The organism is Chelativorans sp. ZYF759, from assembly GCF_012911015.1.
Taxonomy (GTDB): domain Bacteria; phylum Pseudomonadota; class Alphaproteobacteria; order Rhizobiales; family Rhizobiaceae; genus ZYF759.
This window is the reverse complement of sequence record NZ_WVVV01000008.1, coordinates 167,035-219,159: the sequence shown is the minus strand read 5'-3', so window position 1 is coordinate 219,159 and position 52,125 is coordinate 167,035. Positions and strand designations below refer to the sequence as shown.

The window sequence follows — 52,125 nt, the reverse complement described above, 5'->3', positions numbered from 1 at the left end:
AGCCAGATGGAACGCATGCGCCAGCGCGACCGGGTCGCCAAGGTGCGCGCGCGTCTCGACGCCATCGGCATTCCCTATCTGCCCAATCCCAGCCACATCGTGCCGGTGATGGTGGGCGACGCGGCCAAGTGCAAATGGCTCTCCGACATCCTGCTCGACCGCCACGGCATCTATGTGCAGCCGATCAACTACCCGACCGTGCCGCGCAAGACCGAGCGCCTGCGCATCACGCCCTCGCCGCTGCATACCGACGCCGATATCGAACATCTGGTGGGCGCCCTGTCGGAGCTGTGGTCGCAATGCGCGCTGGCGCGCCAGGTGGCGTGAGCGAAAGCCCCGCCCTCATGCACGCCGACCCGCTCATCCCGGCGATCGCCGAGGATGGTGCGCTCTTTCCCATCGGCAAGATGGAGGCGCATCGGACCGGCCGGAAGCACCTCGCCATCTCGGCCTTCGTGTTTAACGGCGACCGGCTGCTTTTGCAGCGGCGCGCCGACGCCAAGTACCATTCGCCCGGCCAGTGGGCCAATTCCTGCTGCACGCATCCCCATTGGGGCGAGACCATCGAGGCGGCCGCGCAGCGGCGTGTCGGCGAAGAGCTCGGGATCTGCCTGCCGCTCACCCACCGCGCGATCGTGGAATACCGCGCCGMSGTCGGCCACGGCCTGATCGAGCACGAGATCGTGCACGTCTTCGAAGGCCACCTCCCCCGCCCGGTCCTGCCSACCGCCTTCGACCGCGCGGAAGTGGCCGAACTGCGCTGGGCCACCGTCGCCCAGCTCACCCGCGAGATCGCGGCAAACCCGCAGGCCTTCACCCCCTGGCTCAGGATCTATCTCGAAAGATGGAACGAGCTCGATTTGAGGCTGGCGGCGTGACGTCCGATCGCGCGGCCGCGGACGGTCCGGCATCGTGACGGAAGACGACGGCTGGAAGACGCTGTTTCATCCTTTCGAGGCGGGCGAACTCGCCCTGCCCGGCAACGACAGCCACGTCCTGTTCCTCGGGGCCGAACCCGGCTTCCGGCTGCCGGAGGGATTTGGCGGTCAGCTGACCGTCGTCCAGGGCTTCCGCCCCTCCTTTCTGGAGCTTGAAAGGCGCGGCCTGCGTGTTATCCCGCAGCTCGATGGCGGCGTCTACGATGTCGCCCTGGTTCAGGGCGGACGGCATCGCGGGCGCAACGAGCACTGGATAGGCGAGGCTGTCGCGGGCCTGCGCAGCGGCGGCCTGATCGTCGTCGCCGCCTCCAAGAAGAACGGCGGCGACAGCCTTCGCAAGCGCATGGCAAAGCTGCTGCCGCTTGACGGTCACCAGTCGAAGCATCACGGCATCGTCTTCTGGTTTGCGCGTCCGGATCGCCCCCTTCCCGCGGCCGATGACGCGTCGGCGGTCGAAGGTGGCTTCCAGACCGCGCCGGGCATGTTCTCGCACGGACGGATCGACCCCGGGTCGCGGCTGCTCGCCGCGCATCTGCCGGCGAATATCAAGGGGGCGGTGGCCGATCTCGGGGCCGGCTGGGGCTATCTGTCCGCGCAGGTGCTCGAGAGAGCGGACGACAAGGCCACCCTGCATCTCTACGAAGCCGATTTCGAGTCATGCGCCGCGGCGCGCGCCAATCTTGCCCACCATGGCGCCGGGACGCCGCGCGCGGAGATTTTCTGGCGCGACGTGACGAGCGAACCCCTGGAGCGGACCTACGATCTCATCGTCATGAACCCGCCTTTCCACCGCACGGGACATGGTGCCGATCCGGCGATCGGCATCGCCATGATCGCCGCCGCGGCCAGGGGCATGAAGAAGGGCGGCCGGCTCTATCTGGTTGCCAATTCGGCGCTGCCCTACGAACGCGCGCTTTCGGCAAGCTTCCCGCGCGTCGAAGAGATCGCCCGCGAGGGCGGCTACAAGGTGATCGTGGCCACGCGCTGAGTGCTCAGTTCACGGCAGCGCTGCGAGGCCGGGGTTCGGGCTCCATCGCAAGGGACGGCCCGGCGTGTGGCTGGGCATTCTCATGTCTGCGCGGCACGGCGAAGTCTAGCGGCTCGGGCCGCCCGAACAGGAAGCCCTGCACGACGTCGCAGCCCGCCGCGCGCAGCAGCGTGGCCTGGCCCTCGGTCTCCACCCCCTCCGCGATGGTGCGCACGCCAAGCGCGCGCGAGAGCCCCACGATCGTGGAAACCACCGCGCCGGAATTGTCGTCGTTTTCCATGCGGGCAACGAAGGAGCGGTCGATCTTGAGCTTCTTGAAGCGGAAATCGATCAGATAGCTCAGATTGGAGTAGCCGGTGCCGAAATCGTCCACGGCGACCGAGATGCCCATCTCGCCCAGTTCGCACAGAATGGCCGCGGCCCGTTCGCGGTCCTGCATCATCGCCGTTTCGGTGACCTCCAGTTCGAGCCGCGCGGGGTCGATCCCGGTCTCGTCGATGATCTTGCGAACGCGCTGTACGAAATCGCGCGAACCGAACTGTATCGGCGAGATGTTCACCGCGACGAAGCAGTCGGCGGGCAGGTGCTTTGCGTCGGTGCACGCACGGCGCAGGACCCACTCGCCGATCAGCGAGATCATGCCCGTCTCCTCGGCGACAGGGATGAACTCGGTGGGTGGGATCATGCCGCGCTGGGGATGTTTCCAGCGGATCAGCGCCTCGTAGCCGACGGTGTCGCCCTTGCTCAGGTTCATCTGCGGCTGGTAGTGGACGTCGAAATCGCCGCGTTCGAACGCGATGTGCAGTTCCGACTCGATCCAGTGATGGTACTCGGCCACCTTGCCCATTTCGTCGGAATAGACCGACCAGCTGCCGATGCCGTTGGCGCGGGCGCTCTGCAGGGCCAGGTTGGAATGCCTGAGAAGCCGGATCGGATCGTTGCCATCGAGCGGCATGGCGACAAGCCCCATCGACACGCTCACCGATTGCAGGTGGGAGGGAAGCTGGTACGGCTCCATGAGCCGTTCCATGAGGCTGTCGAGAAACGCGTCGAATCTCGGCGGCACCGCCTCGTCGCTGAGCAGCACGGCGAATTCGCCGGCGCCGATCCGTCCGACCTGGGTATTCGGCGGCAGGTTCTCGACCAGTCTCTTGGCAAAGCAACGGATCAGTTGATCGCCCTGCCCGAAGCCGATCGTATCGTTGATGTGCTTCATCCGGTCGATGTCGATGTCGAGAAGAAAAACGGCTCGACCATCATGCAGGGAGCGCGCTGCGGCTGTGGCGATCAATCCCACGATCGCCGTCCGGGTCTTGAGACCCGTCAGCTTGTCGATCTGCGTCTCCTGATAGACATATTCCTCGGATTCATCGACGCCCGCAAAGAACGACATCGCCGCGAGGGAGGCCGCCAGCGCACACAGCGCCGATATCACCGCACCGACGAGTTCGGAAGGCAACCCGCCGATCTGGCCGCCGAATCCGGATTGCATCGCCCAGAGCGCGAGGATGAAACTGCCGGCGCCGGAAGCACCTATGGTCATGAGCCTGAAAGACTGGCTGCGCGCAGGGCTTGATGCTGCGTTCATGCGGGATTTCCTCTATTATGGAGGAAACTACCCGGACTGTCTTAAAAAGCAGTTCTATGAAAACAGTGAAACTTTATCTACTTGCCAGTATCCGGGTCGCGAAGCTGGTCGAGCCGCGGCATCGAGACGATGTTGTAGCCGGAATCGACATAGTGGATCTCTCCCGTGACGCCCGATGACAGATCGGAGAGGAGATAGAGGGCCGAGCCACCGATCTCGTCTATCGTCACATTGCGCATCAAGGGCGCGTTCTTCTGCTGGTGCGCGAACATGAAGCGGGAATCCGCGATGCCGGCGCCGGCTAGCGTGCGCACCGGCCCCGCGGAGATGGCGTTCACGCGGATGCCCCGCGGACCGTAATCATAGGCGAGATAACGCACGCTGGCCTCGAGCCCCGCCTTGGCGACCCCCATGACGTTGTAGTTCGGCATGACGCGAACGGAGCCGGCATAGGTCATGGTGACGAGACTGCCGCCATCGTTCATCATCGACGCCGCCTTTCGGGCGATTTCGGTGAAGGAGTAGCAGGAGATCACCATCGTGCGCACGAAGTTCGCCTTGGTGGTGTCCGCGTAGAGGCCCTTGAGCTCGTTGCGGTCGGAGAAACCGATCGCGTGGACGACGAAATCGAGGCCTCCCCACTCTTCCTTCAACCGGTCGAAGGTCGCGTCGATGCTGGCGGAATCCTCGACGTCGCAAGGCAGCACCAGGCGCGCGTCGATCTTCTCGGCCAGCGGCTTGACGCGGCGGCCAAACGCATCCCCCTGGTAGGTTAGGGCGATTTCGGCGCCCTCGGCATGCAGCCTCTTGGCGATCCCCCAGGCGATGGAGTGATCGTTCGCGACCCCCATGACGAGACCGCGTTTACCCCTCATGATTCCCGACATGTTTGCCTCAGCCATTGTAGCGCTGAAAGACCAGCGTCGCGTTGGTACCGCCGAAGCCGAAGGAATTGGACAATACGGTGTCGATCTTCGCGTCGTCGATGCGTTGGCGCACGATCGGCATGCCCTCGAATTCCGGATCGAGCGTCTCGATATGCGCGCTCTCGCCGATGAAGCCGGCCTGCATCATCAGGATGGAATAGATAGATTCCTGGACGCCGGCCGCGCCAAGCGAATGCCCGGTGAGCGACTTGGTCGAAGCGATATGCGGAATTTTCTCGCCGAACACTTCCCGGATCGCGCCGACCTCCTTCTGGTCGCCGACCGGCGTGGAGGTGCCGTGGGTGTTGATGTAATCGACCGGGCCGTCAACGCCTTGCAGGGCCTGCCGCATGCAGCGAACGGCCCCCTCGCCCGACGGCGCGACCATGTCGTGACCATCGGAAGTGGCGCCGTAACCCACGATCTCGGCATAGATGGTGGCCCCGCGGGCCTTGGCGTGTTCGAGTTCCTCGAGAACCAGGACACCGGCGCCGCCGGCGATCACGAAGCCGTCGCGCTCGGCGTCATAGGCGCGCGAAGCCACGGCCGCGCGGTCGTTGTATTTCGACGACATGGCGCCCATCGCGTCGAAGAGATTGGACATCGTCCAGTCCAGATCCTCGTGCCCGCCGGCGAAGATCATGTCCTGCTTGCCCCACTGGATGAGCTCATAGGCATTGCCGATGCAGTGCGCCGACGTCGAGCAGGCCGACGAGATCGAGTAGTTCACGCCATGGATCTTGAACCAGGTCGCCAGCGTGGCCGAGGCCGTCGACGACATGGCCTTGGGCACCGCGAAAGGTCCGATGCGCTTGGGGCTGTTGTTCTTCACCGTCAGCTCGGCGGCTTCCACGATGGTCTTGGTGGAGGGACCACCCGAGCCCATGATGATGCCGGTCCGCTCGCTGGAAATCTCTTCCGCCTCGAGTCCGGCCTGGGCGATCGCCTGCTGCATGGCGACGTGGTTCCACGCACCGCCCTGGTGCAGGAAGCGCATGGCCCGGCGGTCCACCAGCTCGCTCGCGTCGAGCGTGGGGGCTCCCCAGACCTGACAGCGAAAACCGTGCTCCGCGAACACGTCCGAGAAGCTGATGCCCGAGCGCGCCTCGCGCAGGGACTGCGTGACTTCCTCGACATCGTTGCCGATCGACGACACGATGCCCATTCCGGTGACGACCACGCGTCTCATCAGGGGCTCCTTCCTTGCTTGGCGGCCCGCGGCCATTGAACAGGTTCGCGAGGCGTTCAGTCGGCGCTCTGCTTGGCCAGTCCGACACGCAGATCGACCGCCTTGTAGATCTGTTCGCCGTCCGCCTTCAACCAGCCATCGGCGATTCCCAGGACCAGGCGCCCGCGCATCACGCGCTTGAAGTCGACGCCATATTCCACCTTCTTGACCGAAGGCGTCACCATGCCCTTGAACTTGACCTCGCCGGTCGACAGGGCCATGCCCTTGCCCTGCTCGCCCAGCCAGCCCAGGAAAAAGCCGGTCATCTGCCACATGGCATCGAGGCCCAGGCAGCCGGGCATCACCGGGTTGCCGATGAAATGGCACGGGAAGAACCAGAGGTCCGGCTTTATGTCCAGTTCGGCGCGGATATAGCCCTTGTCGAACTCGCCGCCCGTCTCGTTGATATCCGTGATGCGATCGAACATCAGCATCGGCGGCGCCGGCAGCTGTGCGTTTCCGGGCCCGAACAACTCGCCGCGGGCGCACTCCAGGAGTTCCTCATAGTCGAAGCTGGATTTGCGTTCTGACATCCTGTCCCCGTACCTCATTCTGGTGGCAGCCTCCGCTGCTTCGGCGCCTTCCTATCACAGTCGGTTCGCGGCTGGAAACCAGACATTGACCTCAATCCCGTCCCAAGCAAGGCAATGACGCTATTGATAGCGGCCTCGGGACCGAATATATGTTGTGGGTCAAGTGCATGGATCGGGAAACTCCCCTAATGGCGAGCGCGGAAAGCAAACAGCCGGCTGCGGAAATGGATGCGCGTCAACGCATATGCGATGCCGGCCTGCGGCCGACGCGCCAGCGCGTGGCGCTCGCGGACCTGCTTTTCGCCAAGGGCGACAGACACCTTTCGGCGGAGGAACTGCACGAGGAAGCGCTCACCGCGGGCGTGACCGTCTCGCTGGCCACGGTCTATAACACGCTGCACCAGTTCACCGAAGCCGGCCTGCTGCGCATTCTCGCGCTGGAAAGCTCGCGCACCTATTTCGACACCAACACATCCGACCATCACCACTTCTTCGTCGAGGGCGAGAATCTGGTGCTGGATATCGACCACGGGCCCGTGACTGTCTCCAACCTGCCGGAGCCTCCGGAAGGCATGGAAGTGGCCAATGTCGATATCATCGTGCGGCTGCGTCCCAAGGTGCCCCGCTGAAAAAAGCCCTAGTTCCGGTAGGTTTCGCCGGGATAGGCGCCCCATATGCGCGACTGGGGAATCCAGCCCCTGACGCCTGAGAAATCCATCTCGCACCATTCGCCATCGCAGGAGCGCACGGCGCCCATGAGTCCGGGCTCCAGCCGGGCCACGACACGCGACGATTCGCTGGGCTGCGCGTGAAGCGGCAGTTCGGGCAGCTGCCCCTTCTCCCAGGGTGCGACGATGGCGGTGCGGTTGCCGGAAAGCAGCGAATGGTTGATCCATCCCTCGGCCCCTTCGGCGTCGCGCACCCGGCGCCAGTTGTCATATTCCTGGACGATCTCGAGCGGCACCCCGGCCCTCACGAAGGTCCACTGCACCGCATAGTCGGTGCCCGGCCCGACACGAATATTGGCGCGCGGCGCGCGCAGGCTGACGAAACGCGGCAGCGGCAGCCCGCTGGGGCCGAGTTGGGCATTCTGGGAGGCGGATTGCGCCAGCGAGGGCGTGCCGGCAGCCAGGCCCATGCAGAATGCTGCCAGGCAGATCAGCCGCGAGGCGATTGCAAACGATGACATGCAGTCACTGCTTCCTGTGCGAATCGGCCGCCCGTCCCGGCGGCCCTGATCGTCCAATCTCGCCAAAGCCGGTTAACGAGGTCTCAACGCCGGCCGCCTGAGTGTCAGGCGTTCTGCAAGAATTTTCCGAGTGCCGCCGATCGGGAGCCTTCGTCGCCGCTGTCATAGAGCATGTCGTGAAGCAGGATGCCGGCCCGACCGGGAACGCGCCAGCGCGCGGTGCCCAGTATGACGCCGAAGCCCTCGATATCGACCTCGATCTCGTCGCCGGTCCATATTTCCGCGACCTCGTCGGTGGAGATGCGCATGCCCTTGGCCGAAACGTCGTGAACCCAGCCGTGATAAGTCTGGCCCCGGGCTTTCACCTTGGCACGCACATGGCACCGCTCACGCTCCTCCCGCCGCAAATCTTCCGTCATCTCCGTCCCCTGCGAGGCATCGACCTTAGGATATACCCGCGAAACAAGAATAAATTGGTTAACGTCCCCCCACCGCTTGCCGTCCCGCGACACTGGGACCGCCTCCCGCCACCGCCTTTTCCTTTGTCTTGGACGCAGGTGATTGCTACACCTTCGCAAGGGGGAGTGCGGCGTCGCTGCCTGTCCGCCAGTCACTCGTTCGACTCATCCGAGGAGCCCATGCCCGGCAGGAAGCGTCCACTCGTCGTCATCACGCGCAAGCTGCCGGATCCGGTCGAGACCCGGATGCGCGAGCTTTTCGATGCGCGGTTGAATATCGAGGACGTGCAGCTGACCCAGCCGCAGCTGGTGGCGGCTGTCCGCGAGGCGGAAGTGCTGGTGCCCACGGTCACCGACAGGATCGACGAAGCCCTCATCAAACAGGCCGGCGACCAGCTCAAGCTGATCGCCAATTACGGCAATGGCGTCGACAATATCGACGTACAGGCCGCCGCCGCCAGGGGAATCACGGTCACCAACACGCCGGGCGTTCTCACCGAGGATACGGCCGACATGACGATGGCGCTGATGATGGCGGTGCCGCGACGGCTGGTGGAAGGCGCGCAGGTGCTGCTGGACGAAACCGCCTGGGCAGGCTGGTCGCCCACCTGGATGCTCGGGCGACGGCTATGGGGCAAGCGCCTCGGCATCGTGGGCATGGGCCGCATCGGGACGGCGGTCGCCCGCCGCGCCAAGGCCTTCGGCCTTTCGATCCATTACCACAACCGTTCCCGCGTCGCGCCGGCGCTCGAGGAAGAGCTCGAGACGACCTATTGGGACAGCCTCGACCAGATGCTGGCGCGCATGGACATCATCTCCGTCAACTGCCCGTCGACGCCCGCCACCTTCCATCTCCTGTCGGCGCGCCGGCTCGCCCTGCTTCAGCCGCGCACCATCATCGTGAACACGGCGCGCGGCGACATCATCGACGAGGACGCGCTGATCCGCATGCTGCAGGAAGGCAGGCTGGGCGGTGCGGGCCTCGACGTCTTCGAGCACGAGCCCAAGGTCAATCCCAAGCTGGTCAAGCTCGTCCGCGAGGGCAAGGTCGTGATCCTGCCGCATATGGGCTCGGCCACGATGGAGGGCCGTATCGACATGGGCGAGAAGGTGATCATCAACATCCGCACCTTCTGCGACGGGCACCGCCCGCCCGACCGCGTCCTGCCGCTGCGCGCCTGATCCGCCTCCGGCCCCTGCGCGTCCCAGTTTCCATGGACGGGCAATTTCCATGGAACGACCGCGCCGATTCGACGATTAACCTTTTGAATCGTCAACCGAGGGGGCTCGGAAGGATGCAACCATGCTACGCATTGAGAAAGTCCGTCAGGACGATCTTTCAACCACCGCGACGCTCCATCGCCAGCATCTCGAACTCGGGCTGTTTCCCCAGCTCGGAGAGCGCTTCATGCGCGCCTACCACGCCAGTTTCGCGGCCTCTCCCCATGCCATCGCGCTTGTCGCACGGTCCGAGAGCGGCCGGGTGGTCGGCGCCCTCTTCGGCACGACCGCCAATGCGCGGCACTATCGCTGGGTGGTCGAGGAACACGGGATGAACCTTGCCGTGCAGGGCACGCGGTCGCTGCTGCTGCAGCCGGCGCTCGCCTGGAGCTTCATTTCCTCGCGCGCCGGCCGTTATGCCAAGGGGCTGGGGCGCCATCTCGGCCTCCTGGGTCGCGACGATGCCGCGGTCGCCAATGCCGGCGCCGGCCCGTCTTGCGTGCTCAGCCACATCGTCACCAGCAAGGCCGCACGGCGGCTGGGCGTCGGCCGGCGGCTGGTCGAGGAGTTCCGTCGGCAGGCCCATGCCACGGGTGCGGCGGAGGCCCGCCTCGTGACGCGCGAGGGCGGCCCCGGCGCGCCGTTCTTCGAGCGGCTGGGCTGCGCCTGCGTCGACCTGCGCCCGTCGCAGGACGGCGAGGCGCTGCGCGAATATTCGCTTCAACTGGACAAGACCATTGCCGATGAAAAACCTGATGCTGCTCGCCGCCTTCGCCACGAGCGTCGTGCTGCCCGCCCCGGCTTCCGGCATGGATGGGGCGAGAGCGCCGGCGCCGGCCTTCGCGCCGGCTGATTCGGCCTCGCTGCCGCCACCGGTCGCCCGGCCCGCGGAACTCTCCGACAGCGAGCTCGAGCGGGAACTGAAACGGTTCGCCGTCGAGGTCGCGCACGCCCTCACGAATTACGAGGCCGACGACACGGCCGCCGACATCGCGGCGCGCCTGCCCGAACGCAGCAGTCCGGAAGCGGCCATGCCGGCAGCCCTTGCCCTCCACCATGAGGGCAGCTGGTCGCGCGGCCGGATCGTCTATCCGCAGTTCGGCGGGCTGTTGCCGGAGCGGGCCTCGGTCATGATCGTGGTCGAGCAGAAGATCGGCACGCCCGCAGGCATCCGGACCGAGATGCGCGCGCTGGACATCCGCATCGGCCGCGACGCGGAAGGCTGGCGCTTCGAGCAGCTCGCCTCCGATGGCGGCGAACCCGTCCCCCGTCCCGACGTTCTGAGCCCGGAGGCGCGTGCGGTGCTGGACAATCCCCGCATCGAACTGCCCGATTCCGCCCGCTGGGACATTCATGCCGGGCGGGTGGCGCCGGAACTCCTGGCGCTCATGGCAAGGGCGGCCGAGCAGGAACCGATCGGCGTGATCGTGTTCGACAATGGCCATCCCTGGAATATTTTCGGCACCGACCGCATGAGCGATCACAGCCGGGGTGTCGCCGTCGATGTGCATCGGATCGGCGATCGCCTCGTCATCGACGACCGCGCCGAAGGCAGCCTCACCCACGATTTCGTGAAATGGCTCTACGACCAGCCGGACGTCGCCAATATCGGCAGCCCGTGGGCGCTGGACGGCTTTGGCGGCCGCTCCTTCACCGACCTGCTGCATCAGGACCATCTTCACATCGCTGTGCCGCGCGAGCACGCGCTTCGCACCGATTGACGCTCGGACGGCAATCCGCGCAAACGCTTTTTTGCTGACGCTCGGTCCGCAAGCGCATAAGACAGCGCGTCATTTCCAACAGGGCGCAGGATCATGAAAGCACGCATCAAATGGGTCGAGGAACGCACCTTTGTCGGCCAGTCGGGTACCGGCCACAAGATCGTGCTGGGCACCGCCGCCGAACCTGACGGCGCCACCCCCGGCCCAAGCCCGATGGAACTCGTCCTGATGGGCACCGGCGGCTGCGCGGCCTTCGACATCGTGCATATTCTCGAAAAGGGCCGCGAGAAGGTGGAGGACGTGGTCGTCGAACTCGATGCCGATCGCGCCGAAACGGACCCGAAAGTCTTCACCCGCATCCACATGCACTTCATCGTCAAGGGACGCGGCCTGTCGCACCAGAAGGTCGAGCGCGCCATCTCGCTGTCGGTGGAAAAATACTGCTCGGCCTCCGCCATGATGGCCAAGACGGCCGCCATGAGCCACGATTTCGAGGTCGTGGACACAGCGGCGGACGGCTGACCCCCGCACCGCCGTCATCCGGGGCCGCGAAGCGGACCAGGGATTCAGAGCAGAACAGTGGATATGAAGCGCCCACCCCACCTTCGTCATCCTATGGCGAAGCAGGCCGCAAGGCCGTCGCGCAGACCATAGGATCCATGCCTGAACGACACATGCCACCCGGGGCTTCCGACCCCAGCCGCCATCCCTCCCCCGTTCCGGCATGGATCCTCGGGTCAAGCCCGAGGATGACGAAGCGCGGGGGAGTCGCCCATCCCTCACCCGCCGCTCCCCTCGACGACCCGCCCCCACGCGTCGTCATCCTATGGCGAAGCAGGCCGCAGGCCGTCGCGCAGACCCTAGGATCCATGCCTGAACGGCACATGCCGCGCAGCACACCCCTCATCCGGCTCGGCGCTGACGCACCGATCCACCTTCTCCCACAAGGGGAGAAGGGGACGCCCGCATCGACAGTTCCGCCAATCGCCGACATCGGCGATTTTCAACAGGCGCTGACGCAGCGCGACTCCCCTTCTCCCCTTGTGGGGTGAGGAGCGGTCGGCCGCAGGCCGGTTGATCGGCAACGATTTGTCGATCAAAGCGACGAACGGTGGCCGACATCGGCGATTTTCAACAGGCGCTGACGCAGCGCGACTCCCCTTCTCCCCTTGTGGGAGAAGGTGGCCGACAACGAGCCGTGAGCATGGCGAACGGCGAGGCAGGAGGTCGGATGAGGGGTCTGCGCCACCCAAAACCGCCCTCGTGGTTCGAGGCTGCGCCTCCGCTTCGCTACGGCTTCGCACCTCACCATGAGGGCTGCCGGTGCGGCCCGCTTCGGCTGTAGCTCCCCAAGCTGCTGTCTGAGCGAGCCCAAAAGCCCGGCGCCCACGTCTCTGCCCTCATCCTAAGGTGCGCAGCGCAGCGGAGCCTCGAAGGGCGAGGGCAAGCCGCGCTAGCTGCCGTCTGGTCCGGAACCCGGCGACAACGTTGCCGCCCTCATCCTGAGGTGCGCAACCTCTCAGCCCTCATCCTGAGGTGCGCAGCGCAGCGGAGCCTCGAAGGACGAGGGCAAGCCCCAGCCAACAAATTCTGCCCCCAATCTATCCACACCCCCTAACACCGCCCCCATACTCCCCGCGCCCAACCAACGGAGGCGGTGATGGACGGAACTGCGGCAATCGAGGCGAACCGGCAGGCACTCACCCGCATCGTCGCCATGCTGGTCGAGATGGCGGGGCTGGGTGAAGAGGGCGCCCCCGGCGCCGACAAATTTGTCGATGCCCCGGATAGCCCCCACTCCGGTTTGCTGCGCAAACCACCTCTCCCCCTCAAAGGGGGCGAGGAAGAGCGTCCCGCCCCGCCGCCACCGCTTCCTTGTACCTTCGAAGAGGCTGTTGAAGAAAGCGCGGCATCTCGGCCGGCGCTTCCTCTCCCCCGTCGATCGGGGGAGAGGTGGCACGCGAAGCGGGACGGAGTGGGGGTCGAATTCCCATGCGATGCCCCTCATCCCGATGCCCGCGCCCAAGGCACGCCTCGAAGAACCATCCCCCGCCTGCTCTGGCGCGCCATCCTGGCCCTGCTGCGCCCGGCCGAATCGGCCGCCCGCCGCCTCATCATCGCCGCCTCGCGCGGCATCGCCTTGCCACCCCCGCATCCCCGCAAGTCTGAGCCCAAGCCCCAGCCGATCGAACCGCTCCTTCGCCGCCTCGGCATCGCCGTGATGATGGCGCCAGCCAATGCCAGCCGCGACGGCCTATCCTCCCCTGCAAAGCGAATCCCCGCCTTCCCCCTCTTCGATCCGCCCTGCCGGCTCAATCTCCACGGCCGGCGCCGCCGCACCGTGCCGCCCCAAGCCGCCCCGCGCATTGTCGTGCCCGGCCTCACCGAACCCGCACCGCTTCCGCCGCCGCCTTCCGCCGACGACCTCATCAGCGCCACGCGTCTGACCCAGCGCCTCGCAGCCCTTGCCGCGGCGCTCGATGATCTCCCTGGCCAGGCCAAGCGCTTCGCCCGCTGGAAAGCGCGCCGCCGGACGGCCCGCCTGCCCATCCGCCGCGTGCCGCCCGGCGGCCGGCTTTACCGCTACGATCCTTCCGCGGCCCATCCCCCCAACATCCGCGAGATCGACGAGATTCTCGCGCACGCCCATTCGCTGGCGCTCCACGCGCTGGAGACCCCCGACACGTCGTGAGGGCCCCCATCCTCTCCCCGCTTGAGGGGGAGAGGTGCCGAGCGCAGCGAGGCGGTGAGGGGGTCGGCCCCGGCAATGGAGGTGGGCGTCGTTCACCCGGCAACTGTGTGGCGGCTTTCCCGTCAAGGGTGGTGCAGGACGCCCCCTCCACCATGCTGCGCATGGTCCCCCTCCCCCGCTTCGCAAGGGAGGATCAAGCCGTCACGCCCGTCCCACCCCAATCCTCCCCCGTTCACGGGGGGTGAGCGGCCGGTTTGCCGAAGGCAAATCCAGCGTGCCAGTGGCACGATGAAAGGCCAGCGAACGCCGGGACGGTGCGTCAGCAGCGGGGAATCCGGCCGGCAGGGAAGCCCGGAGGGCCGGTGAGGGCGACCCCACAAGGGCCCGACGCTACGTTCCGCCCTCAGCCGGCCGCCCCTGCCGGTGCCCGGTAGCGCATCACCTCGAAGCGGGCGGCGAGCGCGTCGTAGAGCAGGATGCGGCCGACCAGCGGTTCGCCGATGCCGGTCACGAGTTTCACCACCTCCACGGCCTGCAGCGTGCCGATGACGCCGGCCAGCGCGCCCACGATGCCGGCTTCCGCGCAGGACGGCACGAGGCCGGCCGGCGGCGGCTCGGGGAAGAGATCGCGATAGGAGGGGTTGCGCCGCCCGTCGGGCTCCCGCTCGTAGGGCTTCAGCACCGTCAGCGATCCGTCGAACCGCCCCAGCGCGCCCGCCACCAGCGGCCGCTCCCCCCGCTGGCAGGCATCGGCGACGAGGTAGCGCGTGTCGAAATTGTCGGAGCCGTCGACCACCACGTCATGGGCGGCGACGAGCGCATCGACATTCTGAGCCGTCAGCCGCGCCTGATGGGTCTCGACCGCGACATGCGGATTGATCGCCGCAATGGCCTGCCGGGCACTGTCCACTTTCGGGCGCCCCACCGTATCGGTCGCGTGGATGATCTGGCGCTGGAGGTTGGAGAGCGAGACAATGTCGTCGTCGATCATGCCGAGCGTGCCGATGCCGGCGGCGGCCAGGTATTGGAGAACCGGGGAGCCGAGCCCGCCGGCGCCCACGACCAGCACCCGCGCGCGTTTCAGCTTCTGCTGGCCGGGTCCGCCGATTTCCGGCAGCACGAGGTGGCGGGCGTAGCGCTCCAGCTCCTCGTCGCTCAAGGGTGCGTTTTGTTCCATCGCTCGCTCCTCGATCGGTCTCTCCGGGACCTAGGACGTGATCCTACCGCCGCTTGCGACACCGAGAAACTGGGCGCGGCCTTCGAGCGCGGAAAACAGCGCGGCGTCGGTGCCGGTCAGGAAAGCCTGGATATCCATTTCCAGCAGGATGTCGAACAGAGCGGCCCTGCGCTCGGCGTCCAGATGGGCGGCGATCTCATCCATCAGCATGATCGGCGACATGCCGGTCGTCTCCGCCACAAGCCGCGCATGCGAGATCACGATGCCTGCCAGCAGCGCCTTCTGCTCGCCGGTGGACGACAGCCCCGCCGGCATCTGCTTGGGCTGGTGGAGAACCTCCAGGTCGCAGCGATGCACCCCTTCGAGCGTGCGGCCTGCGGCGCGATCGCGGACGCGGCCCTCCCTCATCGCCTGCAACCAGTCTTCCTCGACATCGACGGCAGCCCGTTCGGCCAGCCCCTGCTCGATCGTGCCGGAAAGGGTAAGGTCGCCGCGCGGAAAGGGGCCGTCAGCGGGCAGTCGCTCGATCATCGACGAGAGCAGACGAACGAGCTCGCGCCGGGCGGCAGCCATCGCGACGCCCGTCTCGGCCATCTGCGCCTCGATCGCGTCAAGCCAGGCCGGATCGGCGCGCGGATCGGTCAGGAGCCGGTTTCGACCGCGCATGGCCTTCTCGTAGTCGAGTGCCCGGCTCCCGTGCCGCGGGTCGATCGCCAGCACCAGCCGGTCGAGAAAGCGGCGCCGGTCGCCGGCCGGCCCGGTGAAGAGCTGGTCCATCGACGGTACCAGCCAGACCACGCGCAGCCACTCCAGCAGCGCCTCGGCGGATTTCGCGGGCACGCCGTTGACACGCACCTTGCGCCCGCCCTCCCCGCCCGACTGGCCGTTGCCCACCGTGCCGGTGCCGATCTGGCAGTCGCCGAACGGGCCGTTCAGCCGGACATGGATCGCGAAGCCGTCGGGCGCCCCTTCCCGAGCCATGGTCTCGTAGGACGCGCGCCGCAGCCCGCGCCCCGGCGAGAGCAGCGAGACGGCTTCAAGCAGGTTGGTCTTGCCGGCGCCGTTCTCGCCCGCCAGAACGACGATGCCCGGCTCGAGATCGAGGGAAAGCGCTGCGTAGTTGCGGAAATCGGTAAGCTGCAGCCGCGCGATATGCGTCTTTTCAAGGGTGCGCTGCTGCATGTCCTTCGCCCGCCGGCGACGCCGGCGCGGGCTACACCCGCATCGGCATGAGCACGTAGAGCGTGCGGGCGTCCTCGGCGTCCTCGATCAGCGTCGGAGAACCGGAATCGGCCAGCAGGAAGCAGGCTTCCGATCCGCTCAGCTGGCCTGCGACATCGAGCAGGTAGCGGGCGTTGAAGCCGATCTCCATCGCCTCGGAATCATATTGAGCGGCCAGTTCCTCGGTCGCGCTGCCGGAATCCGGGTTGTTGACGGCGAGGGTCACCTGGCCGTCGGCGAGCGTCATCTTCACCGCGCGGCCGCGTTCGGACGAGATGGTCGACACGCGGTCGACGGCCTGCGCGAAACTCTGGCGATCGACCACCAGCTTGCGGTCATTGCCGGTCGGGATGACGCGCTGGTAATCGGGGAAGGTGCCGTCGATCAGCTTGGATGTCAGGATCACGCTGCCGATGGTGAGCCTGATCTTGGTATCGGAAAGCTCGACCGCAACCGAAACGTCGGGATCGTCAACCAGCTTCAGGATCTCGCTCACCGTCTTGCGCGGGATGATGATGCCCGGCATGCCTTCCGAGCCGGCAGGTGCTTCCACCTCGGCGCGGGCCAGCCGGTGACCGTCGGTAGCCACCGAACGCAGCTTCAGCTGTCCTTCGGCTTCGACCGCGTGCAGATAGATGCCGTTGAGGTAATAGCGCGTCTCCTCGGTGGAGATGGCAAACTGCGTCTTTTCGATCAGCGCCTTCATGTCTGCCGAAGCGACACGGAAGGTGTGCGAGAAGGTTCCCGCCGTCAGTTCCGGGAAATCGGACTGGGGCAGGCATTGCAGACGGAAGGCCGAGCGGCCGGAGATGACGGACATCGATCCGCCCCCCTCTTCCAGCTTGAGCATGACCTCCGAGCCGTCCGACAATTTGCGCACGATGTCGTAGAGCAGATGGGCCGGCACGGTGGTGGCGCCCTGCTGGTCGACCTGCGCGGCGGTCGCCTCGGTCACCTCCATATCGAGGTCGGTCGCCTTCATCTCAAGGCTCGCCCCGGCTGCCGTGAGAAGCACGTTCGACAGGATCGGGATCGTGTTGCGGCGCTCGACCACGCGATGGACGTGGTTCAGCGACTTGAGAAGATTGGAGCGTTCCAATGTGACGCGCATGGCGAAAATGTCTCGCTGGATAGGACTGAGGATTGCCGGCGCGGCCGGCGGAAGCGGACAGGCAAAGTGACAGCAAATCGTGCCGGAAGGCAAGCCCGCCAGGGAGCGGCAGGCGCCCCCTGGCTTGCTGTTCTGGGGATAAGCGGCAATCCGCCGCGCTGGCTCGCCTTCAGGCCTGATCCGCGATCAGGCGCTTGAGCAGTTCGATCTCCTGGGCGAGCTTGTTGTCCTCCTGCGACAGGCCTTCGATCTTGCGCACCGCGTGCAGCACCGTGGTGTGATCGCGGCCGCCGAAACGGCGCCCGATCTCCGGCAGCGATCGCAAGGTCATCATCTTCGCCAGGAACATGGCGACCTGGCGCGGCTTGACGATCGTGCGCGTCCGCCTATTCGAAAGCAGCTCGGTCTTCGACACGTTGTAGTGCCGTGCCACCACGCGCTGGATGTCCTCGATGCGGACCCGCTTGGGCTCCCCCGACCGGTAGATGTGCCCCAGGATCTCCTCGATACGCTCGACGGAAAGCTGGGGTTCGAAGGACTGGCGGATCAGAAGCTGGTTGAAGGCTCCTTCGAGTTCCCGCCCGCTTCCGGTCACGGTGCGCGCGACATGTGCGAGAACCTCATCGGAAATTTCGAGCGACGTATCGTCCGTCTTGGCGACATCGAGCCGATGCTTCAGCATGGAAAGGCGCATCTCGAAATCGGGCGCCGAGATCTCCAGCGCGACGCCGCCATTGAGACGCGAGCGCACGCGGGGTTCGAGCGATTCGAGTTCCGAAGGAGGACGGTCGGCCGCCACGACCACCTGCCGTGCGCTGTCCAGCAGCAGGTTGATGAGATGGCAGAACTCGTGCTGGATCGACTTGCCCTGGAGGAACTGCATGTCGTCGATGATCAGAAGATCGATGCCGCGCAGCTGTTCCTTGAAGGTGAGAGCGTTGTTGTCTCGAATCGCGGTGGCGAAGCGCCACATGAAATACTCGGCGGTCAGATAGAGAACCCGCGCCGAGGGATCCCGCTTCAACGCGCCATCTGCGATGGCCTGGAGGAGATGCGTCTTGCCGAGCCCGACGGAAGCGTGAAGGAAAAGCGGGTTGAAGCGCACGGCATTGGCAGCTTGCTCGGCCACTGCCCTTGCGGCGGCAAAGGCCATCCGGTTCGAAGGCCCTTCCACGAAAGAAGCGAATGTATAGCGGCTGTCCAGCGGCGAGCCGACGACGTTCGGGGACGTTGCCCCGGTCTCGGGGCCGCGGGTCACATTATAGCGCTCGGCGCGTGCGGCGGGAACGGGCGCTGGCTTCACCTGACGACGGGGAGCCGGCTTTTCGTCGGCCTGCTCGTCGACCACCGGCCTTGCGGCCCGCGTCGCGTTGCGAACGATGATCTCGACCTTCAGGACGTTCGCGTCATCCTTCTTCCAGAGCTCGTCGATAAGGCCTGTATAATGATTGTTGATCCACAGCTTGAGGAAGGCTGTCGGCACGGACAGCCGCACCACGCTGCGGGAACACTCAGCCAGCATCAGGCTGCCGAACCAGTTCGAATAGACCTCGGCGCCCAGCCGCGCCTTCAACTGTGTCTTGACGCGCTCGAAAATGACTTCCGGTGCGCCCGACGCTTCCATGAACTTTCCCCCTTCGACTTCATCAAAATTCTTGCCTCCTGCAACGGTGACCGCCAGGTCCGTTGCCGCAACACCGCTCTGCATTATTGTTATCCCGTTCTGGTTCTGCCGCCGCCGCGGCTCCGTTGTCGTCTCCCGCATATGCGCGCCCGGTCTTTATCGCCGCGTCGCGCTTCGCCTTTCCGAAATCCTGTCCGTCTCTCTCGCTCTCTCCATCTTTCATCCAAGCAAAACCGATCTCCGACGGCGTAGTCGCCGTGGCCACGCGCCGTGCTCGGCGCAGGAGAAAGGGTTCGCCGGACCGATTGGTCCATCGTCGAAACGGCACCTCAGGATGCCGCATGCCCAAAAAAGGCCCAGGTCGAGACGGCAAAATTCCCCTGCTCGCAGGATCGCTCCCGCGCAGAACGCTTGCCTATTTCGGCGTGAAACCGAGGACTATGCCCGCCCTCTCGACAAAAAGGAGATTACTGAATCCGGCGGGCGCTGGGCAACCCGTAGTAAGGGAAATTTCATGATTCGAAGGGGCCGGGAGAGTGGCTGCGCTCGACGGCGCGACGGACGATGGCGACGAATCTGTTACGAATCAAAACCTTCTTGAAGAGGCGTCTGGAACAGTCGGCGAACGAAAAAAATCTCAAAAAAAGCGCTTGACTTTCGTGTCCCCAACTTTTGCGAAGACCGCCGTGAAACACTCAAGGCCACCCCGAGCAAACTGTTGTTTTTGAAAGATAAAATCTGTCGGCCCGGGTCTGGCGCCCATTCCGCTACGGCACGAGTCGCCCTCGGCGGCGCAAACGCGCCGGCAAAACTTCCCGACGGTAATTCAGGAGGCGCGGCGGGGTCTGGGAACCCATTGTCCGGCAAAGAAAAAAGCCGGCGCGCAAAGCGGCCGGCTTCGATTCTGACATATGACTTCAGCGTCAGGCGCTGAGCGTCTTCAGACGGCGCGAGAGCCGCGAAACTTTGCGGGCAGCCGTGTTGGGATGCATGACGCCCTTGCCGGCGGCGCGCATCAATTCGGGCTGAGCCTCACGCAGAGCTGCTTCGGCTGCGGTCTTGTCGCCGCTGGCCAGAGCTTCCTCGACCTTGCGCACATAGGTACGCACGCGCGAGCGGCGGTTCTTGTTGACGGCCGTGCGGCGCGCGATCTTGCGTGTCGCCTTCTTGGCCGAGGGTGTATTGGCCATTCTGTCTCTCTCGATCTTACATGAACGGGTCCGACTCGTCATGGGCCGGACACAAAAACAAACGGGCAGCCGCCAGGCCGCCTCGGTCGTGGCAGCTTATAGTCGACCTTGCATGGCCCGTCAACGCCGCGCGGACCATGCCAAACGGCTTTTCACCAGCCCCTAGCGATTACGGAATTCCGCGCTGCGTTTCTCCGAGAACGCAGCCATTCCTTCCTTCTGGTCGTCGAGGGCGAACATGGAGTGAAAGACACGCCGTTCGAAACGAAGCCCCTCCGACAATGTGGTCTCGTAGGAGCGGTTGACCGATTCCTTGACCATCATCACGGCCGGCAGGGAGAAGTCGGCGATCTTCGTGGCCGCCTTGAGCGTCTCCTCGATCAGTTCGCCCGGCGGCACGACGCGGGACACGAGGCCGCAGCGTTCCGCCTCAGCCGCATCCATGTTGCGGCCCGTGAGGCACATATCCATCGCCTTGGCCTTACCGACGAACCGGGTCAGTCGCTGCGACCCGCCCATTCCGGGCATGACGCCGAGGGTGATCTCTGGCTGACCAAACTTGGCGTTGTCGGCGGCGATGATGAAGTCACACATCATCGCCAGCTCGCATCCTCCGCCGAGCGCATAGCCGGCCACCGCGGCGATGACGGGCTTGCGGATGCGCGTCATGCCCTCCCAGTCGGCGAAGAAGTCTTCCATATACATGTCGATATAGGATTTGGACGACATCTCCTTGATGTCGGCACCGGCGGCGAAGGCTTTCTCCGAACCCGTGATGACCATGGCCCCGATCTTCGGATTGCGGTCGAACGCGGTCAGTGCGGCGAGCACTTCCTCAAGCACCTGGGAATTCAGCGCATTGAGCGCCTTGGGCCGGTTCAACGTGACAAGGCCAACCTTGCCCCGCGTTTCAACCAGAATCGTTTCATAGGCCATGTCTCGTCCTCCGCAGGAACCGATGTCGCATGCAAGCGGCATAACTAACGCTGGCACACCGGGCAATAGAAAGTGGAGCGGCCGGACTGCACGATGCGCCCGACGGTGCCGTCGCAACCCTGCCTCACGCAAGGCTCGCCCTCCCGGCCATAGACCTTGAAGGAATGCTGGAAGTAGCCCATCGAACCATCGGTGTGGACGTAGTCGCGCAGCGACGAACCACCGGCCTCGATCGCCTCGGCGATGGTCTGGCGGATGTCGGCGGCAAGCGCGTCCGTGCGCGCCGTCGACGGGCGCTTCGCCGAGGCGATGCTGCCTGCCTTTCGCCGCGGCGAGAGGCCGGACCGCCACAGCGCCTCGCAGACATAGATGTTGCCAAGACCGGCGATCAGCCGCTGATCGAGGAGCGCGGCCTTGAGCGGCGTGCGCCTGCCAAGGAACAGTTTGTTGACGAGCGCGCCGTCGAGAGCATTGCCCGTGGGTTCCACGCCGAGACCGGCCAGGAGCGGATGCGCATCGAGGGCGGCGCCTTCGGCAAACAGCATGAATCCGAAGCGGCGTGGATCGTTGAAGACGACACGGACCGCGGAACCTGCCGCCGTCTTCAGGTGGAAGACCACGTGGTCGTGGGCCTCGGCCTTGGACCGCGGGTGATGAAAGATGCCGGGCGTCGAGGAGGCCGCCACGTCCTCGATACGGAACGAGCCGGACATGCCCAGATGTCCGATCAGGACGATGTCGGCATCGAAGTGGAACAGAAGGTATTTGGCACGCCGGGCGACAGAGACGATGCGGCGGCCCGTGAGGCTCGCCGCAAAACCATCGGGAAAGGGGAAGCGCAGATCCGGTCGCCGCTGCTCGACCGCCTCGATCGTCGCGCCCTCCATGACCGGCTGCAGACCGCGCCGCACTGTCTCGACCTCGGGCAGTTCAGGCATCGTGCGTCAAAGCCTGGAGAAAACTCTCGCCGTACGGGCCGGCTTCCAGTCCCAGATGCTCGGCCATTGTCTCACCGATATCGGCAAAGCTTGATCGCAGCCCCACCGATGCAGCTCTCAGGCCGGGGCCCGTGCCAAGGATGGGTACGCGTTCGCGGGTGTGATCGGTGCCCTTCCAGGTGGGATCGCAGCCATGGTCGCCCGTAAGAATGAGCATGTCGCCGGGCGTGAGCCTCGACACAGCCTTGGGGAGGCGCCGGTCGAAGGCTTCCAGCGCCGCGGCATATCCGGCGACGTCGCGGCGGTGACCGAAGAGCGAATCGAAATCCACGAAATTGACGAAGACCAGATCGCCGTCGCCGGCCTTGTCCATCGCTGCCAGCGCGGCATCGAACATTTCCATGTTGCCTGCGGCCTTGGAAATGTCGGTGATGCCCCGATGTGCGAAGATGTCGGCGATCTTGCCGACGCCGAAGACCCGGCTGCCGCGCGCCTTTAGCCGGTCGAGCAGTGTCGGCTCGTGCGGCGGCACCGCGTAGTCGCGCCGGTTCGCGGTGCGCGCGAAGTCCTGGGGACCGGAGCCCGTGAAGGGGCGCGCGATGACCCGACCGATACGCAGTTCGTCGACGAGAATGCGTGCTGTCTCGCAGAGCGCGTAAAGGCGATCGAGCCCGAAATGCTCTTCATGTGCCGCGATCTGGAAGACGGAATCCGACGAGGTGTAGCAGATCGGCTTGCCGGACGAGATGTGCTCCTGGCCAAGGCGCGCGATGATCTCGGTGCCGGAGGCGTGGCAGTTGCCCAGGATGCCGGGAAGCCCGGCCTCCTCGATCAGGCGGTGGGTCAGCGTCTCGGGAAAGGAAGGAACCGTGTCGGGGAAATAGCCCCAGTCGAAGGTCACCGGCAGCCCGGCGATCTCCCAGTGACCGGACGGGGTGTCCTTGCCGGTCGAGGTCTCGTCTGCCGCGCCGAAGAAGCCAAGAAGACCCGCTTCCTCCTGTCGGGGAGAACCGGTCGCCAAAGCTGCGGCATGGTCGAGGCCCAGCGCACGCAGATGAGGAAGATTGAGCGGGCCTTGCCTCAGGCCGGCCCGGTCGCCTTCGCCACGGGCACAAGCCTCCAGAATGTGACCATAGGTGTCCGCTCCGGCGTCACCGAAACGATCGGCGTCGCTAGCGCCGCCTATTCCAAAGGAATCGAGAACGAACAAGAATGCCCTGGGCACGGCCAAGCCTTTGAAGTCGATGCTCGTGCCTGATTAGGCCTCGCCGACCGACTTGGCAACTTCGCAGCCGAGAACGCGCTCAGCAGTTGTTGCAGGGAATGTTGTGGCTCATGCGCGGACGCAGGTAGTAGGTCTCGTTCATGCGGATCTGGTCGAATGCACCCAACAGACCTAGGCTCGCCCGCTGCTCGGCAGTCCAGGTGATCACCGGTCGATAGTTGAGCTGCCCCGAGACCCTGATGAGGAAGCTGCCGGGAACCCGCAGGCTTTCCGGTATCAGTGTCGTCGATCCGGCTGGCTCGCCCGCACCTGCAGCGCCGTTCGACAGCCGCCTGGACCAGGTCACCTCGGCCTTGGGATTGTTTTCGTTCGTCACGGTGATCGCCGTGATGTCTATGACGGGCTGGCTCCGGTTGTAAGGCACCAGAATGGCCTCGCCGATACGCATGACAGCATCGACCTCCTGCCGGGTGATCTGCTGCTGCTGCGTCACCAGATCGGCGACCATGGAAGCAACCCGGCTGATCTTCTTGTTGGTCTCGATGGCCTGCGCCACTTCCATCGTCACGAAATAGAGTGTGAGAAGCACGGGAGCGATCAAGGCGAACTCCACCGCCGCCACACCCCTGCGGTCGCCAACAAGCCGACGCACGAACCCGCCTTTGGCGAATGCCCGGCATCCATTCATGAAACGATCAAGCATCATCGCGTTTTCCATCCGTCCACCCGGCGGCTGGCGAGGCCGGTCAGTCATCTTCAAAAGGTTCGTTCTGCCAGGTCACGCTCGCGTAGTGCAGCGTCTTGCCGTCCGGCAGGTTGGCCATCGACTTGCGCATGAAATCGGTGATCACCGGCCAGCGGTAGAAGACCCTCAGCATGTTCTTCGACATCGAGGGGCCCGGCGCGATGTCGAAACCCTGGGTATCGATGTCTCCGTTAAGGAACGCCACACGCTGCTGCGCAGCCTCGGCAAAGGTGGTGTAGGTTCGCAGGTCCATCTCCAGACCGGGGCAGCCCGGGCTGACGACGATCTGGATGCGCTCGCAGAAGATGTCGCGCACCTCCTGCTTGGACAACTGATCGGCCTTGATCTGACCCGTGCGGAACTGCCTGGCCATGTCGTCGGCGGCATTGGCCATGACCTGCTGTGCAGCGAAAGAAATGCAGCTCTCGAGAACGGCGAAGACAAGCATCGAGAAGGGAATGGCCAGGATCGTGAACTCGATCGCCGTGCTGCCCTTGCGGTTGCGCACGAAACGACCGAGGAGCGAACGGCGCCACCGGCCTCTTTCCTGCCCGCCTGCTTTGATCTCTTGCCACATGTCCGTGCCCTGCCCTTATGACTGGGCGGAACATATCGCAGACGGGTTGAAGTCCGGTTTGGATGGTAGCGACAATTGTCGTGCCGCTGTTCAGAAGCGGTCAACCATGTCTTGGAGCGAGCGCGACCGGGGCTGCGTGCCTCAGTTGGCCTGCAGCACCATCTCGTCGGAAGCCTGCTCCGCGCCGGTGCGGAACGCACCTTCGCAATAGGGAGTGCAGGAAAGTGTCTGCACGGCAGAGCGGCGAAAGACACGCACGGAGTTTGCCGTGGCGCGCGAGACGCTCACCTGCTCGTCCAGCAGCGGCATGCCATCGGTGTCGATGACGACAATGTTCGTGACGCCGAACCCTCGCCCGGTCAGGATGATGGTCGAGGAATCCTGGACCGACGCATCCGCGATCTCGGGATTGCCAATGATGATGGTATCTGCCGGGCGCGAGAGCTTCAGGATCTTGGCCTGATTCATCAGGATGTTGATGCCCGCATCAGCGAAGGCGGAAGTGACGCCGGCCAGACCTGCCAGCACGGCGCCCGAAAGCGCGATCGCGGCAAGTTTCCTGATCATGAGGCTCATAGGTAATCTCCCGACACTCCGGCATCCTGAAGGGACTGTGAAGGAAACTGGTGAATGTCCGGTTAATCCTGGAGGCCTGCGGCGTCCCTTTATCTGCCTGTCGCGCATTGGGGATGACTGATCGCGTGCCGTCGATGGGTGTTGGCAGGATTGGTTCAACTTGTCTCGACCTGCTTGTGCGGAAGTTAACCAGAAGAAGCGCTCCGATCCGGCAACAAATCGGTAACGCTGTTCATTAAGCCGATCGCAAGGCGGGTCGGTTAGCTTCCCAACCATCGGATCGGCAGAAAAAGCATTTCAACAATCGTCGTTCCTGGACATGCTGACCAACACGCACAGGAGTTCAACAATGAACAAGCTCTTCGCAAAGTTTCTCAAGGACGAGTCCGGCGCCACCGCCATCGAATACGGCCTGATCGCCGCCCTCATCGCCCTTGCCATCGTGACCGGCGCCGGTCTGCTGGGCAACGCGCTCGACAACCAGTTCAGCGGCATTGCCAACCGCCTTTCGAACACGCTCTGATCGAGCTGTTCGGCACAGGTCGCGAAAGAATGCGAAGCCGCCTCCGGGCGGCTTCGCCGCGTTTGGTGCCGGCGCGACGTATTCAATCTTGCTTAATCGCCGCCGCCTAAGCTGCCGATCCCGAAGTAGAACTGGAGCCATCGATGCTCGAAGCGCTGATTTTCGTCGTCTTTCCATTCTGCATGGTCTTCGCGGCCATCTCGGACATGCTGTCCATGACGATCGCAAACAGGGTGTCGGTCTTGCTCGTGGCGACATTCGCCGCCGTGGCCCCGTTCACGGGAATGGACTGGACGACCTATGGCTGGCACTTCGCGGCCGGCTTTCTAGTTCTCGTCATCACCTTCGCCATGTTTGCCCTCGGCGGCATGGGCGGCGGCGACGCAAAGCTGCTTTCGGCAACTGCCGTCTGGATGGGCATGTCGATGGAACTCATCCAGTATGTCTTCTACGGCGCGCTCCTCGGGGGAATGCTCACGCTCTTCATCGTATTCTACCGCGGTTCGCCCCTCTCCTCGATCACGGGCACGAACATCTTCCTGCGCCATTTCGCGGACCGGAAGGCCGGCGTGCCGTATGGCGTGGCGCTGGGTGTTGCCGGACTGATGGTCTTCCCTTCCACACCGCTCGCGCTTTGGGCTCTGTCCCGCTTCGTCACCGGCTGAAGCCGCCTCCTGCATCCGACGTAAACTCTACATTAACGACGACTGTAAGCGGTCCATTAACCGTAATTTGACGAATTGACCTGCAATGTCCTGCTCGACTTGGATTTTTCAAGGCGTAGGGGTTCGGACACATGGCACCCTCAAGGGTCATCGTTCTCGGCATTGCGGGTATCGCCGCCATCGGCGCGGGTCTCATTGCGCGCAACATGGCGACGCCGCCTCCTCCGGAGGTGATCGTCGAGCACGCGCCGAGCCAGCAGCAGATTGCCATTGAAGAGGTTCTTGTCATCGGGCGTGACGTCACGATGGGGTCCGAGCTCGGCGACGCCCTCGTCTGGCAGCAATGGCCGCGCGATGGCCTGCAGGACTACTTCGTCACCCGCAACGCCGAACCAGAGGCGATCGAACGCCTGCAGACATCGGTTGCCCGCGTCCCGCTCTATGCTGGTGAGCCGCTGCGTCTCGGCAAGCTGATCGGCGAAGGCCAGAGCTTCATGGCGACCATCCTCCCCTCGGGCAAACGCGCCATCGCCACGCAGATTTCCGCAGCCACATCGGCGGGCGGCTTCATCCTTCCCGACGACAGGGTCGACGTCATCATGACCCGGCGCTCGCAGGTCGACAATGTGGAAGGTTTCGTGACGGAAACGATCCTGCGCAACATCCGCGTGCTAGCCATCGACCAGACGATCCAGGAAGACGAGGAAGGCCGTCGCGTGCGCGTCGGCGAGACGGCGACCCTTGAGCTTACGCCCCAGCAGGCGGAGATCATCACGGTCGCCCAGCAGATGGCCGACCGGCTGACCCTGGCACTGAGACCCGTCGTCGACGCCAACGAGCAGATCGACCAGGAAGCGGACTATCTCGTTACCGGGTCCGGCACGGGGCGCCGCGGCACCGTGCGTGTCATCCGTTCCGGCGAGATCTCCGAGATGGGAGCCCGCTGATGCAACCGAGCCCGACGAGAAAGCGCATGACCCTGAAGAGCCACCTTTCCAAGGCCTGCCTGCCGGCGACGGCCGCCGTTCTGGCTCTTGCCGCTGGCCTGGTGGCAATGCCTCCATTGCCGGCTCACGCGCAGACGAACGTGATCTCGACCCAGGCCAGCGCGCAACGTGTGCAGCTCGGGCTCAACAAGTCCGTCATCATCGACCTGCCGCGCGACGCATATGACATTCTCGTTTCAAATCCCGCGATCGCCGATGCCGTCACGAGGACTTCGCGGCGCATCTATCTCTTCGGCAAACAGGTGGGCGAGACCAACATCTTTGTCTTCGGGCCCAATGGCGAGCAGATCGCCAGCCTCGATATCGTCGTCGAGCGTGACGTGGCGGGCCTGGAGGCGCATCTCGCGCGCTTCATCGCCCATTCGGAGATTTCGGTCGAACTGGTCAACGACAACGTTGTCCTGACGGGCAAGGTCAGGACCCCGCAGGACGCCCAGAACGCGGCAAGGCTTGCCGAGATCTTCGTCAGCGGCGGCGAGGCAACCACCGGCCAATACGCACAGACTGCGGGTGGCCAGCCGGGCGCCGGCGTCAGCATCAACAATCCCGACGGCCAGCGCCGCGCCAGCGGTATCGTCAACCTGCTTTCCATCGACGGCGAAGACCAGGTCACGCTCAAGGTGACCGTGGCCGAAGTCAGCCGCAACGTCATGAAGCAACTCGGCGTCAACCTCATCGGCCAGACCAACGGCATCGAATTCAACACGTTGATGCAGAATGCACCCGCGCTCTTCACAGGGCGCGGAACGGTAGGGGGCGGCGCAACCAGCCTTTCCGGTTACCTCCAGGCGATGGAGCAGGCCGGCGTGATGCGGACGCTTGCGGAACCCACGTTGACGGCCATCTCCGGCGAAAAGGCGACGTTCCGGGTCGGCGGCGAGTTCAACGTTGTTGTCGGCCAGACCACCGATGCCGGAAACATCATTCCCGTCGTCAACCAGATCGAATATGGCATCGGACTGGAGTTCCAGCCCGTGGTGCTCTCGCCTGGGCGGATCAGCCTGAAGATCCGCACCTCCGTCTCCGAGCCGACGACCGAAGGATCGATCGAGGTCGCTGGCAACAATCTCCTGTCGCTGCGCAAGCGGCTTGCCGACACCACCGTGGAACTCCCATCCGGCGGATCGATGATGATCGCCGGCCTGGTCAACGACAACATGCGCGTCAGCCAGACCGCCCTTCCCGGGCTCTCTAACCTGCCGGTGCTCGGCTCGCTCTTCCGCAGCCGCGAATTCGTCCGCAACGAGACCGAGCTGGTGATCCTGGTCACGCCCTATCTGGCGCAGCCCGTGGCACGCAACCAGCTGGCACGACCGGATGACAATTTCGCACCCGCCAGCGACGGCGCTGGTTTCTTCCTGGGGCGCGTCAACCGCGTCTACGGCACGATGAATACCGACCGACCAGCAGGCCGCTATCACGGCGTCGTCGGCTACATCTACAAGTGATCGAGGGCTTGAGGACATGAGAGTTCACGTTTCACCTGCAGTTCGCTCCGCCGCCGCCATGGCGCTGGCGGCCGCCCTGATGGCCGGCTGCGCCAATACGCACAGCGTTGTCGTGGGCGCCGTGCCGGACGACTACCGCACCAACCATCCCATCATTGTCGGCGAGCAGATGCGCACGATCGACATACCCGTCGGCTATTCCGACCGCGGCGCCAACCGGGTCCAGATCGGCACGCTGGACGGCTTCATGGCCGCCAATTACGACCAGTCGGCCAAGCCGGTTGTCCGGGTGCTCGTGCCTTCGGGTTCGGCCAATGCCTACGCGGCCTCAGCGGTTGCCGGCGACCTCGTGCACAGGCTGCGCCAGGGCGGCGTGCCGGAAGGCTACATCCTGCACCAGCCCTATCAGGCCGAGCCACACGAGGACCAGGCACCCATCCGCATCGCCTTTACCGCCATGACGGCCTCGACGGGGCCATGTGGGCGCTGGGACGAAGATCTTCTGAACAACACCGCCAACAAGCACTACACGAATTTCGGATGTGCTTCGCAGAGCAACCTCGCCGCCCAGGTCGCCAATCCCGCCGACTTCCTGACGCCAAGGCGCATCGGCGCCATCGATGCGCAGAACCGGGCGCGGGCCATTGGGGAATACCAGACCGGCACCGGTCAGTGGGATTCCGAGATCGATTACTAACCGGCGGCAGCCACCCATTTTTCGAAACCTGATTGGGATCGCCCGAGCATGAGCAACCTGGCCCTCGACACAGACAGCGAGATCGTCGATCTCGAGGAAGGCGACGTCGCCGCGCTTGGCGCCTTGCGCCCGGTCCCGCGCATTTCGGTACAGGCATTCTGCGAGACGGAGAGCGTCGCCAACCCGATCGAACGCGCGGCCTCCGACCGGCGCATGACCAAGGCCCATGTGAAGGTGCACATGGGTGGCGTTCCGACGGCGATCGAATTCTACCAATCGGCCGCTACGCCCAACCTCATCATCCTGGAATCGCGCGAGGAACCGCGCCAGCTGATCGCATCGCTCCAGCGGCTGGCCGAGGTCTGCGACCAGTCCACGCGCGTTGTGGTGATCGGACATTACAACGACGTCTGGCTTTACCGTGAACTGATGCGAACGGGCATCTCCGAATATGTCGTCGCGCCCATCTCGATGGCGGATGTGGTCTCGGTCATCGCCGCCATCTTCGTCGACCCCAACGCCGCGCCCATCGGCCGGTCCATCGCTTTTGTGGGTGCCAAAGGCGGCGTGGGATCATCCACGATCGCACATAACGTCGCCTGGGCAATGTCGACGCTTTTCACCTCCGAGGTGGTGGTGGCGGACATGGACCTCGCCTTCGGGACGGCCAACATCAATTTCGACCAGGACCCCGCGCAAGGGATCGCCGAGGCGGTTTTTGCGCCCGACCGGATCGACGAGGTCTATCTCGACCGCCTCCTGGCCCAGTGCGCCGAGCGGCTGTCTCTCCTCGCCGCGCCTTCGACGCTCGACCGGACATACGATTTCGATGCCGAAGCCTTCTCCCAGCTGATCGACACGGCACAGCGCACTGCGCCATGCGTGGTACTCGACGTCCCGCATATCTGGTGCGGCTGGAGCAAGACGACCCTGACCCAGGCCGACGAGATCGTGATTACCGCGACGCCGGAACTCGCCAATCTGCGCAACACGAAGAACCTCGTGGACACGCTGCGCAGGCTGCGCCCCAACGATCCGCCGCCGCGTCTCATCATCAATCAGGCCGGCGTGCCGAAGCGGCCGGAAATCTCGATCGAGGATTTCGCAGAACCGCTCGGCATCGAGCCGCTGGCCGTCATCCCCTTCGAGCCCCAGCTCTTCGGCAGCGCTTCCAACAATGGTCGCATGCTGGGCGAGATGGATGCGCAGAATGCCATCGTCCAGTCGATCAACGAAATGGCGCACGTCCTGACGGGGCGTGCGGAAAGCCGACAGCGCAAGAAGAGCGGCCTCGAGGGAATCCTCGAGCGGTTGAAGATCAAGCGATAGATCCGGAACGGAAGCTCATGTTTGGCAAGCGCGGCAATGAAGATGGCGTGATCCACCGGCCGGCACCGCCCCGGCAGGCGCCGGGAGGCGCCGGCTCGGAGGTCCATTCCGACACGGCGCTCATCGAGGAGCCGAAGCGCAGCGCGGCTACCGCCAGCCGCGAGCCGGCGCCCGAACGTCCCGCTATCGTGGTGGAAAGCTCGGCCCAACCCGGCCGTCGCGCCCCCGAAGCCCCGCCGCGCCAGCCCGACCCGGTCCGCGTGCCGCGGCCCGACCGGGATCGCAACGAGGGCTATTACGATACCAAGAGCCAGGTGTTTGCGGCGCTGATCGATACGATCGACCTGTCGCAGCTGGCCAAGCTCGATACCGAAAGCGCGCGCGAGGAAATCCGCGACATCGTCAACGACATCATCGCGATCAAGAACTTCGCGATGTCGATCGCCGAGCAGGAAGACCTGCTGGAAGACATTTGCAACGACGTCCTCGGATACGGTCCCCTCGAGCCGCTTCTCGCGCGCGACGAGGTGGCCGACATCATGGTCAACGGTGCCAAGGACGTCTACATCGAAGTCAACGGCAAGGTCGAGAAGACCACCGTCCGTTTCCGCGACAACCAGCAGCTCCTCAACATCTGCCAGCGCATCGTCAGCCAGGTCGGCAGGCGCGTCGACGAATCCAGCCCCATCTGCGACGCGCGTCTTCCCGATGGCAGCCGCGTCAACGTGATTGCGCCGCCGCTCGCGATCGATGGCGCCTCGCTCACCATCCGAAAATTCCGCAAGGACAAGCTGACCCTCGACCAGCTCGTGCGTTACGGCTCGATCACCCCGGAAGGCGCAGAGGTCCTGAAGATCATCGGCCGCGTGCGCTGCAACGTCGTGATTGCCGGCGGCACCGGCTCGGGCAAGACCACGCTGCTCAACTGCCTGACCAACTATATCGACCGCGACGAGCGCGTGATCACCTGCGAGGATTCCGCCGAACTTCAGCTGCAGCAACCGCATGTCGTGCGCCTCGAAACCCGTCCGCCGAACCTCGAGGGCGAGGGCGAAGTCACCATGCGCGACCTGGTGAAGAACTGCCTGCGCATGCGTCCCGAGCGGATCGTGGTCGGCGAAGTTCGCGGACCGGAGGTGTTCGACCTCCTGCAGGCCATGAACACCGGCCATGACGGGTCCATGGGCACCATCCACGCCAACAGCCCCCGCGAATGCCTCAGCCGCATGGAATCCATGATCGCCATGGGCGGCTTCGGCCTGCCCCAGCGCACCGTGCGCGAGATGATCGTGGGCTCCGTGGACGTCATCATCCAGGCAGCACGCCTGCGCGACGGCTCGCGCCGCATCACCCACATCACCGAGGTGATCGGCATGGAAGGCGACGTCATCATTACGCAGGACCTGTTGCTCTACGACATTCGAGGCGAAGACGCGCAGGGCCGGCTCATCGGCCAGCATGTCTCGACCGGCATCGGCCGACCGGCCTTCTGGGACCGGGCACGCTATTATAGCGAGGAAGCCCGCCTGGCAAACGCGCTGGAAAGCATGGAGAAGACCACGTCATGAGCTTCACGATCGGGAAGGCCTGAGCCCCCATGTTCGGTCTCGACACCTCCATGCTGCTGTTCGTTCTGCTGGCCGCCTGCGCCGTCGGCGGCCTGGCCTATGCCATCCTCTATCGCAACATCGAAAACGAGGAGAAGGCGAGCCGTCGCCTGGAAACGATCAAGGCGGCGGAGACCGACCGCAACATCGTCAAGGCCAATCGGGATCGTGTGGCGGAAGCCGCCAAGCGGCGCAAATCCGTCCAGGACTCGCTCAACGACCTGGAGGCCAAGCAGAAGTCACGCGACACGAACATGAAGAAGCCGCCGCTGAAGGTTCAGTTGCGCCAGGCGGGGCTCAGCATCTCCATCCGGAAGTTCTACGTGTTTTCGGCCGTCTGCGGCATCGGCTGCACATTTCTGGTCCTGTTCCTGGGCGCGCCGCTCCTGGTGGTGCCAGGCGCCTTTCTCGCCGGGATGTTCGGCCTGCCGCGCTGGTTTGTGGGCTTCAAGCGTTCGCGACGGATCAAGGGCTTCCTGAACGAGCTGCCGAACGCACTCGACGTCCTGGTGCGCTCGGTCAAGTCCGGTCTGCCGTTGCATGACGGCGTGCGCCTGATCGCCAATGAAAGCCCGGAGCCGGTACGCACCGAGTTCCGGCGTATCGTGGAGTCCCAGAATCTCGGCATGTCGCTGCCGGAGGCTTCGCTGCGCATGCAGGAGACCATGCCGTGCCCCGAAGCCGGATTCTTCGGGATCGTGATCCAGATCCAGAGCCAGGCCGGCGGCAATTTGTCGGAAGCCCTCGGCAACCTGTCCAAGGTGCTGCGCGACCGCAAGAAGATGAAGGCCAAGGTCAACGCGCTGTCCATGGAGGCCAAGGCGTCGGCAGCCATCATCGGCGCCCTGCCCTTCATCGTGGCCTTTCTCGTCTATCTGTCGAGCCCCGGCTACATCGCGCCCCTCTTCACCACGAGCGCGGGCCACCTCATCCTCATCGTCTCGGCGATATGGATGTCGATGGGCATCTTCGTGATGAAGAAGATGATGAATTTCGAAGTTTAGGCCTTCCGCCATGTCCATGACCGACCAGATCGTCAATACGCTCTTCGACCCGACCTTCATGGTTGCGCTGCTGGTCGGGCTGGCTGTCTTCGCGACCGTGTTCACGCTGATTCCGGCATTCGGCGGCGATCCGCTCAAGTCTCGCATGCGCTCGGTGGCACTTGAGCGTGACGAATTGCGGGCCAAGCAACGCGCGCGTTTGGCAGCCGAATCCGACCGCAAGCGGCGCGGCCTGCGCCAGGAACAGTCGGTGGGCATGCGCAGCATCGTCGATCGGCTGGACCTGAAGCGCGCCCTCGCCGACGAGACGACCACGCAGAAACTGCGCATGGCGGGTTTCCGCGGCGAGAACCCGCTCACGAAGTTCCTGTTCTTCCGCCTCGTCCTGCCGGTGGTGGGTTTCGTTCTCGCGGGCGTCTATATCTTCGTGTTGGGTGGATTTGCCGAACAGCCGATCATGATCAAGCTGTTCATCTGCATCCTTGCGGCCTATGGCGGCTTCTACGCTCCGGTCATGTATGTCTCAAACCGCGCTCAGAAGCGCAAGCAGTCGATCCAGCGGGGCTGGCCCGATGCGCTCGACCTTCTGCTCATCTGCGTGGAATCCGGCATGTCGGTCGAAGCTGCCTTCCGGCGCGTGGCCGACGAGATCGGCATTCAGTCGGTGGAACTGGCGGAAGAATTCGTGCTGACCAACGCGGAACTGTCCTTCCTGCAGGAACGCCGCCAGGCCTACGAAAACCTCGCCAACCGGACCGGGCTGGAGACCGTGCGCAGCGTCACGCAGGCCCTGATCCAGGCCGAGCGCTACGGCACCCCCGTCGCGCACGCGCTGCGCGTGCTGGCGGCGGAAAGCCGCGACATGCGCATGAACGAGGCCGAGAAGAAGGCGGCAGCCCTGCCGCCGAAGCTGACGGTCCCAATGATCCTGTTCTTCCTGCCAGTGCTGTTCGCCGTCATCCTGGGCCCGGCTGGGATCCAAGTGGCCGAACGCGGCGGCATCTTCTGAGGCCTCAACCCTTTCGATGCAGCCGGACGGGGCTGCCACTCGCGCGGGCGATCCTGCCCTTGGCTTCGAGATCGAGCTGTGCGGCCTTCAGCCACCAGCCCGCCTTTTCGCCTCCGGGAAAGAGTTCCTGCGGCAGCAGAGGCAGGAGTTTCGCCTTCGCCTCGGCGACGCTCAGGCCCGGCGCGTCGGTCGGAAGCACCGCCAGTAGCGCGTCCCGCATGGCCTCGTATTTGGCCCGGTCGACGCGCTGTGTGCGACCCGGCGACGTGAAGTTCTCGATCTCTATCCGGTCATTGGTACCACTCATCTCAGGCTTCCCCTTACATAGTCGACCTTCGGCGCACGAAAGCCCATCGCGGCCCAGGCCAGCAGAAGTCTCCACATGAAGCGTGGCGAATGGGTCGCAAACGCCGGCACGCCCTCGTCATTCTCGATCGGCCTCCTGAGATCCCTGGTCATCGTCCGTAGTTCCGGTACCGCTTTGTCGGCGGGCTCGAAGCGGTCCGAGTAGACCGACAGCCAGTGGCCCTTCGTGAACTCCAGGAACATCGGCGTGTTGCAGCAGCCAGCGACGACACGACGTGTCGACGAGTCAGGCTTCAACTTATATTCGGCTAGGCTCTCCGCGCCCCGGAGACACCTGACGCGATCCTTGCGAATGAGCATGAACGCCGTGCCATCGTTGCGGCCGAGCACCGGCGGCGCGCCCTCCAGCGACTGCAGATGCGCGCCTGCAGTCTGGCAACTCTGACAATGGCAGATCGCGGCCAAGATGGGTTGCCCGGCTACTTCGAGGGCAGCCTGCCCGCACTGGCAGGCGGCGATCCGTGTCATCATTTCTACGTCACCATTTTTTGTCGATCGATGATAACTAGACTGAACCGTCCAGTTTGATGTGTAAAGGAGGAAGCGCTAGATTGCTGACGGGTGATGACATGACCGGGGCGGCGAATGGCCATGACGCGCAGTGAAAGGACACAGCAGAAGATCCTGTCGGCGGCCGGGATGCTCTTCCTGAAGAACGGATTTGCAGGCACCAGCATGGACGATGTCGCGGCTTGCGCCGAGGTGTCGAAGCAGACGGTCTATGCGCATTTCCGCGCGAAGGAGGCCCTATTTCTGGCGGTCGTGCTTAGCATGACGGGCTCGGCGGGAGACAGGGTTCAGGAGGAGGTGGCTGATCCGCCCATCGACCGGGATATCGATACGTTCCTGCTGGATTTCGCGGTCAGCCAGTTGAAGATCGTCATGACGCCTCAACTCATGCAATTGCGGCGACTGGTGATTGCCGAGGTCGACCGGTTCCCGGAACTGGGCAAAGCTCTTCACGAACAGGGGCCGGGACGCAGCATCCGTCGGCTGGCGTCCGCCTTTGCGGCCTATTCCGCGGCTGGGGCGCTTTCAGTCCGCCAGCCGGAGACAGCCGCGGCCCATTTCAACTGGTTGGTGATGGGGGCGCCGGTCAATGACGCCATGCTCCTGGGGGACGCCTCGATCCGCGACAGTGCAGCCCTTCGCGCACACGCCGAAGAGGCGGTGCGAATCTTCATGGCGGCGTATGGACCCGCCAACAAGTAGGCCGTCAGTTCGTGGCGCGCTCTTCGTCCTCGAGCTGGCTCCAGGCATTGTCCTGGGAGAGCATTGAGCGCAGATAGACGACATTGGCTTGCGCCTGTTCGGGCGACAATTCGCGGCGGGCAATATCTTCCGCCTCCTGGAAGCGGCCCTGAAGGCCAACCACCAGCGCGAGATTCTGGCGCACCCGGCTGTCGGCGCCGGGCATTTCGGTTGCCTTGCGCATGTGCTGCTCGGCCGCCCGCAGATCGCCCTCAAGGACATAGGACATTCCCAGGTTGGAAAGGATCGACGGTTCGTTCGGTGCCATGTCGATGGCGCGGCGGTAGAGCGCGCGGGCTTCCTGCTTGTGGTCAAGCTGATCGAGAATGGCGGCCTCGGCCGAGACGAGCCGCCAGTCGGGAAATTCAGGTGTCTGGGCACGACGCACGGCGTCCAGTGCGGGTTCGAGCTCTCCGGCGGCGGCGAGCGCCTTGCCATATTCAGCCAGGACCTGTCGGTCGCGGGAATGATCGATGGCGAGCTTGCGCATGACGGCGAGCGACTGCTCGTTACGGCCGGTCATCTGGAGAACCTGGGCATAACGCAGCGCGACGTCCTTGTTGCGCGTGTCGCGCGCGTAGGCCTGACCGAGTTGTTCGGAAGCCGAGCCCAGTTCTCCCGCCGACATGCGATCGAGAGGCGCATGGGCGGTGGTGCGGCTGACAGAGCCCGTGGTCATGCGGTCTGGGCCATTGGCGCAGCCGCCCAGAACGGCGAGCATCACCAGGGCCATCGCGGTCGAGGCAATGCCGATGCCCCTTGATTTCACGCCGCAATCGGTAAACATCCGTCCAGGTCTCCAGTCTTTCGCAGGTCGGCCACGCGGGCCGGCAGACTGGGTCAAGAAATATTCCGTTAACCCTAACGGACAGTTAAGACGGGCCTCCCCTCCACCGCAGAAGGATCGCATTTCAGCATGCCTGTGACGCTTACCTCCAAAAGGTCCCGCACGTCGCTCCCCATCCATCTCGTCCGCGAAGGCAGGCTCGACGAGAGCGGCATCGACGGACGCGCCGTGGCCTGGGCGCGAGCCAACGCGTTTTCCGGAAAGGAAGGCACCTTCCTTCCCCTCCCGGGAGATGACGGCGCGCTTGCAGGCGCGCTTTTTGGCGCCCCGGTTGGCGGAGACGGGTTTTCGGACCTGGCCACGGGCCGGCTGGCGAGGGTGCTGCCTGAAGGCGACTGGCATCTCGAAGGTGCGCTCGACAATGCCGAACTTGCGGCCCTGGGCCTGGTGCTGGGCGGCTATGCCTTCACCCGTTACGGCAAGAAGTCGTCACGCCCATTGTCGGTCCACGTCCCGGGCGTCAACCCGGCGACCGTCCACGCCCAGGCAGAGGCGATCGCGCTCACCCGCGATCTCATCAACACCCCGGCAGCCGACATGGGGCCGGAGGCGCTGGAAACGGCGGCGCGCACACTGGCGCGCCAGCATCGGGCGAAAGTCGCGGTGACAAAGGGTGACGCGCTTCTCCGGCGCAATTTCCCCATGATACATGCAGTCGGGCGCGCCGCCGCCCAGGCACCCCGGCTGATCGACATGAGCTGGGGCGCCCGTAACGATCCCAAGGTGACGCTCGTCGGCAAGGGCGTCTGCTTCGACACGGGCGGCCTCGACATCAAGCCGTCGAGCGGCATGCTCCTGATGAAGAAGGACATGGGCGGAGCCGCCAACGTGCTCGGCCTTGCCGCCATGATCATGTCGGCCGGCCTCAAGGTGAGGCTGCGGGTGCTGATCCCGGCGGTCGAAAACTCCATCTCGGCAAACGCTTTCCGGCCCGGCGACGTGCTCCAAAGCCGCAAGGGGCCGACCGTCGAGATCGGCAACACGGATGCGGAGGGACGGCTGGTGCTCGCCGACGCGCTGGCGCTGGCCGACGAGGAGGCGCCGGAGCTTCTGATCGACATGGCGACGCTGACGGGTGCGGCCCGCGTGGCCCTCGGGCCGGAAGTCGCCCCGTTCTTCACAGGTGACGTGCATCTGGCCGAAGAGATTGCCGCCGCCGGACAGCGGCTGGCCGATCCGGTCTGGCAGATGCCGCTGTGGAGCGGCTACGATCGGATGCTCGATTCGAAGGTGGCGGATTGCAGCAATGTCGGTTCGGGCGGACTTGCCGGGTCGATCACCGCGGCACTGTTCCTGAAACGCTTCGTGGAGGATGCGCGTTCATGGGCGCATTTCGACATTTACGGATGGTGCCCCAGCGAGCGGCCGCATTGCCCGGTGGGGGGCGAGGCGCAGGCGATCCGAGCCCTCTTCGGCGTGATTCAAGCACGCTATGGGTGATGACGCCCTTGCCAGGCGCGGTTGAGGCAGGCAGACAGATACGGAACCGAAACGACCAGCCCGGGACGAGCCCATGTCGATCATCTTGCGGCCGAGCCAGGCCCTTCGCCTCTGGCAGGGCGTGGCACTGGGAGAGGTGCGCGCGGCGGCTCCGGATCTGTCTCACCGTCAGATGGCGATTCTGCTCACCATCTATCTCGACCCGCCGCCGCACACGGTGCGCGGATTGGCGGCACGGCTCGGCGTGACCAAACCCGTCATCACCCGCGCGCTCGACACGATGGGCGGCCTGAAGCTCCTGTCGCGCCACCGCGACGAGGCCGACAGGCGCAACGTTCTGGTGCGCCGCACCGTGGAGGGCGCATTGTTCGTCGAGCGTTTCGGCGATGCCGTGATCGCCGCTGGTGGCGAGTTGTCCGCATGATCGATCTCGACCGCCGCCTGAACGCCTTTCGCCCGGACCTTGCCGACCGCCGCCTGATGGGCCGCATCAAGGCGGACCGTTTCGTGGATGGTAGCCTCCGGCGGGTGGTGGCACCGGTGCTCGATCTCAGGCCCCGCCCTGCCCCCGACGCCGGCATCGACACACAATTGCTGTGCGGCGAGACGGTACTGGTCTTCGAGGAGACCGAGGGATGGGCCTGGCTCCAGGGGGAACGGGACGGCTATATCGGCTATGCATCGGCCGATGCACTCGGCGAGATGCCGGAACCGACCCATATGGTCGTCGCCCAGCGCAGCTTCGTCTATCCCGGACCTGAACTGAAGATGCCGCCCGTCGTCTGCCATTCCATGGGGGCCTTGCTCGCGGTGGCGGATTTCGTGGAGCACCGGGGCACGCATTATGCCAGGCTTGCCTCCGGGGGAGCCGTGATCGCTTCCCACCTTGAGCCACTGGGCTGGTGCGCCGCCGATTACGTCGCCGTGGCCGAGACGTTCCTCCACACGCCCTATCTATGGGGTGGAGCCTCCGCCTTTGGGCTGGACTGTTCCGGTATCGTGCAACTGGCCATGCGCATGGCCGGCCGTTTGATCCTTCGCGACACCGACATGCAGGCGGAAACGGTCGGAGAGCAGCTCGATCCGGGACCGGAGCTCTCCGCGCTCCAACGCGGCGATCTTGTCTTCTGGAAAGGTCATGTCGGGATCATGCGCGATGCCGAGACGCTGCTGCATGCCAACGGACACACAATGACGGTTGCCAGCGAAACGCTGGCCGGCGCGGTTGCCCGCATCGCGCATCTTTATGGAAAGCCGACCGAATTTCGTCGGCCGTGATCTCTCCGCATCCGCTTTCTCCGTGATGCCGGCAGAACAGCTTTGCCGTGGCGTTCAGAGTGAATTATGCCAATCATCCTGTCGACCAGCGCGGTCGAGGCCTTTTCGGATCAACTCACATGACAACCGGTCCAATACCTCCTGGGGCCCATCGATTGCTCAATGCTCCGGGGTTCCAGGAGAGCATCAGGCTGCAATCCGAGGCCTTCCTGCAGGTGAACGAGGCTGAGCCGCGGCTGGCATCGATTTTTGCAACCCAACAGCGCTGGCTCATGGCCCATGTCGGCCTTTCACTGCACTTCCAGGGCGAAAGCGGCCAGGAGCCCGAAGGGCTCACCGCCGCGCGATTTCTGCAGCGCGTTCACCTGTTCGATATCGCCAGCAGGAACACCGCAGCGGCCTTCCTCGGCGAGATGCAGCATTACGGCGTGGTCACCCAGCGGCCCGACGCGAGGGATCGGCGGAAACGCTACCTCCTGCCCACGCCCATCACGCTCGCGGCGATCGACACGTGGTTGCGGATTCACCTCGACACGCTGGATCGGCTTGACGGCGCAGACAGGGTCGCGCGCTTCGACGCCGCTCCAGGCCAGATCCAGCATATCCAGCCAATGATCGCCGACGGGCTGGCAAGGTCCGACGTCATCCGCAACCCAAGTCCGGATTTCTCTCACTTCATGTGGATCAACAACGGATTCCTCATGACCGAGCGGTTCTTTGCCGCCATCGGCCACGCGGATGCAGCGACCGACCGCTTCGCCACGTCCATGAAATCGATGGCTCAAGTCGCGTCCGGACTGGAACTGTCTCGCACCCACGCGTCCCGCAAGCTGCGGGAGGCGGAAGCGACCGGCATCATCGGGTGGCAGGATGTCGACGGGAAACGTTCCCTATGGGTCGCACGGAGCTTCGTGGAAGCATTCCTGTACGTTCAGGCCGCGAAGCTTGCGATCGTGGACGCTGCCTTCGCGGCCTGTATCGGTGAGGTATCTTGTTCAGGCAACCCGGCGCTGACGAGCGCTTAGCCTTCATCCCGCCTTAGCGGGACCGGCAGTTGCCCGTGCCGGTGGTTTCGCGGTCGCCATCGTCGTAGCTGATGCGAACCTGCGCGCCGCTCGCCGACTCGATGCGGCCGGGATACCAGGTGCCCGCCTGCTGCCAGTTGCACTCGACGCGGGTGCCTGCCTGCCAGTCATAGTGGCGAACATTGCGGCGCGGCGTAGTCTCGCGATCACCATCGTCGTATTGAATAGTAATGCTGTCGCCCGACACACCGGCAACGACCCCAGCATACCAGTAAGCCCCACCCTGCCAGCGACCGAGAACCCAATCACCTTGCTGAAAAGCCGAGGCCATTGTCGGCATGAGCACAAACGCCAGGAACGCGATTGCCGATGCCGTGATCGATACGACACGGCCGCGTCGATTAACTGTTGTCTTGATCACTATCCACTCCCCCAAGAGCTGATTTCCTTGCCTCATCAACAGAGGCTATTTTTGTCAGCTAGCACCAAAATATTCTCCGAACCACGCCCATTTCTGGGCGGAATTGGACGCGCAATATCAGGTGCTCACGGCGGGGTTGGGCTGCCAGCCAGAAACCAGTCGTCAGTTCAGCTTCAATATCCCGACTGCCGGTCGACAAGATTGTCTAGCGGTTCGCCGCGCTCATGGCGCTCGATCTGCTCCAGCAGAAGCGGGACCAGATGTTCGGGATCGGAGGTGGCGGCCGCATGCGGCGTCACGAATACCGACGGATGTTTCCAAAGCGGGCTCGTCTTGGGCAGCGGCTCTGTCTCGAACACATCGAGACTGGCTTCCTTCAGCGTGCCATCCTCCAGCGCAGCCAGGATGTCGCTCTCCTTCTGGAGCCGTCCGCGGCCGGCATTGACGAGCACGGGGCCGCCGAGCGGCCCGTCCGGCCGCAACCGCTTGAGGATCGAGAGATCGATGATGGCTTCCGTCGCGGGTGTTAGCGGAAGAAGCACCACGAGGATGTCGGTGGCATTGAGAAACGGCGTGAGCCCTTCCTTGCCGTGCCAGGTCGCGACCCCTTCCATCGGCCGGTCGTTTCGGCTCCAGCCATTGACCTTGAAGCCGATCGAAAGCAGCTGGCTGGCCGCGGCTCTTCCGAGCTGGCCGAGGCCCATGATCCCGACCGCCACGTCCGAGGATACCGGCTGCGCTGGCTCGTGCCAGACGCGGCGCTGCTGCTGGGCGCGGTAGATGGCACCCTGGCGGTGATGGTCCATGACGCGCCAGACTACATATTCGACCATATGCTGGGTCAGGTTCTGCGCGACGACCCGGGCGATCGGTATATCGGGGAGGCGGGAGTCGGCGAAGACGTGATCGACACCGGCCCCCACCGAGAAGATCGCCTGCAGATTGGGCAGCCTGGCGAGCACGCCCCGCGGGTGTTTCCACACCATGGCGTAGCGGATCGTCGGATCATCCGCCCTGTCAGGTTCCAGCACCACTTCCCGATGCTTCGACAGAAGATCGAACCATCGGCGCGGGTTCATCCCCGTCATGGACAAGAGAATACGACCCTCTCCGGTCTCTGTCATGCTTCCTCCCTCTCGCGGCTGACTACTGGCTGACCACGCCCGCGGGCGCTGTGGCGAGGTCGAAGGCGGCAGCGATCAGCGCCTTCGTGTAGTCGGTCTGCGGATCCTCGAAAATCTGGCGCGCCGGGCCGTGTTCGACCACCTTTCCGTTGCGCATGACCATCACTTCGTTGGCCAGCGCGCGGATCACCTTGAGGTCGTGGCTGATGAAGAGATAGGCCAGAGAATAGCGCTTCTGGAGATCGCGCAGAAGATCGACAACCTGCGCCTGCACGCTCATGTCGAGCGCGGAGGTGGGTTCGTCCAGCATAACGAAGCGCGGCTTCAGCACCATGGCGCGGGCGATGGCGATCCGCTGCCTCTGCCCCCCGGAGAACTCGTGCGGATAGCGGAAGCGGGCCTCGGGATCGATGCCAACCTCCTGGAGAACCTGGACGACGAGGTCGTCGCGCTCTCCCCGCTTCATCCGGGGCTCATGGATTTCAAGCCCTTCCTCGATGATCTCGCCGACCGACATGCGCGGGCTGAGCGAGCCGAACGGATCCTGGAAGACGATCTGCATCTCACGCCGGAGCGGGCGCATTTGGCGGAAGGAATACTGGTCTATGGTGCGGTCGTCGAGGCGGATGGTCCCTTCCGACGAGATCATCCGCGAGAGTGCGAGGCCAAGCGTCGTCTTGCCTGAGCCTGACTCGCCCACGATGCCCAGCGTCTGGCCGGCACGAACCGTAACGTCGACGCCATCGACGGCCTTCACATGGTCGACGGTGCGGCGCAGGAAGCCCTTCTTGATCGGAAACCAGACCCGGATGTCGTCGCCCTTCATCACCGTCGGTGCGCTGGTGTCGACCGGCGGGGGGCTGCCCTTGGGCTCGGACGCCAGGAGATGGCGCGTGTATTCGTGCTGGGGGTTGTCGAATATCTCGGCTGTCGGGCCCTGCTCGACGATCTTGCCCTTGGTCATCACGCAGACGCGGTCGGCGATGCGCCGCACGATGCCGAGATCGTGGGTGATGAAGAGCATCGACATGTTGTTGGCCGACTTGAGCTCGGCAAGCAGTTCCAGGATCTGGGCCTGCACGGTGACGTCGAGTGCCGTGGTGGGCTCGTCGGCGATCAGCAGTTCCGGCTTGTTGGCCAGCGACATGGCGATCATGACGCGCTGGCGCTGCCCGCCGGAAAGCTGGTGAGGGAAGGCGCCGAGCCGTTTTTCCGCATCCCGGATGCCGACCTGCTCGAGCAGTTCCAGGGTGCGCTGGCGGGCCTTCTGCTCGCCCATGCCCTGGTGAATCTTGAGGATCTCCCCGATCTGCCGCTCGACCGTGTGGAGTGGATTCAGCGAGGTCATGGGTTCCTGGAAGATCATGGTGATCTTGTTGCCACGGACCTTGCGCAAGGCGGTTTCGTCCTTGGCAAGGATATCCTCCCCCTTGAACAGGATCGAGCCGGAGGGATGGCTGGCGGCTGGATAGGGAAGCAGTTTCAGGACGGAGAGCGCCGAGACCGATTTGCCCGACCCCGACTCGCCCACGATCGCCACCGTCTCCCCCGGCATCAGGTCGAAGGAGATGTGGTCGACTGCGAGGTTTTCCTTGGCGCCCTGTGTGAACTGGACGGAGAGATCTCGGACGGAGAGCAGGGGGGCGGTCATTTGAACGTCTTCCGGGGATCGAACGCATCGCGGGTGGCCTCGCCGATGAAGATCAAGAGCGAGAGCATGACCGACAGCGTGATGAAGCCGGTGATGCCGAGCCAGGGCGCGTTGAGGTTGCGCTGGCCCTGGCGCAGCAACTCACCGAGCGAGGCCGAGCCGGGCGGCAGGCCGAAGCCCAGGAAGTCGAGCGAGGTCAGCGTGGTGATGGAGCCGTTCAGGATGAAGGGCAGGAAGGTCAGCGTCGCCACCATGGCATTGGGCAGCAGATGGCGGAACATGATCGTACCGTTGGAGACGCCCAGCGATCGCGCAGCGTTCACATACTCGAAGTTGCGCGCGCGCAGGAACTCGGCACGCACCACGCCCACGAAGGCCACCCACGAGAACAGGAGCATGATGCCCAGCAATATGAAGAAGCCGGGCGGCAGGATCGCGGCGATGATGAGGATGAGGTAGAGCACCGGGATCGACGACCAGATCTCAATGAAGCGCTGGAAGATGAGATCCGTCCAGCCGCCGAAATAGCCCTGAACCGCGCCGGCCGACACGCCGATCACGGCGGAGGCTGCTGTCAGGATCAGCCCGAAGAGCACCGAGATACGGAAGCCGTAGATGATACGGGCGGCCACGTCGCGCGCCTGATCGTCCGTGCCGAGCCAGTTCCAGTTGCCCATCGTACAGTTGGGATCGTCGACGCCATCGAAGTAGCGGCTGCAACGCTGTTCTTCGGAGAACCTCCAAGAGGGGGCCGCGGGAGCGGCCGTCGGAATCTCGTTGTTGACCGTGCGGTAGGAGTAGCGGATCGGCGGCCAGATCATCCAGCCGTTTTCCTCGATCTCCTCCTGGATGAAGGGATCTCGATAATCCGTCACGGCAAGGAAGCCGCCGAACTTCTCCTCGGGATAGTCCACCACGACCGGGAACAGGATTTCACCCTGATAGGAGGCGATCAGCGGGCGGTCGTTGGCGATGAATTCAGCGAACATCGAGAGCACGAAAAGGACCAGGAAGATCCAGAGCGACCAGTAACCGCGCCGGTTGGCCTTGAAGTTCTGCCAGCGGCGCTGGTTGAGCGGCGATACCCAGGGGCGCCCGGTCCGCTCGCGCACCTTCTCGACCTCGGCCTTGGTGAGGATATCCGACATGTCAGACGTCCCTCCGGTCGAAGTCGATGCGCGGGTCGATCCACGTGTACATGAGATCCGAGAGCAGGCTGACGATGAGCCCGATCAGCGAGAAGATGTAAAGCGTGGCAAAGACGACCGGGTAGTCCCGGTCCAGCACCGACCGGAAGCCCAGCAAGCCGAGGCCGTCCAGCGAGAAGATCGTCTCGATCAGAAGCGCCCCCGTGAAGAACGCCGATATGAAAGCGCCGGGGAAGCCCGCGATGATGATGAGCATGGCGTTGCGGAAGACGTGGCCATAAAGCACCTGGCCGTCGCTCAGCCCCTTGGAACGCGCGGTGACGACATATTGCTTGCGAATTTCATCCAGGAACGAGTTCTTGGTCAGCAGGGTCGTGGTGGCGAAGGCAGACAGGACCATCGCGGTCAACGGCAGTGTCAGGTGCCAGAAATAATCCAGGATGCGCTCCGGCCAGGAGAGCTCCTGCCAGTTTTCCGAAACGAGTCCCCGCAGGGGGAACCAGTCGAAGAAGGAGCCGCCCGCAAACAGGACCATCAGCAGGATGGCGAAGAGGAAGCCTGGGATGGCGTAGGCAACGATGATGATGCCGCTGGTCCAGATGTCGAAGGCCGAACCGTCCTTTACCGCCTTGCGGATGCCGAGCGGGATCGAGATTCCGTAGGAGATGAGCGTCAGCCACAAGCCGAGCGAGATCGACACAGGCATCTTCTCGAGCACCAGGTCGATGACGGTGATGTCGCGGAAGTAGCTCTCGCCGAAATCGAAGCGGGCGTAGTCCCAGATCATTCTGGCAAATCGCTCCAGCGGCGGCCGGTCGAAACCGAACTGCGCCTCCAGCTGGGCTATGAACTGCGGGTCGAGTCCCTGCGCACCGCGGTAGGACGAACCGCCCGCGTCGGCGCTGCCGACTTCCGATCCGCCGCCGCCCACCCGGTCGAGCGCGGTTCCCCCTTCGCCGGTCAGATTGGCGATCACCTGCTCGATCGGCCCGCCCGGCGCGAACTGGATCACGGCGAAGGATATCGCCATGATACCCAACAGCGTCGGGATCATCAGCAGCAGTCTTCGGAGGATATAGGCGCCCATCAGATGTGCCCGGTCATGGAGTGGAGGTCAGAAGCGGCCAGCCTGTCTGTCACACACGGAGCTTGTGTCAACCAGACATGCCGGTGGCGCGCACCTGATCCGGGCGCGTCCACCAGGTGTCGAGCACGCCGTGCCCGAAACGGGGACCTGTTTCGGGCCTGTCGTAGAAGTCCCAGAAGGCAAGCCAGCGCGCGGGCTTGTACCATTGGAAGATGTAGTAGTGCTCAGCACGCAGGATCCGGTCGAGGGCGCGGTTTGCGGTCCGGAACTCCTCCCAGCTCTGCGCCGCGATGATGCGGTCGAGGATCGCATCCACCGCCGGGTGGGCGACGCCCGCCAGATTCATGGACCCTGGCGCATTGGCTGTCTCGGAGCCGAATGACTGCCTGATGCCACGGCTTGGATAGGGTGCCATCGCGTGCCGCGAGACGATCATGTCGAAATCGAACTGCCGCGTCCGCAGCGAATATTGGGAGGCGTCGACCAGCCGGTAGCTGGCCGGAATGCCGATCTGCTGGAGGTTGCGGATGAAGCCGTTGTGGTGAGCCTCGAAGGTCTGGCTGTTGTTGAGGAATTCGATGATCAGCGGCTCGCCCGAGGGCAGTACGAAGCGGCCCCCTTCGCGCGTGCAGCCTGCTTCCTCCAGCAACGCAATCGCCTCGCGCTGCCGCTCGCGGATGCGACCCGTCCCGTCACTCACCGGCGGCAGGTAGGGTTCCTCGAAGACAGCCTCGGGCAGTTCGTCGCGGAACGGCTCCAGCAGTGCAAGCTCGGCCTCGTCAGGCAGGCCTTCGGCCTTGTGTTCGGTCATCTCGTAGAAGGAATTCGACCGCTCGAAGGAGTCGAACATGATGTTCTTGTTCGTCCATTCGAAGTCGAAAAGCAGGCCGATCGCCTGGCGCACCCGCCGATCGGCGAACTTTTCGCGCCTGGTGTTGAAGAACCACGCCTGGCCGCCCGATGGCGTCTCGTCGGGGACTTCGTCGAGCTTCACCCGGCCGTCCACGAGAGCGGGGAAATTGTAATCGTTCGCCCAGTTGCGCGAGGTGAACTCCTCGCGGAAAAGGATCACCCCGGCCTTGAAGGCCTCGAAGGAAGCGTTGCGGTCGCGGAAATAATCGTAGCGGATGCGGTCGAAATTGTAGCGTCCGCGCATGGCCGGCAGCGCAGATGCCCAATCGTCTTCCACCCTGTCGAACTCGATGAAGGAGCCGAAATTGAAGCGGCCGACACGGTAGGGGCCGGAGCCCAGCGGCGCTTCGGAAAGCGTGGCGTCGAATGTGCGGCCTTCCCACCAGCCACGTGACATGATGGGGCATCCCGCGATGGTGAAGACGGTCGAGATGCCCGCCATCGGATGAAGCCGCACCGACAAGGTGCGCTCGTCCACAGCCTCGATCTCCTCGATCTGGCGGAGCGTGCTGGCGAGGTTCTCATGGCCCTCGTCGCGAAGAATGGTGATGGAGAAGAGCACATCGTCGGCCGTGATCGGCGAGCCGTCGTGGAAAACGGCTTCCGGTCGCAGCCGGAACTGCCAGGCGAGGCGATCCTCGCTCACCGTTACGCTCTCGGCGGCATAGCCGTAATAGGCGCCCATCTCGTCCGCCGAACCCGTCAGCAGCGACGCGAAGGTGAGCCCCATGCCGGCCGCGCCATTGCCGCGCAGAACGTAGCTGTTGAGCGTATCGAAGGTGTCGGGCGCCTGGTTGAAGGACCAGGCCGACAGCTGCGTCGAAATCCGCCCGCCTTTGATCGCATTCGGATCGGCATAGTCGAAGTGCGTGAAGTCCGGACCGTATTTGAGATCGCCGAAGGGCGATATGCCGTGCAGCGGTCTGTCTGTCTCAAGCTGGGCGAAGGCGTCGCGGGCAAGCAGCGGTCCGGCAAGGGCGGCGCCACCCAGCATCAGGAATTCGCGGCGACCGAGAACGGGCATGCTGGTCATTCCGCCTCCTCGAGTTCTTCCTCGATCGCTTCCTCGCGCTCCTGGACAATCCACCACGACATCGTGTCGACACCGCTGTAGCTGGGCTGCACGTCGGGAATACCGAACTTGTTCCAGTAGGCGTAGCGCAGGGTTGGCTGGAAATACTGGGGCACGGTGTAGAAGTTCCAGAGCAACACCCGGTCGAGGGCGCGCGTGGCGGCGACGAGATCTTCACGGTCGGAGGCGAATATGATCCGGTCGATGAGGGCATCGACGACCGGGTCGGCGATGCCCGGAACATTTCGAGAGCCGGGGGCGTCTACAGCGTCCGAACTCCAATAGTCGCGCTGCTCGTTGCCCGGCGAGGTCGACTGGGGGAAGCGTGCGGTGACCGCGTCGAAATCGAAATTCTGATAGCGCTGGATGTATTGCGAGGTGTCGACGATGCGCAGGCTCGCATCGATGCCGAGGCGGCGCAGATTCTCGATGAAGCCGCCGGCAATGATCTCCGAGGTGGGCGAACTGCCCATGAACTCGATCCGGAACTGCTCGCCGCTCTCCTTGTTCACCATTCTCCCACCGCGGATTTCCCAGCCGGCCTCGTCGAACAGGCGCACGGCCTCGCGAAGGTTCTCGCGGGCGGCCTGCGGGCTGTCGAATACCGGCAGCCGGAATTCCTCGTCAAAGACCTCCGGCGGCAATTCGTCCCGGTGCGCCTCGAGGATCTCCAGCTCCCGCCCCTCCGGCAACCCGCTGGAGGCGAGTTCGGTGTTCTCGAAATAGCTCGAGAAACGCTTGTTCATGTCGAAGAACTGAAGGCGGTTCTGCTCTTCGAAATTGTAGGCGAGAGTCAGGGCCTGCCGGACGCGGCGGTCCTGGAAGCGCTCATGGCGCATGTTGAACGCGAAGGCCTGCATGTGCTGAACACCCCCGGCCGTAAACTCACGCTTGACGACATCGCCGCGCTCGAAAGCGGGAAAATTGTATTCGAGCATCCAGCGGCGCGTGCTCGTCTCCTGGCGCACGTCATCGTATCCGCCGCGCGTGAAAGCCTGGAAGCTGGCATTGTCGTCCTGGAAATAGGTGTAGCGCAGACGGTCGAAATTGTTTCGGCCGACGTTCACCGGCAGGTTCGCGCCCCAATAATCCTCGACCCGCTCCCAGATGATGTGCGAACCGGGACTGACGTCGACAATGCGATAGGGACCCGAGCCAAGCGGCGGCTCCAGCGTGGGGTTTTCGATGTTGCGCTGCTGGCCGCGGGCGTTCTCGCCTTCCCACCAGTGGCGCGGCAGGACCGGGAGATCACCCATGATGTGGGGCAGTTCGCGGTTGCCGGTCTGGTCGAAGGTGAACTCGACTTCGTGTTCATTGAGCGCCACGGCTTCCGTGACATTGACGTAGTAGCGCATGTGGAGCGGGCTGATGCGCTTCAGCGTCTCCAGCGACCAGACCACATCGTCGGCCGTGATCGGGGTGCCGTCATGCCAGCGGGCGTCAGGATTGAGACGGTAGGTCGCCGAGGAATAATCGTCGGGAAAGCTGAACGCCTCGGCCACGAGGGCGTGGCTCGTGCCGGCCTCGTCGACGGATTGCTGCATCAGCGTCTCCCACAAGAGGCCGCCAAATTCCGACAGCCCCGCCGCCGAGGTGCCGCGCACGATGAAGGGGTTCAGGCTGTCGAACGTGCCGAAGGCCGCGGAGTTGAGCGTGCCGCCCTTGGGCGCGTCGGGGTTGACGTGGGGATAGCGCTCGAAGGGCTCGGCGCGAGGTTCGGTCTCGACAAGCGAATGGTAGGTCCGCCACTCCTCCGCCTGGGCATGGGTGCCGAGGACGGCCAGCGAAGCGGCAACGGCCAGGGCACGGAGGATGGAGTTCGGTCCATTCGTCATCGATCACCTCTCGACAGATACAAGCGTCTACAACGTAATCGATCGACCGGGCTTGAAAAGCCCGTCCAGCATGATTTCGCTGCCCCGCATGGTGACCAAGAAAAAAGCCGGGCGAACCCGGCTTTTTGATGATGCGGCAATGACAAGTTCGTTATTGCTGCTCTTCTTCCTCAAGTTCTTCGGTCGTCTCGTCCTGATCGACCGGCTCGGCAGGGGCGGCCTCTTCCTCGACCTGGTCGTCCTCGGCCGCGTCTTCGGCGTCGCCGCTGGCCGGCACGCCGGCATCGGTCTCGGGGGACACTTCGGTGCCGTCGGTCGCGGGGGTGGGCTCCACCGGCTCGGCGTCGGTCTCGACCTCTTCCTCGGTGACGGCGTCACCATTGTCGGGCGCGGCTTCCTCTTCCTCGGTGGCGACTTCCTCGACCTCCGGCAGCGGCGCCGGATCGTTGGAAAGCGTGCGCATATAGGCGATCAGATTTGCCTTCTCCTGGACGTCGCGGAGACCCGCGAAGGCCATGGTGGTGCCGGGCACGTAGCCGCGCGGATTCTCGAGGAAGCCGGCCAGATGCTCGTAGGTCCAGATCCCTTCCTGCTCGGCGAATGCGCGCATGGCGGAGGAATAGTTGAAGCCTTCGGCGTGGGTGATGGGCTGCATCACCGTGTTCCACAGATTCGGACCGACGCGGTTGGCGCCGCCTTCCTCGGGCGTGTGGCAGGAGGCGCAGCGGCGGAAGGCGGCCTCGCCGGCCGTCACGTCGCCATCGGCGATGAGCGCCAGAACATTCGGACCCTCCTCGACGGGACCGGCATCGGCCACTTCCTGCTCGGGCACCTCGATGACATAGCCAGGGGTAGCCGGGGTGGGCGTATAGAAGATCGTGTCCGAGATCAGGCTGACCGAGAAAACGATGAATATGGCGCCCAGAAGCGCACCGAGAATCTTGTTCAGTTCGAAAGAGTCCATCTACCCCAACGCTCCCTTGTTCGGTCGGCCGCGACGGTGCCTTCCCTGGAGAAGGCCACCCCTCGATCGCGGAATCCGGCCGAGACCGGTAAAAATCGCGCGGAAACTAGGTCTTTTGACTGCCGGTTGCAACACATATAAGAGCCATTCGCAGTGAGACCTTTTGCCACTTTCCCGCATCCTGGCTGCCCATGACGAGCATCGTCCTCATACCCGCGCGCATGGCTTCGACACGCCTGCCCGGCAAGCCGCTGGCCGATATCGCCGGCACCCCCATGATCGTGCATGTCGCCTGGCGCGCGCGCGAAAGCGGAATTGCGCGCGTGGCCATAGCCACCGATCACCGCGCGATCGCCGACGCGGTGGAGGCGGCGGGCTTCGAGGCGGTGATGACCTCGGCCGACCACGAATCGGGCTCCGACCGTATCTTCGAGGCGCTGAAGAGCCTCGACCCGCAAGGCCGCGTGGAGACGGTCGTCAATCTGCAGGGCGACCTGCCGACGGTCGAACCCGAAACGGTGGCAGCGGCCGTGCGGGCGCTCACCGCGGGCGAGGCCGATATCGCCACGGTCGCCGTCGAGATCGAGGACGAGGCGGAGAAGGTCAACCCGAACGTGGTCAAGGCCGTCGGCACGCCGATCGGGGAAGACCGGCTGCGCGCCCTTTATTTCACGCGCGCCACGGCCCCCTGGGGCGACGGGCCGCTCTACCACCATGTCGGGCTCTACGCCTATCGGCGCGCCGCACTGGAGCGATTCGTGGCGCTGCCGCCCTCGCCGCTGGAGCGCCGCGAAAAGCTGGAGCAGTTGCGCGCGCTGGAGGCAGGCATGCGCATCGACGTGGCGATCGTGAAGGCGGCACCGCTCGGTGTCGACACCGCCGCCGACCTGGAGCGGGCGCGCGAGATACTTTCGAGGGGATAGGATTTTCATGACGACGAAGACCAACAGGATCGCCTTCCAGGGCGAGCCCGGCGCCAATTCCGACACGGCGTGCCGCGACATGCTTCCCGACATGGAGCCCCTGCCCTGCCCCACCTTCGAGGACGCGTTCAACGCGGTGGAGACGGGCAAGGCCGATCTGGCCATGATCCCGATCGAGAACACGATCGCCGGCCGGGTGGCCGACATCCACCACCTTCTGCCCGAATCGCGGCTGCATATCGTGGGCGAGTATTTCCTGCCGATCCATTTCCAGCTGATGGTGCTGCCGGGGGCCAGGGTCGAGGACATCAAGTCGGTCCACAGCCACATCCACGCGCTCGGCCAGTGCCGCAAGGTGATCCGCAAGCACCGCTGGAAGCCGGTGGTGGCCGGCGACACGGCGGGGGCGGCACGCGTGGTGTCGGAAGAAGGCGACAGGAGCCAGGCCGCGCTCGCGCCGCGTCTTGCCGCCGAGCTCTACGGGCTCGACATCGTGATGGAGGATGTCGAGGACACCGACACCAACGTCACCCGCTTCGTGATCCTGTCGAAGACCAAGTCCTGGGCGCCGCGCGCGGCAGCCGACCGGCTGATGATGACAACCTTCGTGTTCCGCGTGCACAACATCCCGGCAGCCCTCTACAAGGCGATGGGCGGGTTCGCGACCAATGGCGTCAACATGACCAAGCT

At 64.5% G+C, this 52,125-nt stretch carries 53 protein-coding genes (1 of these 53 only partly in view); 25 read left to right on the top strand and 28 right to left on the bottom strand.

Translation table 11 applies throughout. From position 1 onward, the window contains the following. From GRZ55_RS14980 to GRZ55_RS14970, 3 genes are all read left to right on the top strand, one after another. Positions 1–327, top strand: a 327-nt coding sequence (locus tag GRZ55_RS14980) for an aminotransferase class I/II-fold pyridoxal phosphate-dependent enzyme (protein ID WP_169287739.1), incomplete at its 5' end; no start/stop codon positions are given. Continuing rightward, on the top strand, positions 324–878 hold the full coding sequence (idi, locus tag GRZ55_RS14975; protein ID WP_368856622.1) for an isopentenyl-diphosphate Delta-isomerase: 555 nt from the start codon (positions 324–326) through the stop codon (positions 876–878). The genes GRZ55_RS14980 and idi, both read left to right, overlap by 4 nt. A gap of 34 nt (positions 879–912) precedes the next feature. Next, positions 913–1,926, top strand: coding sequence for a class I SAM-dependent methyltransferase (locus GRZ55_RS14970; RefSeq protein ID WP_169287738.1), 1,014 nt, complete (start codon positions 913–915; stop codon positions 1,924–1,926). A gap of 4 nt (positions 1,927–1,930) precedes the next feature. Here the strand turns inward: GRZ55_RS14970 and GRZ55_RS14965 are convergent, their stop codons facing one another. The 4 genes from GRZ55_RS14965 to fabA all read right to left on the bottom strand — a co-directional run bounded on the left by GRZ55_RS14965 (position 1,931) and on the right by fabA (position 6,201). Next, entirely contained in the window at positions 1,931–3,514 is a 1,584-nt protein-coding gene (locus tag GRZ55_RS14965; RefSeq protein ID WP_169287737.1) for a bifunctional diguanylate cyclase/phosphodiesterase, read from the bottom strand. A 77-nt stretch (positions 3,515–3,591) separates the two neighbouring features. Then, entirely contained in the window at positions 3,592–4,401 is an 810-nt protein-coding gene (gene fabI / locus GRZ55_RS14960; protein WP_169287736.1) for an enoyl-ACP reductase FabI, read from the bottom strand. Between the two features lie 7 nt (positions 4,402–4,408). Further along, on the bottom strand, positions 4,409–5,629 hold the full coding sequence (fabB, locus tag GRZ55_RS14955; protein WP_169287735.1) for a beta-ketoacyl-ACP synthase I: 1,221 nt from the start codon (positions 5,627–5,629) through the stop codon (positions 4,409–4,411). 56 nt (positions 5,630–5,685) lie between these two features. Next, positions 5,686–6,201 carry a 3-hydroxyacyl-[acyl-carrier-protein] dehydratase FabA gene (gene fabA / locus GRZ55_RS14950; RefSeq protein WP_169287734.1) on the bottom strand — a complete coding sequence of 172 codons (516 nt, stop codon included), beginning with the start codon at positions 6,199–6,201 and terminating at the stop codon, positions 5,686–5,688. A gap of 224 nt (positions 6,202–6,425) precedes the next feature. On the opposite strand from fabA, the gene irrA reads away from it, so the two are divergent. Further along, the gene (irrA, locus tag GRZ55_RS14945) at positions 6,426–6,830 is read left to right on the top strand and encodes an iron response transcriptional regulator IrrA (protein ID WP_210257357.1); all 405 of its coding nucleotides are present in this window, start codon (positions 6,426–6,428) and stop codon (positions 6,828–6,830) included. An 8-nt stretch (positions 6,831–6,838) separates the two neighbouring features. On the opposite strand, the gene GRZ55_RS14940 is transcribed toward irrA, so the two are convergent. Together GRZ55_RS14940 and GRZ55_RS14935 are read right to left on the bottom strand one after the other, a co-directional pair. Then, positions 6,839–7,390, bottom strand: coding sequence for an SH3 domain-containing protein (locus GRZ55_RS14940; RefSeq protein ID WP_169287732.1), 552 nt, complete (start codon positions 7,388–7,390; stop codon positions 6,839–6,841). 104 nt (positions 7,391–7,494) lie between these two features. Next, positions 7,495–7,809, bottom strand: coding sequence for a PilZ domain-containing protein (locus tag GRZ55_RS14935; RefSeq protein WP_169287731.1), 315 nt, complete (start codon positions 7,807–7,809; stop codon positions 7,495–7,497). A 219-nt stretch (positions 7,810–8,028) separates the two neighbouring features. On the opposite strand from GRZ55_RS14935, the gene GRZ55_RS14930 reads away from it, so the two are divergent. From GRZ55_RS14930 to GRZ55_RS14910, 5 genes are all read left to right on the top strand, one after another. Next, positions 8,029–9,030 (top strand): D-glycerate dehydrogenase, encoded by a 1,002-nt coding sequence (locus tag GRZ55_RS14930; protein WP_169287730.1) that lies wholly within the window; start codon positions 8,029–8,031, stop codon positions 9,028–9,030. Positions 9,031–9,151: 121 nt separating this feature from the next. After that, positions 9,152–9,922 (top strand): N-acetyltransferase, encoded by a 771-nt coding sequence (locus GRZ55_RS14925; protein WP_169287729.1) that lies wholly within the window; start codon positions 9,152–9,154, stop codon positions 9,920–9,922. Further along, entirely contained in the window at positions 9,813–10,790 is a 978-nt protein-coding gene (locus tag GRZ55_RS14920) for a hypothetical protein (RefSeq protein ID WP_210257355.1), read from the top strand. The genes GRZ55_RS14925 and GRZ55_RS14920 overlap by 110 nt, the downstream gene beginning before the upstream one ends. Positions 10,791–10,883: 93 nt before the next feature. Then, the gene (locus GRZ55_RS14915; RefSeq protein WP_169287727.1) at positions 10,884–11,312 is read left to right on the top strand and encodes an OsmC family protein; all 429 of its coding nucleotides are present in this window, start codon (positions 10,884–10,886) and stop codon (positions 11,310–11,312) included. 1,453 nt (positions 11,313–12,765) lie between these two features. Further along, positions 12,766–13,482 (top strand): hypothetical protein, encoded by a 717-nt coding sequence (locus GRZ55_RS14910; RefSeq protein WP_169287726.1) that lies wholly within the window; start codon positions 12,766–12,768, stop codon positions 13,480–13,482. A gap of 403 nt (positions 13,483–13,885) precedes the next feature. On the opposite strand, the gene GRZ55_RS14905 is transcribed toward GRZ55_RS14910, so the two are convergent. The 11 genes from GRZ55_RS14905 to GRZ55_RS14855 form a co-directional block, all read right to left on the bottom strand. Next, positions 13,886–14,659 carry a molybdopterin-synthase adenylyltransferase MoeB gene (locus GRZ55_RS14905; RefSeq protein WP_169287725.1) on the bottom strand — a complete coding sequence of 258 codons (774 nt, stop codon included), beginning with the start codon at positions 14,657–14,659 and terminating at the stop codon, positions 13,886–13,888. A gap of 30 nt (positions 14,660–14,689) precedes the next feature. Next, on the bottom strand, positions 14,690–15,841 hold the full coding sequence (gene recF / locus GRZ55_RS14900) for a DNA replication/repair protein RecF (RefSeq protein WP_169287724.1): 1,152 nt from the start codon (positions 15,839–15,841) through the stop codon (positions 14,690–14,692). A 31-nt stretch (positions 15,842–15,872) separates the two neighbouring features. Beyond that, on the bottom strand, positions 15,873–16,991 hold the full coding sequence (dnaN, locus tag GRZ55_RS14895; protein ID WP_169287723.1) for a DNA polymerase III subunit beta: 1,119 nt from the start codon (positions 16,989–16,991) through the stop codon (positions 15,873–15,875). 169 nt (positions 16,992–17,160) lie between these two features. Continuing rightward, positions 17,161–18,615: a chromosomal replication initiator protein DnaA gene (gene dnaA / locus GRZ55_RS14890; RefSeq protein WP_169287759.1), complete on the bottom strand. Its 1,455-nt coding sequence runs from the start codon at positions 18,613–18,615 to the stop codon at positions 17,161–17,163. A 923-nt stretch (positions 18,616–19,538) separates the two neighbouring features. After that, entirely contained in the window at positions 19,539–19,805 is a 267-nt protein-coding gene (rpsT, locus tag GRZ55_RS14885; protein ID WP_169287722.1) for a 30S ribosomal protein S20, read from the bottom strand. 162 nt (positions 19,806–19,967) lie between these two features. After that, complete coding sequence (locus GRZ55_RS14880) at positions 19,968–20,741, bottom strand: enoyl-CoA hydratase (RefSeq protein ID WP_169287721.1); 774 nt, start codon at positions 20,739–20,741, stop codon at positions 19,968–19,970. Positions 20,742–20,785: 44 nt separating this feature from the next. After that, on the bottom strand, positions 20,786–21,679 hold the full coding sequence (mutM, locus tag GRZ55_RS14875; protein ID WP_169287720.1) for a bifunctional DNA-formamidopyrimidine glycosylase/DNA-(apurinic or apyrimidinic site) lyase: 894 nt from the start codon (positions 21,677–21,679) through the stop codon (positions 20,786–20,788). Next, complete coding sequence (locus tag GRZ55_RS14870) at positions 21,672–22,904, bottom strand: phosphopentomutase (RefSeq protein WP_169287719.1); 1,233 nt, start codon at positions 22,902–22,904, stop codon at positions 21,672–21,674. Before GRZ55_RS14870 ends, mutM begins: the two co-directional genes overlap by 8 nt. A 79-nt stretch (positions 22,905–22,983) precedes the next feature. Then, the gene (locus GRZ55_RS14865) at positions 22,984–23,610 is read right to left on the bottom strand and encodes a TadE/TadG family type IV pilus assembly protein (RefSeq protein ID WP_246734768.1); all 627 of its coding nucleotides are present in this window, start codon (positions 23,608–23,610) and stop codon (positions 22,984–22,986) included. A 40-nt stretch (positions 23,611–23,650) separates the two neighbouring features. Further along, entirely contained in the window at positions 23,651–24,226 is a 576-nt protein-coding gene (locus tag GRZ55_RS14860) for a TadE/TadG family type IV pilus assembly protein (protein WP_169287718.1), read from the bottom strand. Between the two features lie 141 nt (positions 24,227–24,367). Next, positions 24,368–24,793 (bottom strand): pilus assembly protein N-terminal domain-containing protein, encoded by a 426-nt coding sequence (locus tag GRZ55_RS14855; RefSeq protein WP_169287757.1) that lies wholly within the window; start codon positions 24,791–24,793, stop codon positions 24,368–24,370. A 358-nt stretch (positions 24,794–25,151) separates the two neighbouring features. Between GRZ55_RS14855 and GRZ55_RS14850 the strand changes: the two genes are divergently transcribed. From GRZ55_RS14850 to GRZ55_RS14810, 9 genes are all read left to right on the top strand, one after another. Further along, on the top strand, positions 25,152–25,325 hold the full coding sequence (locus tag GRZ55_RS14850; RefSeq protein ID WP_169287717.1) for a Flp family type IVb pilin: 174 nt from the start codon (positions 25,152–25,154) through the stop codon (positions 25,323–25,325). Positions 25,326–25,468: 143 nt separating this feature from the next. Then, positions 25,469–25,990 carry a prepilin peptidase gene (locus GRZ55_RS14845; protein ID WP_169287716.1) on the top strand — a complete coding sequence of 174 codons (522 nt, stop codon included), beginning with the start codon at positions 25,469–25,471 and terminating at the stop codon, positions 25,988–25,990. A 131-nt stretch (positions 25,991–26,121) separates the two neighbouring features. Continuing rightward, complete coding sequence (cpaB, locus tag GRZ55_RS14840) at positions 26,122–26,937, top strand: Flp pilus assembly protein CpaB (protein ID WP_169287715.1); 816 nt, start codon at positions 26,122–26,124, stop codon at positions 26,935–26,937. Between the two features lie 107 nt (positions 26,938–27,044). After that, a complete protein-coding gene (locus tag GRZ55_RS14835; protein WP_246734777.1) occupies positions 27,045–28,445 on the top strand; it encodes a type II and III secretion system protein family protein in 1,401 nt (466 codons plus the stop codon). Positions 28,446–28,461: 16 nt separating this feature from the next. Beyond that, the gene (locus tag GRZ55_RS14830; RefSeq protein ID WP_169287713.1) at positions 28,462–29,142 is read left to right on the top strand and encodes a CpaD family pilus assembly lipoprotein; all 681 of its coding nucleotides are present in this window, start codon (positions 28,462–28,464) and stop codon (positions 29,140–29,142) included. Positions 29,143–29,190: 48 nt separating this feature from the next. After that, positions 29,191–30,471, top strand: coding sequence for a CpaE family protein (locus GRZ55_RS14825; RefSeq protein ID WP_169287712.1), 1,281 nt, complete (start codon positions 29,191–29,193; stop codon positions 30,469–30,471). A 17-nt stretch (positions 30,472–30,488) separates the two neighbouring features. Next, complete coding sequence (locus GRZ55_RS14820; RefSeq protein ID WP_210257353.1) at positions 30,489–32,039, top strand: ATPase, T2SS/T4P/T4SS family; 1,551 nt, start codon at positions 30,489–30,491, stop codon at positions 32,037–32,039. A gap of 29 nt (positions 32,040–32,068) precedes the next feature. Beyond that, positions 32,069–33,082 (top strand): type II secretion system F family protein, encoded by a 1,014-nt coding sequence (locus GRZ55_RS14815; protein ID WP_169287711.1) that lies wholly within the window; start codon positions 32,069–32,071, stop codon positions 33,080–33,082. Positions 33,083–33,098: 16 nt separating this feature from the next. After that, positions 33,099–34,091 (top strand): type II secretion system F family protein, encoded by a 993-nt coding sequence (locus GRZ55_RS14810; protein ID WP_169287755.1) that lies wholly within the window; start codon positions 33,099–33,101, stop codon positions 34,089–34,091. 4 nt (positions 34,092–34,095) lie between these two features. On the opposite strand, the gene GRZ55_RS14805 is transcribed toward GRZ55_RS14810, so the two are convergent. Next, complete coding sequence (locus GRZ55_RS14805; RefSeq protein ID WP_169287710.1) at positions 34,096–34,398, bottom strand: hypothetical protein; 303 nt, start codon at positions 34,396–34,398, stop codon at positions 34,096–34,098. Beyond that, positions 34,395–34,928, bottom strand: a complete 534-nt coding sequence (locus GRZ55_RS14800) for a GFA family protein (protein WP_169287709.1) — start codon at positions 34,926–34,928, stop codon at positions 34,395–34,397. Before GRZ55_RS14800 ends, GRZ55_RS14805 begins: the two co-directional genes overlap by 4 nt. Positions 34,929–35,048: 120 nt before the next feature. On the opposite strand from GRZ55_RS14800, the gene GRZ55_RS14795 reads away from it, so the two are divergent. After that, positions 35,049–35,669, top strand: coding sequence for a TetR/AcrR family transcriptional regulator (locus GRZ55_RS14795; RefSeq protein ID WP_246734766.1), 621 nt, complete (start codon positions 35,049–35,051; stop codon positions 35,667–35,669). Positions 35,670–35,673: 4 nt separating this feature from the next. Here the strand turns inward: GRZ55_RS14795 and GRZ55_RS14790 are convergent, their stop codons facing one another. Then, a complete protein-coding gene (locus GRZ55_RS14790) occupies positions 35,674–36,495 on the bottom strand; it encodes a tetratricopeptide repeat protein (RefSeq protein ID WP_169287707.1) in 822 nt (273 codons plus the stop codon). 129 nt (positions 36,496–36,624) lie between these two features. Between GRZ55_RS14790 and GRZ55_RS14785 the strand changes: the two genes are divergently transcribed. The 4 genes from GRZ55_RS14785 (at position 36,625) to GRZ55_RS14770 (ending at position 40,298) form a co-directional block, all read left to right on the top strand. Then, positions 36,625–37,995: a M17 family metallopeptidase gene (locus tag GRZ55_RS14785; protein ID WP_169287706.1), complete on the top strand. Its 1,371-nt coding sequence runs from the start codon at positions 36,625–36,627 to the stop codon at positions 37,993–37,995. A 73-nt stretch (positions 37,996–38,068) separates the two neighbouring features. Next, complete coding sequence (locus tag GRZ55_RS14780) at positions 38,069–38,419, top strand: MarR family winged helix-turn-helix transcriptional regulator (RefSeq protein ID WP_169287705.1); 351 nt, start codon at positions 38,069–38,071, stop codon at positions 38,417–38,419. Next, a complete protein-coding gene (locus tag GRZ55_RS14775; protein ID WP_169287704.1) occupies positions 38,416–39,273 on the top strand; it encodes an NlpC/P60 family protein in 858 nt (285 codons plus the stop codon). Before GRZ55_RS14780 ends, GRZ55_RS14775 begins: the two co-directional genes overlap by 4 nt. Before the next feature lie 155 nt (positions 39,274–39,428). Beyond that, complete coding sequence (locus GRZ55_RS14770) at positions 39,429–40,298, top strand: hypothetical protein (RefSeq protein WP_169287703.1); 870 nt, start codon at positions 39,429–39,431, stop codon at positions 40,296–40,298. A gap of 13 nt (positions 40,299–40,311) precedes the next feature. Here the strand turns inward: GRZ55_RS14770 and GRZ55_RS14765 are convergent, their stop codons facing one another. The 8 genes from GRZ55_RS14765 to GRZ55_RS14730 form a co-directional block, all read right to left on the bottom strand. After that, the gene (locus tag GRZ55_RS14765; RefSeq protein ID WP_368856621.1) at positions 40,312–40,719 is read right to left on the bottom strand and encodes a tudor domain-containing protein; all 408 of its coding nucleotides are present in this window, start codon (positions 40,717–40,719) and stop codon (positions 40,312–40,314) included. A gap of 173 nt (positions 40,720–40,892) precedes the next feature. Next, a complete protein-coding gene (locus GRZ55_RS14760) occupies positions 40,893–41,843 on the bottom strand; it encodes a glyoxylate/hydroxypyruvate reductase A (protein ID WP_169287702.1) in 951 nt (316 codons plus the stop codon). A gap of 22 nt (positions 41,844–41,865) precedes the next feature. Beyond that, positions 41,866–43,494, bottom strand: coding sequence for an ABC transporter ATP-binding protein (locus GRZ55_RS14755; RefSeq protein WP_169287701.1), 1,629 nt, complete (start codon positions 43,492–43,494; stop codon positions 41,866–41,868). Continuing rightward, positions 43,491–44,642 carry an ABC transporter permease gene (locus GRZ55_RS14750; RefSeq protein ID WP_169287700.1) on the bottom strand — a complete coding sequence of 384 codons (1,152 nt, stop codon included), beginning with the start codon at positions 44,640–44,642 and terminating at the stop codon, positions 43,491–43,493. The genes GRZ55_RS14755 and GRZ55_RS14750 overlap by 4 nt, the downstream gene beginning before the upstream one ends. A gap of 1 nt (position 44,643) precedes the next feature. Then, positions 44,644–45,729 (bottom strand): microcin C ABC transporter permease YejB, encoded by a 1,086-nt coding sequence (locus GRZ55_RS14745; RefSeq protein ID WP_169287699.1) that lies wholly within the window; start codon positions 45,727–45,729, stop codon positions 44,644–44,646. 67 nt (positions 45,730–45,796) lie between these two features. Further along, on the bottom strand, positions 45,797–47,674 hold the full coding sequence (locus tag GRZ55_RS14740) for an extracellular solute-binding protein (protein ID WP_169287698.1): 1,878 nt from the start codon (positions 47,672–47,674) through the stop codon (positions 45,797–45,799). After that, positions 47,671–49,548 (bottom strand): extracellular solute-binding protein, encoded by a 1,878-nt coding sequence (locus tag GRZ55_RS14735; protein ID WP_169287697.1) that lies wholly within the window; start codon positions 49,546–49,548, stop codon positions 47,671–47,673. The genes GRZ55_RS14740 and GRZ55_RS14735 overlap by 4 nt, the downstream gene beginning before the upstream one ends. A 151-nt stretch (positions 49,549–49,699) precedes the next feature. Next, complete coding sequence (locus tag GRZ55_RS14730) at positions 49,700–50,512, bottom strand: cytochrome c family protein (RefSeq protein ID WP_169287696.1); 813 nt, start codon at positions 50,510–50,512, stop codon at positions 49,700–49,702. 191 nt (positions 50,513–50,703) lie between these two features. On the opposite strand from GRZ55_RS14730, the gene GRZ55_RS14725 reads away from it, so the two are divergent. After that, positions 50,704–51,435, top strand: coding sequence for a 3-deoxy-manno-octulosonate cytidylyltransferase (locus GRZ55_RS14725; protein WP_169287695.1), 732 nt, complete (start codon positions 50,704–50,706; stop codon positions 51,433–51,435). 7 nt (positions 51,436–51,442) lie between these two features. Continuing rightward, positions 51,443–52,125, top strand: the 5' portion of a protein-coding gene (locus GRZ55_RS14720; protein ID WP_169287694.1) for a prephenate dehydratase. It continues 184 nt past the right edge of the window; the window shows 683 of its 867 coding nt (coding positions 1–683); the start codon lies at positions 51,443–51,445; its stop codon lies off the right edge, out of view.

Coding starts and splice junctions, on each gene's coding strand:
- GRZ55_RS14755 (WP_169287701.1), bottom strand. CDS start 43,494: ATGACCGCCCCCCTGCTCTCCGTCCGAGATCTCTCCGTCCAGTTCACA.
- GRZ55_RS14740 (WP_169287698.1), bottom strand. CDS start 47,674: ATGACCAGCATGCCCGTTCTCGGTCGCCGCGAATTCCTGATGCTGGGT.
- GRZ55_RS14745 (WP_169287699.1), bottom strand. CDS start 45,729: ATGGGCGCCTATATCCTCCGAAGACTGCTGCTGATGATCCCGACGCTG.
- fabA (WP_169287734.1), bottom strand. CDS start 6,201: ATGTCAGAACGCAAATCCAGCTTCGACTATGAGGAACTCCTGGAGTGC.
- GRZ55_RS14805 (WP_169287710.1), bottom strand. CDS start 34,398: ATGAGTGGTACCAATGACCGGATAGAGATCGAGAACTTCACGTCGCCG.
- GRZ55_RS14935 (WP_169287731.1), bottom strand. CDS start 7,809: ATGACGGAAGATTTGCGGCGGGAGGAGCGTGAGCGGTGCCATGTGCGT.
- GRZ55_RS14965 (WP_169287737.1), bottom strand. CDS start 3,514: ATGAACGCAGCATCAAGCCCTGCGCGCAGCCAGTCTTTCAGGCTCATG.
- GRZ55_RS14925 (WP_169287729.1), top strand. CDS start 9,152: ATGCTACGCATTGAGAAAGTCCGTCAGGACGATCTTTCAACCACCGCG.
- GRZ55_RS14845 (WP_169287716.1), top strand. CDS start 25,469: ATGCTCGAAGCGCTGATTTTCGTCGTCTTTCCATTCTGCATGGTCTTC.
- GRZ55_RS14850 (WP_169287717.1), top strand. CDS start 25,152: ATGAACAAGCTCTTCGCAAAGTTTCTCAAGGACGAGTCCGGCGCCACC.
- GRZ55_RS14810 (WP_169287755.1), top strand. CDS start 33,099: ATGACCGACCAGATCGTCAATACGCTCTTCGACCCGACCTTCATGGTT.
- GRZ55_RS14815 (WP_169287711.1), top strand. CDS start 32,069: ATGTTCGGTCTCGACACCTCCATGCTGCTGTTCGTTCTGCTGGCCGCC.
- dnaA (WP_169287759.1), bottom strand. CDS start 18,615: ATGGAAGCGTCGGGCGCACCGGAAGTCATTTTCGAGCGCGTCAAGACA.
- GRZ55_RS14820 (WP_210257353.1), top strand. CDS start 30,489: ATGTTTGGCAAGCGCGGCAATGAAGATGGCGTGATCCACCGGCCGGCA.
- GRZ55_RS14940 (WP_169287732.1), bottom strand. CDS start 7,390: ATGTCATCGTTTGCAATCGCCTCGCGGCTGATCTGCCTGGCAGCATTC.
- GRZ55_RS14880 (WP_169287721.1), bottom strand. CDS start 20,741: ATGGCCTATGAAACGATTCTGGTTGAAACGCGGGGCAAGGTTGGCCTT.
- GRZ55_RS14750 (WP_169287700.1), bottom strand. CDS start 44,642: ATGTCGGATATCCTCACCAAGGCCGAGGTCGAGAAGGTGCGCGAGCGG.
- GRZ55_RS14790 (WP_169287707.1), bottom strand. CDS start 36,495: ATGTTTACCGATTGCGGCGTGAAATCAAGGGGCATCGGCATTGCCTCG.
- GRZ55_RS14835 (WP_246734777.1), top strand. CDS start 27,045: ATGCCTCCATTGCCGGCTCACGCGCAGACGAACGTGATCTCGACCCAG.
- GRZ55_RS14905 (WP_169287725.1), bottom strand. CDS start 14,659: ATGGAACAAAACGCACCCTTGAGCGACGAGGAGCTGGAGCGCTACGCC.
- GRZ55_RS14760 (WP_169287702.1), bottom strand. CDS start 41,843: ATGACAGAGACCGGAGAGGGTCGTATTCTCTTGTCCATGACGGGGATG.
- GRZ55_RS14920 (WP_210257355.1), top strand. CDS start 9,813: ATGAAAAACCTGATGCTGCTCGCCGCCTTCGCCACGAGCGTCGTGCTG.
- GRZ55_RS14915 (WP_169287727.1), top strand. CDS start 10,884: ATGAAAGCACGCATCAAATGGGTCGAGGAACGCACCTTTGTCGGCCAG.
- GRZ55_RS14930 (WP_169287730.1), top strand. CDS start 8,029: ATGCCCGGCAGGAAGCGTCCACTCGTCGTCATCACGCGCAAGCTGCCG.
- GRZ55_RS14725 (WP_169287695.1), top strand. CDS start 50,704: ATGACGAGCATCGTCCTCATACCCGCGCGCATGGCTTCGACACGCCTG.
- GRZ55_RS14830 (WP_169287713.1), top strand. CDS start 28,462: ATGAGAGTTCACGTTTCACCTGCAGTTCGCTCCGCCGCCGCCATGGCG.
- cpaB (WP_169287715.1), top strand. CDS start 26,122: ATGGCACCCTCAAGGGTCATCGTTCTCGGCATTGCGGGTATCGCCGCC.
- fabI (WP_169287736.1), bottom strand. CDS start 4,401: ATGTCGGGAATCATGAGGGGTAAACGCGGTCTCGTCATGGGGGTCGCG.
- GRZ55_RS14795 (WP_246734766.1), top strand. CDS start 35,049: ATGACGCGCAGTGAAAGGACACAGCAGAAGATCCTGTCGGCGGCCGGG.
- recF (WP_169287724.1), bottom strand. CDS start 15,841: ATGCAGCAGCGCACCCTTGAAAAGACGCATATCGCGCGGCTGCAGCTT.
- GRZ55_RS14800 (WP_169287709.1), bottom strand. CDS start 34,928: ATGATGACACGGATCGCCGCCTGCCAGTGCGGGCAGGCTGCCCTCGAA.
- rpsT (WP_169287722.1), bottom strand. CDS start 19,805: ATGGCCAATACACCCTCGGCCAAGAAGGCGACACGCAAGATCGCGCGC.
- GRZ55_RS14730 (WP_169287696.1), bottom strand. CDS start 50,512: ATGGACTCTTTCGAACTGAACAAGATTCTCGGTGCGCTTCTGGGCGCC.
- GRZ55_RS14825 (WP_169287712.1), top strand. CDS start 29,191: ATGAGCAACCTGGCCCTCGACACAGACAGCGAGATCGTCGATCTCGAG.
- GRZ55_RS14855 (WP_169287757.1), bottom strand. CDS start 24,793: ATGATCAGGAAACTTGCCGCGATCGCGCTTTCGGGCGCCGTGCTGGCA.
- GRZ55_RS14785 (WP_169287706.1), top strand. CDS start 36,625: ATGCCTGTGACGCTTACCTCCAAAAGGTCCCGCACGTCGCTCCCCATC.
- GRZ55_RS14780 (WP_169287705.1), top strand. CDS start 38,069: ATGTCGATCATCTTGCGGCCGAGCCAGGCCCTTCGCCTCTGGCAGGGC.
- dnaN (WP_169287723.1), bottom strand. CDS start 16,991: ATGCGCGTCACATTGGAACGCTCCAATCTTCTCAAGTCGCTGAACCAC.
- irrA (WP_210257357.1), top strand. CDS start 6,426: ATGGATGCGCGTCAACGCATATGCGATGCCGGCCTGCGGCCGACGCGC.
- mutM (WP_169287720.1), bottom strand. CDS start 21,679: ATGCCTGAACTGCCCGAGGTCGAGACAGTGCGGCGCGGTCTGCAGCCG.
- GRZ55_RS14735 (WP_169287697.1), bottom strand. CDS start 49,548: ATGACGAATGGACCGAACTCCATCCTCCGTGCCCTGGCCGTTGCCGCT.
- GRZ55_RS14775 (WP_169287704.1), top strand. CDS start 38,416: ATGATCGATCTCGACCGCCGCCTGAACGCCTTTCGCCCGGACCTTGCC.
- fabB (WP_169287735.1), bottom strand. CDS start 5,629: ATGAGACGCGTGGTCGTCACCGGAATGGGCATCGTGTCGTCGATCGGC.
- GRZ55_RS14865 (WP_246734768.1), bottom strand. CDS start 23,610: ATGATGCTTGATCGTTTCATGAATGGATGCCGGGCATTCGCCAAAGGC.
- GRZ55_RS14860 (WP_169287718.1), bottom strand. CDS start 24,226: ATGTGGCAAGAGATCAAAGCAGGCGGGCAGGAAAGAGGCCGGTGGCGC.